A 57,671-nucleotide genomic window follows, 5' to 3' on the forward strand; every position below is an offset into this window, starting at 1 on the left:
TAGCTTTAGGGGTTTCCAGCAATTCAAGTAGTATTGGATAGGTTCTATCCTATCTCTACATATAAGTTTCCCTATATGCTGACTATTTTAGCTACTAACTCATGACTAAAGTCACGAGTGTGCGTAGCTATTTTTTAATCAATTAAATTTCCTGCTTTTATATACTTTTTGCTCATTTTTAAATTCTCCCCCTTTTCAAGTATAATGTATTATTTATCTATTATTTTTAATATTCTAATAATTAATTTTACCACTATATTACTATCATTTCAAATTTAAGTGAATTAAATATCGAATTAAATTAAAGTATATTAGAATATTTATAATATGTAAAAAATATTATTCAGATTGCTTTTATATCAAAGATAAAAATAAGACAAGATAATCAAAATATACGTATAATTATCTTGCCTTATTTTTATTTATTCATTTTTATATAATAAAAGTATACCAATCTAAAGTTATAAGATTAATACTATTATTTAATTTGCTACAAAAAACAACTTGTCTTGTAAACTTACATCTCCATTTATCAATTCAGCTTCATATACTGTTTTTTTAAGACTCATATCAAATACTTGAAATTTTATTGGTTTAGTTCCAACTATATCAGAAGTAACTCCACTTCCTTTTTTCTCTCCTGAAATATTTTCCTTTACACTTGAAATAGAATATATTTTATCATCTAGCAACTTAACTTTTCTAACACCAGATAACGCTTCATCATAATTTACTTTTAAATTAAGCCTTTCATAATCTTCTAAATTAATCTCATTGGAATCAACACTATAAACAAGATTAATTATAGAACGACTTTTATCTGTAACTATAATATTTAGTTTGTTATCTCTAACAATATAGTCTAACTTTGTTTTACTTAATAAACCCCTTTCCCTTTGGTCAGCATTTTTTTCTTTATTTAAATTATCCATAAACTTATTACTTTTATTGAAAGAATTCTCTTCTATATCATATACAATAAAATCTGAATAATTATCATGACCTTCAATGTCACCATTTATATCTTTGTTATTTAACCTCTCCAAATAAAGTTTAGTTCCAATAGAAAATTTAATCTCGTTAATACTCTGTTGGTATTTGCTTTGCGAATTTAAATTAAATCTATTTAATAATTTATAGGATTTATTTTTTATGTCTATCTTTAATATACAAATATTATTGACTGTAGCACCTGAAACATTGGTTTCACTAATCACCATATATAAATTTCCCCTATATATTTGGTTAAAAACAGTTCGCCAGCTATTTTCTTTAAAATCAGATTTTTTTAAATCAATATCAAAATTTTCTTCTAAACCACTTTTTAAATTTTTATTTGAAACTTTTATATAATCATTTAAATTGTTTCTTTCATGTACTGAATTAGACTTAGTAGAAGTATATGCTACACCTATATTCAAATCATCTTTATATATAAATTCGCTTCCTTTATCATCAATAAAATCGCTGTATTTCTTATCAATATGCAAATAATCATTTCCAATTTTAGTTTTAGGATTTATATCATTTCTTGTCCCATTTTTACTTATGATTACTTCTTCATAAGTATATTTACTTATATTAGGTGTATATACTAAACTCACTCTTCCTATATCCTTTATATTGCCATTTAAAGTTCTTATAGATAATTTATTTTTATTAAGATAACTCAATATCAAAGCCATAATAATCATTGATAAACATACTGTTATAAAACATATTGTATATTTTCCTAATTTCTTTTCTCTCATATATACACCTCCTAAAAGTCAATTTTATTATTTAAAAGTTTATTAGACACAAAACTACATACAAATATACTCACACTTGAATATACTACAGTAAATACATTACTATATTCATAAGGTATAATAAATTCTACAAGAATTATAAATATTAGAATTTCTATAACTAAAAATAGAAAACTCATTAAAGCCCTCATCTTATACACAGATTTATTTATAAGAATTGATGTAAATACTACACATATAACTCCTATTAGTAAAAATACATATTCTACTAATAAGTTCTCAAAGCTGTATGGAAGTAAAATATTTAACTTATATATTGTTTCTTGTACAAAATTATAGTTTGTAATACTACCAAGCATATAATTCGGTAGTATCTTACTTGCAATAAATAAAGTTATAGTAAATAATATCGTGTAGCTATACACTAGAAACAATACATTTAATAATTTAGATATATAAATATTAATTTTATTTTTAGGAAGCATCATAAGTGTATATATAGATTTACTTTTCATATCAAAATCTCTATACCAAATAAAGAAAGCATAACAAATACACACAAATATACCAAACAAAAAACATGATTGTATAGAACCCATTATGTTTCCAAAACTTGAAAATCCCATGACACTTACTGTTTCTATTGTCTTTCCTACTTTTGATAACTGCTCAGTTTTTACTGCATTCTCTATTATATAATTATAATCATTTAAATTTTTCACTAGATTTAAAAATACAATCGAACAGCAACAAATGATTATAAATATATAATTTTTTATGTTTCTTTTTAAATCAAACTCAAATAACTTCATTAAATCTCTCATCAATTCACCTACTTTATTCCAAATTCTAAATTGCTATTTGAACTATTAAACTGTAATTCTCCCTTATACACTATTTCTTTCGAATTTTTATTTATTATATATAGGATAGTCTTATTGTCCCAAGGTAGTACGGGATTTATTTTTGATGTACATACAATGATTTTATTTGAATCAATTTCAATGTTTCTAATGCTTCTTTCTTCTTTTTCATCCAAAACATATTTATCTTCAACTAAACCGCCATCTAGTATGTTATAAGTTATTAAATTTATCTCTTTACTTTTATTGGCATTATCTCTTTCTGACATTATCATATATAATTTACTATCTTTTAGCTTTGCTTTTTCCAAAGACATTCTATCATAACTTTTTAATTCTATTATGTTATCTTTATTCTCTTCAACATTATACTCAAGTAAATTTAGCTTAGAAGCAACATCGTCCCATGTATTTGCATTTATTGCTTCTATCAAAATATACATTTTATCTCCATCTTTACTAGAATAACTTACATCAATACTTTGTATATTGTTGTATTTTTCAAAAAGATACTTGCTTATATTTATACTTTTTATCGTCTCTATTTTTTTATTTTTAGTATTAATCTTTATTATATCTATAGTACTCAAAGCTTCTTCATCTTTTTCTGATGAGTCACTTGGAGCATAAAGCACAGACACATATAAGTCTTTTTTGTATCTTTTTGATGATAGTACTTTTACATGATACTCATCGATATCTTTATCTACTTTATATCTAGTTCTTATAAAGTTGTTCATATCTAGTTTTTCATATTCAATTTTTTTATCACTTCCTTCTGACATAAATACACCTTTTTCTAGGTCTTCTTTTTTCTCATCTATGACAAAATTTATCCCTCTTGAATTAGATTTAGAATCATCATTTATTTCAAAACCAACATGAGCTATTGAATCCAAACCACTAGAGACATCGATTAGATTATTCGTATTCTCACTCTCTTTTATTGATTTTAATAATTCTGTTTTTTTAGTTTTATTACTTCCATTTATTATATATCTTGAATTTATATATCCATTAAAATCATATCCAAAATCTATGTTTATATAGTCCAATTCATCTGGGTCACCTTTTATAGTTTTTATACTTAAATTGTTTTCATTGTTCAATATGTCTATACTAAAATATATTGCTACTGCTAAAAATATAATAAGTATAGATACTTTAGATTTTAATTTCATGACACACCTCCTAAACAGACAACTTCTTATTTATTAAAAAATAAGAGATTCCATTTAAAATAAACATTATAACTATAAAACTTAATACATAATTACCTAAAGAATTAAGTTGTGTTCCAACAAATCCATAATACTTTCTAAACAAACTAATTATATTTATATACACTGTTGAAAAATATAGCCCTGCCAAAATTATCAAGGTAATTAAAATCACATAAAGTTTACCTCTGTAAGAAAATGTGAATAATATACAACAATTTAAAAAAGAAATAGCTAAAAGCAGTAAAATCACATAAATTGTTATAAAAGAAACAAAATCGATTGGAATACTTTTTAAATTTAAATAATATAAATCCTGAGCAAAGGACATATTAACTATTGGAATATTTCTAAAAATAAAATTAAATATATATTTACATATAAATAATGTTGCTATCTGACTTATCAAAAAACCATATACCATTGTTATCAAAGCTATTGACTTAGATATGCAAAGCTTAAATTTATCCTGCGGTAACATCATTAAAGTATAAATACTTTGATTTTTAGAAAAGAAATCTCTTTTCCACATAAAAATATAGTATGTAAACATTCCCAATATTCCGTACAGTAAAATTATTTGGATACATCTAAGATTCCCAATTACACCTATTCCATAAAATACACCTCCAAAATCCTCTATTGCTAAGTTTATAATAAATTTAGAGTTCTTAAATTTAATAATTTCAAATAAATTTAAACACAGTGTAATTAAAGATAAAAAAGATATATAAGCTATATAAAACCTCTTATTTCTCCTTAAATCTACATTTATTAGACATAGAAGCTTATTCATTCTTATATACCTCCCTCATTTTATCTAATATAGACTTACCCTCTCTTTCTCTTAAATCTTCTGCATTAAATGATGTTATTATTTTACCTTCATCAAGAATTATAACTTCATCAACTAGGCTTTCTATTTCTACTATCTCATGAGTTGTTATAATAATAGCTTGATTTTCTTTCATATATTGTGCTATTACCCCTATAAATTCTTCTCTTTTAAACAAGTCAATCCCTGTGAATGGTTCATCAAGTAATATATAGTCTGGGTCTTGACAAAATCCAAGTATTAATTTTACTCTTGCAATATTTCCTTTAGATAAATTGTCAATTACTTCATTTTCATTCAGTTTAAATATATCCATCATTTCTTTTGATTTTTCTTTATTCCATCTTGGATAAAAAATTTCCATCAATTCAAATGACTCTTTTATTGTTGTATTACTAAAGTGAGATTCTACATCTGGAACAAATGCAAGTTTATTATATATGTTTTTATTCATTTTTTCTCCATCTATTAAAATCTCTCCACTGTCAATTTTTATAAGTCCTGCTATTGCTTTTAATACTGTTGACTTACCAACACCATTTATCCCAAGTAAAGCTGTTATTTTTCCTTTTTCAATATTAAAGCTTACATTCTTTAAAGCCTCTATTTTTTTTACTTTTAGCCCTTGCATTCTTTTATATGTTTTACTTACATTTTTAATTTCTATCATATTAGTGTCCTCCATATTTAATATGCTTGTACAATTAACCTTATAAGTTAAGTGTTTATATTTATTAAAAAACTAATATCTATCTTCTATTATCTTTAAAACTTCTTCTTTAGTAACATTTATCGCCTTCATATCTTCTATAAATACAACTAAAGATTCATTTATTAGCTCTAGTTTTAGATTTTTTAATATATTTTCATCAACTGTCACGCTACTCTGATAGTTTTTAAAAGTATTTATTATATTCATATCACCCATCTCCTTATATGCTCTTTGAACAGTATTTAAATTTACTTTTAAATTAAGTGCCATTTCTCTTCTTGATGGTATTGTTTCTCCTGGTTTTAATTCTCCGGTTACTATTTGTCTCTTTATATGCTTTATTATTTGCAAATAAATGGGAGATGTATTATCTAATTCAAAATTCATACTTCCTCCTATTCTAGTGTATTAATACGATAATACACTTTTTCTAAAAAAATACATTCCTACTTTAAATTTCATTTTATATTTCATTAAGTGTATTATACGATTAATACACTTGATTTGTAAACACTTTTTTATAAATTCTTTGATTTTAATTTATTAAATCATTGAAATCAAAATTCAAATAATAAGTTTACAAAATCGAGCATCAAATGAGAGGATATATATTTTATGTTATGTTAGACTTGAAAACAAGCAAACAAGGTAAGGTTATCTCATCAACGAATCAAAAATCTTATATTGTACTAATACTTAATGGATTAATGAAACCATTATAAACATACTTAGGGAGGAAAACAAATGAATTATAAAATTGAAATTAAAAACATCGAATCAGTCACAGCAGCTACTATGAGTTACAATGGACCTATGACTGAAGCAACAAAATATTTTCCAAATGTATTTAAATCTATAAAAGGAAAATCAAATGGTGCACCATTCTTTTGCTACCATAATGTTGACCAAGAAACTGGCATAGGAAAAATGGAGTTATGTGTACCAACTGCTGAAACTCCAAATCGTATGGGTGTAACAATAAAAGAGTTTCCTAAAACAAAAGCTTTGTTTTTTACCCACATGGGTTCCTATAGTAATTTGCCAAAAACATATGAAATGATATTTAAATATATTCATGAAAATAATCTAACGATACAAACTCCTTGGAGAGAAGTATTTATTAAAGGACCAGGTATGCTAATAAAAGGTAATCCAGATAAATATATTACAGAAATCATATTTCCACTTAAAGAGGAGGAATAATATATGTTGGCAATCGAAATCAACAATTTAGTAAAAGAATATAAAAATGGTGTAAAAGCTTTAAATGGTCTAAGTTTTAGTGTAAAGGCTGGAGAAATCTTTTCTTTGCTTGGTCCAAATGGTGCTGGTAAATCTTCGCTTATCAATATTTTGACCACTTTTTACAAACCTACAGCTGGTAATGTAACAATGTTTGGAAAAGACTTAATAAATAATCCATCTTGGATACGCACTCAAATTGCTTGTGTAGCACAACAAATATCTATTGATGAACACCTGTCTCTTATGGAAAACATGCTATTCCAAAGTAAAATGTATAAAGTGGAACCACAAGTTGCAAAAGAAAGAATAAACTCTTTAATTGAAAAATTTGAGTTAACTAGTTACTTAAAGTATCCTACCTCATCTTATTCTGGTGGAGTAAAACGTAGATTAGATATAGCTATGAATATGGTGTCATCTCCTAAAATTCTATTTTTAGATGAACCTACTGTTGGTATGGATGTAGATTCAAGAAAAGCTATGTGGGATATGCTACTAAAAATTAGAGATGAATATGGTACAACTATTTTTCTAACTACTCATTATCTTGAAGAAGCTGAACAACTAAGTGATAATATCTGTATTATGAAAAATGGAAAAGATTTGGCACAAGGAACACCATCTAGTTTGCGTAGTTATATTAAGCAAAACATACTTCGTATCGTATTTCATGATAATGAAGATATAAAAAAATATAAAAATGATATTAAAAATACTTGCTTAGTTAAATTTATGAATGTACGAGGAAATTCACTTTTTATAAGTGTAGAAGATAGTAGAACTGCACTTACTTCAATAAATAAATTTCTTTTAGAGCATAGTATAAAGTTTGATGCAATAGAAATTGTAGAACCAAGTCTTGAAGATGTTTTTTTAGCATTAACAAATTCTAAAAAGGATTCAAAGGAGGAATGGAAATGTTAAATATCTTATGGCGTAATATGAAATGGCGTTTTAAAAATCCAATTTCATTTGTAGTTACTATATTACAACCTCTTCTTTGGCTTGTACTTTATAGCTCTGTCGCAAACCAAACTATGAGTGATATGAATATTGATAATTATACAGCTTTTATACTTCCAGGTATAATTGTATTGGTTATCTTTTCATCATGTTGTAGTGGTGGTATCATCAATTTTATAATGAAAAATAGCGGAAGTTTTTATAGAGTTTTAATTGCACCTATTAGTAGATATTCCATTGTCTTTGGTCAGTTACTAGAAGCTATCCTAGTGTCTTTTATTGAAGTAGCAATTTTATGCATAGTAAGCATATTCTTTTCAGTAAAAATAGCATCTGGTATTGGTGGAATTGCTATAATGATAGTATTGATATTTATGACAGCCTTTTTTTTATCAAGTCTTGCTTATGCTATAAGCCTATTATTACCAAATGAAATAATTTATGAAACAATTATGACTGCCATTGTACTTCCTATTTTCTTTTTAAGCTCTGCTCTCTTCCCTGTTGAAGATTTATCTGGAGGATTAAAAATAGCAGTTATGCTCAATCCATTTACCCATGTTATTAATACTTTACGTAGCCTAATATTTGGTAAAACTATTCTGGTTGGAGATATACTACCTGTTATAGTGTTATTTTTAATATTATGTTGTGGAAGTTTCGCACTTGCTATGTGGAGACTAAAAAAAGAAATGGTAAGTTAATTTTTGAAGATAATGTGTGTAGATTTGTAAAAAACTAATCTATTATATATACACTAAAGATACACTAAAAAAGGTGGTGTTCCAAAATGATTAATTAAAATCATTTTGAGACACTACCTTTATAATTCATGCTACTTAAGTGTATATTTATAAATTTATACAAGAAACTATAAACTAAAGTACTTATATGTATAATTACTTATTAAACTTCTTACTACCTAACTTCATGTGGAACTTAGTATCTTTTGGAATGCTTGGGTTTATACCTCTTAATGTAGGTATTTCTCCACATATCAATTGTATAGGTACTATGAAGTTAAACGTTTGATAGTAAGGGTTATCTATAATATTTGCCTTTAAATTTTTGTCTTCTTCTGCAACATCTCTACCTATGACAAATACATTGTCTGTCCATCCAGAAAGTACTTCAACCATCTTAGTTACTCTAGGCTCTTTCCCTGTATCTAGTATAAATATAGTAGAATCACTATTTATAGCATTGTACACACCATGTATGAACTCTTCAAACTCATATCCAGTTACAGGTATTCTCATTGTCTCTAATAATTTTAATGCTGACTCTAATGTATCTCCATATATATCAGAGTTGCCTACTATTCTTATTTCTTTAGCGTTAACTAGCTTTTCTTTGTTTCTTTCAATCCATTGTTCAGATGATTTATATACTGATTCAAATCTATCTATTGCATCTAATATCTTATTTATCTCTTCATTGTACTTTTCACTAGATATTATTCCTTTTTCTCTAGCTATTTGAAGACCTAATAACATTAAATTTAACTTTGTGCAATAAAAGCCTTTTGTTTTCGCACCAGATTTTTCTTCACCACAATTCACTGTTAATATATAGTCAGAAATCTCATCTATCAGAGCATTTTTACAACCCGCCATAGATGCTATTTTACAACCTTTGTCTTCAGCTAACTTCATAGCATTATATACAGAATAACTACTTCCACCTTGAGATATTCCTACTACCAAAGTATTTTTATTATCAAATTTAAACGTATCTTCAGTTATCATAAATGGATACTTTTCTACAACATCTATGTCTAATAAATTTTGTAAATATGGTTGTACTTGCAATCCTGAGTGGTAACTAGTACCTGAACCTGTTATTATAATCTTTTTTATATCTTCTTTCTTAATTTCATTAAATAAATTATCTGCATTAGATATCATTTCTCTCATTTTAACTGGTGTTTCTAACATATAATCTTGTATTCTCATTTTGTATGCCTTCCTTATTCATATATTCAATAAATTATAATTTTGTTTCTATAATAATCCTATTGCATGTAAAGCAATTCCTCCCACTATAATGCCTAGAGTTAACTTTGTTACACTTACCTTTCGCTTTAACATGTAATATATTACAAATGCAAAAGTTAAAGGTAACATATTAGGTATTATTTTATCTAATATATCTTGTAAAACCACTTCTGCACCATTTAAATTAAATTTTAATGGAGTGGTTATACTTAACATTGTTGCAACCATTCCTCCTACAACAAATAAACCAACTGTTGTAGCCATAGACATTATTTTCTCCATAAGCCCTTCTCTTTGTATTCTTTCAAGGGAATTTACCCCGACTTTATATCCATATTTAAGTCCAAGTATTCTTAGAGCAAATGCTGGGATATTGTACAATAGTAAGAATAATAGTGGTCCAAATATATTTCCTTCTTTTGCAAGTGATACTCCTATTCCAGCCGCTATAATTCTAAATGTTCCCCAAAACAGCGAATCCCCAATTCCTGCAAGGGGTCCCATAAGAGCTGTTTTAACAGCACTAATTGAACTTTCATCAAATTCTGGATTATTAGCATTTTCCTCTTCCATAGCTGCTGTTATACCTAATATAGCAGGAACTACTACTGTGGTTGTATTAAACATCTCTAAATGTCTTTCTATTGCTTTTGCTTGATTTTCTTTTTTATTATATAACTTCTTTATTGCAGGTAACATTGCATAGCAGTAACCTAAGTTTTGCATTCTTTCATAATTGAATGCACCTTGAAGAGCAAATGAACGCCAAAACATACTTCTTAATTCTTTTTTTGTTAGTTTATTCAAAGTCAATCTCTCCTTCCGTTAAAATATTAGTTGCTACTTGAGGATTTTGACTATTTTCTTTGTTATTAATATAAAAGTTTAATATAACTGCTACACAGACTCCAAACAACGCTATTGCAGTTATATCTAGTCCAACATAAGATGCTAGGAGGAATCCTATAAAGAAAAATACAGACATCTTTTTTGAAAGTAACATATCCATAAGTAGTGCAAATCCTACTGCTGGTAACAATGTTCCTGCAACACCTAATCCGTCTAGTATAACTTTAGGTATTGCATTTATTAATGTTGTAACTTTATCAGCACCAATCATAATTGCTAAAAATGTTGGAACTGATGTACTTAAAAAGAATAATACTACTGGCACCCACATCATTATGGTAACCTTTTTAAAGTCAGCTTGTTTAGCATAGAAAACTGCCTTTTGAGAAAAATATGAGTTTACTATTCTAACTAATACTCCAAGAGATTGTGCTAAGACTGCTACTGGCACTGCTACAGCTAGAGCAACTTCTGCACCATTTCCTGATAATATAGCAAAAGCTGTACCTAATACACCACCTGTTACTACATCTGGAGGAGTAGCTGCACCTATTCCTGCAATTCCCATCCAAATTAATTCAAGTTGTGCACCAATCATAATTCCTGACTTTATATCTCCTAAAACTAATCCTACTAATGCCCCTGTAACTATTGGTCTATCAAACATAGATTGACCAAATATACGTCCATCTAATATACCAAAGCCTGCTATAATAGCTAACATAATAGCTTGTACTAACATAGTGAACCTCCCTCTTAATTTACATTAATTACATCACATTCTTGATTTCATTTTTATTTTCTAATAATTCATTTACATGAACAATTCCATTTCTCGCTTCCTCTAAACCCGATTTAGCTAATAGCTTTACATCCTCTTCTGGTGATAAAAGAATAGCCAAAAGCATTGGTAAATTTACTCCTGTTAATAACTCAAATTTAAACCCCTGCAAAAGTAAATTAGTACATATGTTTGCTACACTTCCACCAAATATATCTGTTAGTATGATAAGTTCTCCATTATCTTTGTTATTTGATAATATACTTATCATTTCTTTCTCAGCATCGTCTGCTGATTTATCTTTTGTCATACAAAAGTACTCAACATTACTTAATGAACCAATTATTAATTTACTTGTCTCAACAAGCTCCTTAGACAATTCTCCATGTGTTGCAATTAAAAAATTTTTCATTTTCTTTCTCCCAAATTATTTTATTAAGTCTGATAATTTTTTCTTTTTGTCTCTAGGTAACATTCTAAATTCTATATCAATTCCTAAATCAGTTATTTCTTTAAAATTGTTTATATCATTATCATCAACAGCAACTAAGTCTGTCAGCTTCTTCTTTCCTTCTTCGTATCTTAATCCACCTACATTTATTTCTTTTAAAACTCCTCCTGAGTTTTTAGCTACATCTAAAGCATCTTTTGTATTTTTTACCAATACTAATACATTACTTTTCTTTGAAGAAGCAAATTTTTCTACTATTTCTCCAGATTCCTCTATCCCCCTTATATATAAAGTTACATTACTAGGCTTAGCTAAATTTAATGACATGGCTTTCATTTGATCGTTTTTTGCTTCATCATTTGCAACTAATATTACATTTATACCTAGTGATGTTGTCCATCCATATGCCACCTGCCCATGTATTAGTCTGTCATCAATCCTCATTAAAGATATCATTTTCCTCAAATCCTCCATTATATATTAAAATTTTTATTTTTTATCCTCTTGTTTACTTATAAAAGCAAAAAGCATGCCAACTAGTGGCATACTTTTTTTAATTTTATTTATTTATTTTTTAATACTGTATTTTACTGAAGTGGACCATAAATAATATTATAGATGTATCCTATTTCTGAAATAGATATATGCACACTATAACTCTTTTCTAGCACACTAAATGCATTTTTTATTAGTTTAACTTCACTGTGATGGTTTTTAATTAATAAATTCATATCAGTATACTCTTCAATCTCAGCTTGTCTAACTAATCTTTCAATCATACAACTTAAGTGAACATATAAAGCAATTTTTTTATCATTAGGAAGTTTTTTCTTTTGATTATTTTCTATAGCGTTGATTCCTTCTTCTATTCTCTCTATTATTTTTTTTGAGTCTAAAATAGTCAGACTATCTATTACTCTAGTCAAAGAAAAATTCTTTATGATAGAATCATTTATGTTTTTGATTTTTTCACTTTCTACTACTTTACTAAATATTCTAAAGACATCCTCTTCTCCTTTTCCTGATATTATATCCTCTAACAGTATGAAATCTACTCCATTTACATTTGGATTAGCAGTTCCTACTATGGCCAATACATCATACATCTTAAAAATTGGATCTTTACCTCCCATAAAAACAAGACTCTCATAATCATGAGGTATTATCTTAACATCAACTATACCAATTAAACTTTCTGAAAGTAGATGTTGGATTTTTATAGCAGTACCTATCCCAGTAAAACAAGAAGATACTATAGCATACTCCTTATTTTTTTGAGGATAATACAATTGTATATTGGGTTTAATTTCTTCATCCATAATTTCTGCAATATCTTCAATATTTTTACCTTGCATTAATAAGTTGCCTACCTCTAATGCAGAAATAGTGGATATTTGGTCTATAAACAACATTGGACTATTTATTTTGCTCTTTAAATCTTCATATATCAGATTAAGAGAGCCCATATCAAATAACACAACTAGTCCATTTTTTATCCTATCTCCTTCCAAGTATCTAGACATTTGATTTGATACATCAGCAATTGTCGAATCTATTGGCATATCAATAGCTGTAAATACATTTTTACCCAACATACGATTACATACATTTGCCATACTACTAGCAGTAGCATACCCATGTGCTATAATCATTGCATTAACTTTATTAGACCTCATTCTTATAACGGTTGACTTAATAAATATAATCATTATAATTATATCTACATTATTAAGGTACATATCCAATCTATTTGCTATTAATGTCGATACTTTATTTACTATAGAGTATTCTTTGTAATTCTCTTTTTTTAAATATGTTAGTAATTTACTTTGTAAGATTTTACATTCATCAGACAATTGATAAGACTCATCCTTCAAATAAAGATACGAAGAAAATGCTAATACATTATTCCCATCATATTTTATATTGTTGTTAACTTCTAAATTTCTAAATATGTCCTGCATTATAGATATTATAAGCTCCATAAGTACATTTTTATTTTCATCATTATTTGAAAAAACTAAGTTATCCATTAATCTAATCATTAAGTTGGAGCTCTTTTCACTAAATAACTCTTTCGTTATTTCTTTTTTTTCTAGTCTATCAAAATAATCTAAACACTTTATAAGACTTTGATATATTATATTTCTTTTATTTCCTTCATTTGATGTCTCAATATTAAATTGTTTAGGAGAAAACACAATACTTTTGCTTTTAGCACTTTGGAACTGAAATATATCTACATTTTCTATATAAATATTTCTAGGAAGGTCTTGAAGTGTAACAAAAATATTTCCATTTCTTTTTTGATTTTTTGCATATGCCCTTCCACATGCATATTTTATTACATTTTTACATTCACCTATATTACCTTTGAATTTTATCTTTAAAATTGTATTTAATGTAATTTGAGTTATCTCTATGGGTAAACCAAGCACCTTACTTTCCTCATATATAAAATGTTCTATAATCTTCCTTTTTTCAATAGTTCCTCTTTCCTCTATATTTGGAACATAAATATTTATAGGTATTCTTCTTAAAAAAGTCTGCAAAAACTCAGATAAGCTTTCTGTTGTAGCAAATACTAGTCTTACCTTAGCACTTCTATTTACTCCATTCTCTCCAATTCTAGAAAATGTACCTGTATCCATAAATGTAAATAACTTTTCCTGACCTTCACTGTTTAATCTATGTACCTCATCTAAAAATAATATACCACCATCAGATTTCTCTATTAACCCAGCTCTAGATTCATTTGCTCCAGTATAAGCTCCCTTGACATGTCCAAATAGTATACTTGATAATAACTCTGGATTATTATAATATTGTGCACAGTTTAGTACATTATATGGAGAATTTTTTTCTAATATATTACTACTTACACTATATTTATATATTACCTTCGCTAAAAAAGTTTTACCTACACCACTTTCGCCTGTTAGCATTATTGTAAGTCCATCATTTGGATAAAGTACAGCGGTTTTTATTTGTTCTATTGCCTCTTTTAGGCTACTTTCATGACCTATAATACTGTTAAATACAATTTCCTGCTTTAATAATTTACACTCATTATTAAGTTCATCAACACTTTCATAAATACTTTTTTTTGTAGGACCTATTGCATCATTTATCTTATTTTTTGGTAGAAAGATAACAGGTCTACTATTTATCTTTATAAGATTATCAGACTTTACCAAGTCATTTAATAATCGACTTGATTGAGTTCTACTTAAATTAAATTTTTTTACTATATCTTCTGTTACTATACCACTCTGGTTTTTAAGTTCATCAAAATTGTTAAATAATACCTTTTCATTTATAAAACGTAAAATCTCATTCTTCATAATCAACCTCCAATATAAATGTCAATAATACCAATGTATCATTTATATATTAGTGCAAATTTAGGAATAAAGTACATATAAAAACAACTCTATCTTTTTTAAGTAAGAGTAAAATTTTAAAATACTATACACATAAATATTATAGATAATGATAACATCATATTCTCCTTTATTAATTTTTCATCTAGAAATAATTTTTTCTAAATTAATTATATATTAAGAATCTATAAAGATGAATAATTTAAATCAGCCTTGTTGAAAATAAAAAATTAGAAAAAAATTTCGATATATTTTTTTATTAAGAATATTCTATTAGACTTAAATTAATGATTTTAAATTTTATTTAGTATATAATAAATAAAAAGAATATTAATAGTTGATTAGAAAAAATTTGTAAAATCTTAAATTTTGATAGAAATATAAAAAGCTATGATTTTTATAAGGATAATATTTGTAACCTTAACATTAATAAATTTCAATTCTTCAAATTTTAATTCGAATATTATATCAGGATGTTTAATTTTTTCTGTACTCCTTTCATCATTTATTTTTGCTAAAGAATATAAAAAGTGAACTCTATATCATAGAGTTCACTATAGAAGATTGATTTAACTTAGTATTTCTAGTACTGTATTTAATACAGCATGACCATTACAAGTACCATAGTTTACCATATCTATTATAGCTACTGGAGCTTTATCTCCAACTATAGATTTTACATCATCAAACATAAATCTAAGCTGTGGTCCAAGAAGTAAAATATCAAAATTACCAAGTTCTGATTTTATATTTCCTTCTCCAACTGCCCATATTTTACAGTCTATATCTCTTTTCTTTGCATCTTTCTCCATTTTATTTACTAATAAAGTAGAAGACATACCACCAACACACACTAATAATATCCTAATCATTAATATCTCCTTTTTAATCAAATCTACATATATTCTGATTAAAAAGTATATGTAGAAAAGTTTACATTTATAACTTCCTGTATTTTACTTTTAAATTATATCAAATTTTTCCAATTTTTTCACTACTATAGCTTATTTTATATTTTTAATGTCCACTTTTCTACTTCTTCACAAATATTTTCAGATTTTAATATTGCAGATATTATAGCATATCCATCACTATTTAAACACTTAAGTTTATCTATATTATCTAGTTTTATCCCACCAATCAATACAAATGGTATATCTACCTTTTCTTTAATTTCTTTGACAGTTTCAAATGATGCGGATTTAGCATCCAATTTAGTAGATGTTGTAAATATAGACCCTATACCTAAATAGTCTGCACCATCATTTTTTGCACAGATAGCTTCTTCTAAAGTTCTTGCTGATACACCTAGTATTTTATTCTTCCCTATAAGCTTTCTAACTTCCTTGGCATCAATGTCACTCTGTCCTACATGTACTCCATCTGCATCACAAATAATTGCTATATCTACTCTATCATTTATTATAAACTTAACACCATGTTTTCTAGTTATTTCCCTTAGCCTCATAGCCTTTTTTAAAAATTCTTTTCCAGAAGCATTTTTTTCTCTAAGTTGCACAGTTGTTATTCCAGAAGCTATTGCATCTTCAATACATTTATAAAAATCTCTACCTTCTAGCATTTCAGAATCAGTCACTAAATATAACTTTAAGTCTTTTTTTAAACATTCTTTATCTATCATTTACATCCTCCTGTTGAGCATTTATTCATTTAAAAATTCAATATTAGAGTATTTACTTATAATCTCTTCGTCCATTTGGTAAATAGAATTCATTAGCTTTTCTTTAAATGTACCTATTGGTGGATTATTTAAATTAGCCAACTCTCCACTTAATGACATTGTAAGTACACCCATTGTAGCTGCTTCTAATGTATTTTTAGTCACAGCCATAAAACTTGCAATCAAGCTAGCAGTCATACATCCTGTACCTGTAATACCTTTTAGCTTCTCAGTTCCATTATTTATTTTATATGTATTCTTACTATCAGTTATTATATCTATTTTTCCAGTTGCGGCAACTATACATTCAAGCTTTTCAGAAACTTTTTTTATTATATCAGTAGAATCTTCTTCATCATCAAAGGAATCTACCCCCTTACCCATTACATCAAAACCACCTATAAATTTTATTTCTGCTATATTCCCTTTAACCACGTCAAATTTAACTTCATTTAGAAGCTTATTTGTAAGTTCTGCTCTGGCTTTACTTGCAAAGACTCCCACTGGGTCTAAGATAACAGGTTTATTGTATTTATTTGCAACCTTTCCAGCCAATAAAAACAAATCTAATATATTTGAATTCATGGTTCCTATATTTATAACTACAGCATTTGCTATACTTACCATTTCTTCTACTTCTTCATATGAAAAACTCATAAGAGGGCTTGCACCTATAGCTAAGGTTACATTAGCACAATCATTTATTGTTACATTATTAGTATAGTGAATTACTAATGGGTTTACTTTCTTTGCATCTTCAATTAAATTATACATATTCTACCTCCATAAAATTTTATTTACTATTCAAACTTATAAAAATGATGTACTGGACCTACTCCATGACCTATATCAAAACTATTTTTTATTGCTTCTGTTATATAAATTTTACTTAATTTTACTGCTTCTTTTATTTCATAACCTAATGCAAGGTAAGATGTTATTGCAGAAGATAATGTACATCCTGTTCCATGTGTATTTTTTTTATCAATTCTTTCACTTTTATACACTTCAAATATATTTTTACCAACTAAAATATCCACTGCTTCTCCATCTAAATGTCCGCCTTTCATAAGAACAAATTTAGGTCCAAGCTCTAATATTTTCTTTCCTACACTGTTCATATCATCTACATTATGTATTTTTATTCCTGTAATTTCTTCTGCTTCTGGAATATTTGGTGTAATTATATATGCAAGTGGTATTAAATATTTAATTAGATTCTCCTTTGCTTCTGGTTTTAATAAATAATATCCACTTTTAGATATCATTACGGGGTCTACTACTAAATATTCTGGATTGTATTTTTTTAAATTTTCAACTATTTCAAGTATAATTTCTGGGCTTGAAACCATTCCTATTTTTACTGCTCTTGGAGGTATATCATCAAATACTGCCTCTATTTGTTTTTTTATTATACTTTGACTTAAATCTTCTACCGCAAAAACACCTTGAGTATTTTGTGCCGTTATAGCTGTTATTACACTCATTCCATATGTGCCAATTGCACTAAAAGTTTTCAAATCAGCTTGGATTCCAGCTCCTCCAGATGAATCTGAACCAGCTATTGTAAGTGTTGGTATTTTATAGTTACTCATTTATACCCTCCTAAAAATTTAATTTAAATAAATTAACTAAAAAAGCTATACCTACAATAGGTATAGCTTAGAAATTCGCATATATCACAAATAATACATACTTAAGTTTTATACTAAGCTTTCCTACGCTGGCATTATCCAGTTCAGGTGTAAGGGTCGGTATTCCTCTCAGCTCTTGGCTCCCCTAGCTATTTTAATTTATTATATTTATAACTTCATTATATTACAATAGTATTTATTGTCAAGTTTTTACACTATATACATTTATTTACTATGTAATTAAAGACACTTACTTCAGTTCTTTTATCTGTTCTCCAATAATGTAATTTTCTTTATTGTCAATTGAATCTATAAGTATATTGGGATTTTTTATTATAGATAATTTTTTATCCCTAGTTAATTTTTTTATATAGTATTCTAATTTCATTGCATTACTTTTTGTATTTGTTACAAAGTAAACTTCTAACTTTTTAAATCCCTTTGCTCTTGTATACTTTGAATTAATTCCTAGCTTATGTTCATTCATTCTTCTTGCTATATTGCTAGTATATCCAGTATATAGAGAATCATCTTTACATCTTATAATATATGTAAAATACATCTTAATTCACATCCTTAAATTAAATATATAAACATTATATTATAAAATAAAAAAAACTGCTGTAAATTATATATATTAATCAGCTCTAACAATAACTCAAATGCAAATTAGTAAAGTAGATTCTAAGAGTATTTGACGCTAAATTTTGACATATTAATAACATATTTATTCTTCTAACAAAAAATTCACAAATATAAAAAATAAAATTTTCAAAAAAATTATAATTTTCAAAAAAATAAATTGACATATATAAAAAAATTATGATAACCTAATAAAAAGGGGGCAATGATTATGGAAAACAATTTAATTACAGCTAAAAGCAATAATATTGAATTATCACAAAAGAACTTATTTAAAGTCAATTTACAGATAGGTGTATACTTTACACTTTTGTCAAAATCACTTAAAGCCTTTTACAAAAAAGAAGAAGATTTTTATTGCATTGCTCTTGCACCATGCAATGTGTCTGATGAAAAAGCAAGTAAGAAGATAAATATTTCTGAGATGATAAAAGAAATTAATACTTTAATTGAAAGTGTAACTGATAAAAGCGAACTTTTAAGCGAAGAAATATTTACAAACAATCTATCAGAATTTTTTGACGAATATTTAGATAACATTTATATAGAGTTAAGACAAGCATATCTATATCTTAAGAAGAACACAAACAATCTTGATATAGAAAACTCCATTGAATATGTATTCGATGTCAGTATAAGTAATGAAACAAAAATGAAAGAAAATCCACTGATTAACTTTAATTCACTTTCTTTAGTGGTATGGAGTGGTGAAACAAAAAATATTTTACATCAAATGAACATTTTAGATTTAGAAAATATTCACTCCTATCTTTCAGAAAACAATACAAATATGACTCTTTATCAAGATGATAATCTCAAATATGAAGTTAACGAAAACAGTGAAAATATAGGAGAAAGTAATATAGATATAATTGAACAAATGCTTATACTTCCAGATAATTCAGACTATGATAAAGATGAAGTTGAAAACATGAAAAACAGACTTTCAAACATAAATGGAAAATATCTACAAACACTTAAAGAAAAAGATATAGTTATAAAATTAATAAATTCAAATTTAACTGATGAACCAGAATTTAGTGATTTAAAACACCAATTACCTCCGTGTTGGGTAAGATCAGGTAAAACTTGGAAGGATGTACCTGGGGTATATAGAAACAACTCTATTGTAGCTAAAATAGGTTATAGTAACCCTAGTTATGCAAATGTTCATTCAGCTAAAAATTTGGAATTACATGAAACTGCACATGCCATAGATAAAAATGTCTTAGACAAAAAATCAAATTCAGAAGAATTTATGGAAGTGTTTACTCAAGAAAAATATAAACTTTATGACCCTAAACAAGTTGCACATGCATACATTAGTAAATTCCCAGAAGAATTTTTTGCGGAATCATTTGTGCATTATTATCTTGATGAAGACTCAAAAAATATATTGAAAGAAAATTGTCCTTTAACATATAATTTTCTTGAAGAATTAGAACTAAGCTATGAAATACATTAATACTTAATAATATATTTCTATTTAATAAATTACTCTTTATAAAAGACTTTTTGATATTTATGTTATAATATTTCTAATGGTTATATTTTAAAATAGTTTATGTAACCCATGATTTAAATAAATAATAAAAGGATGAAGAGTTATGAAATTAAACAGAAATGATACTTGTTGGTGTGGAAGTACTAAAAAATATAAAAAATGTCATATGGATATAGATAATAGAATAAATTCATTCGCTCAGCTAGGTCATATTGTACCTACTCATGACATCATAAAAAATGCAACACAAATTGAAGAAATAAAAAAAAGTGCTGTAATAAACACAAAGATTTTAGATTATATTTCGGATAAAATTAAAGTTGGAATGTCTACAGAAGATATAAATGAATTAGTTCACAACTTTACATTAGAAAATGGAGCTATTCCTGCACCACTAGATTATAATGGTTTTCCTAAAAGTGTATGTACATCAATAAACAATGAAGTTTGTCATGGTATCCCAAGTAAAGACATCATATTAAAGGATGGAGATATTATAAATGTAGATGTTTCTACTATTTTTAATGGATATTACTCAGATGCTTCAAGAATGTTTATGGTAGGAAATGTTAAAGAGAATGCAAAAAAATTGGTTCAAGTTACTAAAGAATGCATTCAAAAAGGTCTTGAGGCTGCTAAACCATGGGGATTCTTGGGTGATATAGGTGATGCTATTAATTCTTATGCAAAAGAAAATGGATATTCTGTTGTTAGGGAAATTGGTGGGCATGGAGTTGGACTAAATTTTCATGAAGACCCATTTGTAAGTTATGTTTCTAAAAAAGGAACTGAAATGTTATTGGTTCCTGGAATGATATTTACGATAGAACCTATGGTAAATGAAGGAACTCATGAGATTTTTGTTGATGAAGAAAATGATTGGACTATCTACACAAAAGATGGTAAATTATCTGCTCAATGGGAGTGCATGATTTTAGTTACAGAGACAGGAACTGAAATTTTAACTCAATAAAAAATAAAAGCCTATAAAGATTGAGTTTTCAATCTTTATAGGCTTTTATTTTATTCATGCACATCTATTGCATCAACTGGACAGCTTTCTCTAGCTTCTGCTGCTGATTCTTCAGCATCACTTGGTATTTCATCAACTATAACATGTGATTTTCCATCATCCTTCATATCAAATACTTCTGGACATATTGATGGACATAATCCACAACCTATACAAGTATCTTGATTAACATTTGCTTTCATAATAAAATCCTCCTAAACGTTACAAATTTAAAATTTTGTTTACCAAAGATTGGCGAACTAAAACTTTGACCTTCAGTTCTTTTTTATTATGTCCTCAAATTTGAAAATAATACCTTTTCAAAATAAATTTTATAAAATTTATTTTATAGTTGTGTTATGACTATATATAATATACATTGTCTAGCTCTTCGTATTCGTAGGATACTTCTCTTTTATTCTTTTTTACAGGTTCTAGATTTCTTATTTTCACTATTTTTGCTGGTATACCAACAACTGTGGCTCCATTAGGTACATCTTTAACAACAACTGAATTTGCACCAATTTTTGAATTAGAACCGATATTTAAAGGTCCTAGTATTTTTGTTCCAGCTCCAATTAATACATCATCGCCAACAGTTGGATGTCTCTTTCCAGTATCCTTTCCTGTAGCACCCAAAGTAGCTCCTTGATATATTGTTACTCTATTTCCCACTTCAGCTGTTTCACCAATTACAACACCCATTCCATGGTCTATCAAAATACCTTCTCCCATTTTAGCCCCAGGATGTATTTCTATACCAGTCATAAATCTGGATATCTGGGATATTAATCTAGCTGTAAAAAGCATCTTCTTCTTATAAAGAAAATGAGCTATTCTATGCATTATCATTGCATGCACTGATGGATATAGTAAAAAAACTTCTATCTTAGATCTAGCTGCTGGATCATTTTTCATTATATATTCAATATCTTTATTTATTTTTTTAAACAAAGTATTCACTCCCTCAAATAAAATTATTAAAATATTCCCATGGACATATATTTATCTACTCCATCTGGAGCTACTGTTACTATTTTTTTATTTGGATATTTTTTCGCCATTTCCATAGCACCAAATATATTTGCTCCAGAAGATATACCTACCAAAATCCCTTCTTTTGATGCAAGTAATTTAACTGTATCAAAAGCATCTTCATCATCCACTAATATTACTTCATCAACTACACTAGAATCATAATTTTCAGGAACAAAGTTAGCTCCTATTCCTTGTATTTTATGAGGTCCAGTTTTATTTTCTGATATAGCTGGAGATTTTTTTGGCTCAAGTGCAACTACTTTTATGTTTGGATTTTGCTCTTTTAAATATCTTGCAGTCCCTATTAAAGTACCACCTGTTCCAACTCCACATACAAATATATCTAAATCTTTAACATCATTCATAATCTCAACTGCTGTTGTTTTATAATGTGCATTTGGATTGTCTTTATTTTCAAATTGTTTCAAACTTTTATAATTTGGATTTTCTCTCAATAATTCGTTTGCTTTTTCTATAGAACCTGCCATTCCAGCTTTTCCATCTGTAAGTACTAAATTTGCTCCATAAGCCTTCATTAAATCTCGTCTCTCGATACTCATAGTCTCTGGCATTACTATTACTACTTCATATCCTTTTAATCTTCCTATCATGGATAATGCAATGCCAGTGTTTCCACTAGTTGCTTCTACTAGTACATCTCCCTTTTTTAATTCTCCTCTTTTTTCTAATCCTTCTAGCATTTCATAAACTGCTCTATCTTTTATACTTCCAGCTGGATTTACTTTTTCTAATTTTACATATATGTTAGAACACCCGTTAGTACATCCTAAATTATTCAATCTTACTACAGGTGTGTTTCCTATCAACTCTAATGCGTTATTATATAACATACTACTTCCTCCTATATGTCCAAATCTATTATCAAATTGATAACGATAAATATATTATAGTATTATCATTTTGATAATGCAACCTTTTTTTGGATTTTATCCCTACAATTGTTTTATTCCTAATATTAGTAATATTCAAACAAAAAAGTGAAAATCATTATCGATTTTCACTCTTCAAACTTCAAGCTTTATGCTAAGTCATACACAATACTCCACTACAAAAACTCTACAAAATACTATATAAGACCTAATATTTTTGCAACCTCTACATTAACCTTTAACACATTAACTCTATCTTCACCTAAAACTCCGAAAAGTTTTTTTGAAGTATTATCATCTACAATTTTTTGTAATTTACTCTCTGATATTCCTGATACTTTTGCTATAGCAGGTATCTGAACCTTTGCAGAAGCAGGGCTTATATTAGGGTCAAGTCCTGAACCTGATGCTGTAAGTAAATCTGTTGGTATATCTTCTTTTTTTACACCTGGATTATCTTTCAAAAACTTTTCAATATCTTTTTGAACTCTATCATGAAGCTCTGGATTAGTTGCTCCATAATTAAAAGAACCTGATGAAACACCGCCATAAACTGTATTTCCATCCTTATCTGGTATTAAATCTTCTTTTGTATAAGTATTATAGTTTACTGATGAAACTCTTCCCTTAAAAAATCTTGCATCTGTAAAACTTTGACCAATAAGCTCTGAACCAACCTTTACACCATTTACTTCTATCATACTTCCATTAGCTTTATCTTTAAATGCAACTTGACTTACCCCTGTTAAAACAAGTGGATATACAAGTCCGCAAACAAATAACAATACAATACTTACAAGCAATGCTGGTTTTAATGTTTTCATTTTTATATCCTCCATTTATTAACCTAAATTAAGAACCATTACTAAAGGTGTAATTAATAAATCAATTACTTTTATTCCTAAAAATGGTACTATAACCCCACCAAGACCAAAAATCAGCATATTTCTCATTAGCATAGCTTGTGATTTCATAGGTCTATATTTTACCCCTTTCATAGCAAGAGGTATTAAACATGGGATGATTATAGCATTAAATATTAAAGCTGATAATATCGCACTAAATGATGTAGAAAGTTTCATTATATTTAATATCTCCATTTGAGGTATTGCAAGGGTGAATATAGCTGGTATAATTGCAAAGTATTTTGCAACATCATTTGCTATACTGAATGTTGTTAAAGCACCACGTGTTATTAAAAGCTGTTTTCCTATTTCAACCACTTCTAATATTTTAGTTGGGTCTGAATCTAAATCTACCATGTTTGCTGCTTCCTTTGCAGATGTTGTACCACTATTCATAGCAAGACCCACATCCGCTTGAGCAAGTGCAGGAGCATCATTTGTTCCATCCCCTGTCATAGCAACTATTTTTCCTTCAGATTGTTCTTTTTTTATTGCCTCTATCTTATCTTCTGGTTTACATTCTGCAATAAATCCATCCACACCAGCTTCTCTTGCAATTGTAGCTGCTGTTAAAGGATTATCTCCTGTACACATTATCGTCTTTATTCCTATCTCACGAAGTCTAGCAAATCTTTCTACAAGCCCTGATTTTACGGTGTCCTTTAAGTAGATAATACCGTATATCTCATTATTGACACACACTACTAGAGGTGTCCCTCCTAATTTTGCTACTCTATTTACACTTTCTTCTAAATCGTCTGGTACTAATCCACCAGAGGATTTTACTCGATTTATTATACTGTCATAAGCCCCTTTTCTAATAGCTGTTCCATCAGATAAATTTATACCACTCATTCTAGTTTGTGCAGAGAATTCTACAAACTCAGCTTCTTCAGCCTCTTTTGTTTTTCCTGTTGAACCTAGTTTTATCCCTAAATCAACTATAGATTTTCCTTCTGGTGTATCATCTTTTAATGAACAGATAACAGCATAGTTTATTAAATCTTTTGAATCAGCATTTCCAACTGCTATAAATTCTGATGCAAGTCTATTTCCATAAGTAATAGTCCCTGTCTTATCCAAAATCATAGTATCAACATCACCACAAGCTTCTACTGCTTTTCCTGACATTGCAATGACATTGAATCTAGTTACTCTATCCATACCTGCAATTCCAATAGCTGATAATAATCCACCTATAGTAGTTGGTATTAAGCATACTAAAAGTGCTATCATAGTAGAAATTGGAATCTTAACACCTGCATAATTCGCCATTGGATAAAGAGATATTAAAACAACCATAAATATAAGTGTTAACCCCACCAATAAAGTATTTAAAGCAATTTCATTTGGTGTTTTTTGTCTTGAAGCTCCTTCTACAAGAGCTATCATTTTATCTAAGAAGGATTCTCCTGGCTTTGTTGTGATTTTTATTTTTAGCCAATCACTTACAACTGTAGTTCCTCCTGTAACAGAAGCAAAATCTCCTCCAGATTCTCTCATAACAGGTGCAGATTCTCCAGTTATTGCTGACTCATCCACAGAGGCTATCCCTTCTATTACTTCTCCATCATTTGGAATAACTTCTCCTGCATTGACTAAAACAATATCTCCCAGTTTTAGCTCGCTTGCACTTATCATTTTTTCATTTCCTAATTTATCTAAAACTCTTGCCACTGTATCTTTTCTAGTTTTCTTTAATGTATCTGCTTGTGCTTTCCCTCTACCTTCAGCTACAGCTTCAGCAAAATTTGCAAAAAGAACAGTTATAAATAGTATTATTGTTACAATCCCATTATAAACTCTTAAGTTATTGCCTCCATCACCAAATAGACTAGGTACTATTGTAAGTATCAATGTTACTATAAATCCAATCTCTACAACAAACATAACTGGATTTTTCATCATATATTTAGGATTTAATTTTTTAAAAGCTTCTATAATGGAAGTTTTGAAAATATCTTTTGTAATAAACTTTGTTTTTTTAGTTTCCATAAAATTTTACTCCCTCCCAATTTTTTAGTGCCATAATACTAGATGCTCTGAAATAGGTCCAAGCGCTAAGGCTGGGAAAAATGTTAAAGCACCAACAATTAAAACAACCAATACTAAAATTATTGTAAATGTGAAATTATCTGTTCTAAGTGTTCCTATGCTTTCATTTACAGAGTTCTTAGATGCTAATAAACTTGATATTGCAAGTAATATTATAATAGATACATATCTTCCAAAAAACATAACTATACCTGTTGTTATATTCCAGAACATCGTATTATCTCCTAAACCTTCAAACCCTGAGCCATTATTAGCTGCTGAAGATGCAAACTCATATAAAACCTGTGATAATCCATGGAATCCAGGATTTGAAATTCCCTCAATACCTGCTGGTATCGCTACTGAAAGTCCAGAGAACATAAGTATCAAAAGTGGATGTAATATAATAAGTAAAGCTATAAGCTTCATTTCTTTTCCTTCAATTTTCTTAGTTAAGAATTCTGGAGTTCTTCCTACCATCAATCCACATAAAAATACTGCTATTATAGCGTACATTAGCATATTCATAAGGCCTACACCTTTACCACCAAAAACAACATTAAGCATCATATTTAAAAGTGGTACTAATCCTCCCAAAGGAGTTAAAGTATCATGCATATTGTTAACTGTACCAGTTGTAAATGAAGTCGTCACTGTCGTAAACAATGCTGATTGAGCTATGCCAAATCTAACTTCTTTACCTTCCATACTTCCCATGCTTTGATTAAGTCCTAATTGTGATAAGATAGGATTTCCTGCACTTTCTGCTCTAAAGCAAACCATTAAACCTATTAAAAATATGATTGACATTGCACCAAATACAACCCAACCTTGTTTTTTGTTCTTTATCATATGTCCAAATGCAACAACACAAGCTCCTGGTAATATCATCATAGATAACATCTCTACTATATTTGATACTATTGTTGGATTTTCAAATGGATGTGATGAATTTGAACCAAAAAATCCTCCACCATTTGTTCCTAAGTGTTTGATTGATTCAAGTGCTGCTACAGGACCTTTAGCTATATCTTGAAGTTTTCCTTCTATAGTAGTTACTGTTTCTGTACCAGCAAAAGTCTGTGGTACTCCTTGTGTAACTAATATAATACCAATAATTAAAGCTCCTGGTAAAAGTACTCTTGTTGTTATTCTAATTAAATCTACATAAAAGTTGCCTAATGTTTTCTTTTTACCTACTAACCCTCTTACAAATGCCATGGCAGCTGCATATCCTGTCGCCGCTGATGTAAACATCATGTATATTATCACTGTCATTTGACTAAGATATGAAAGTCCTGATTCACCTGAGTAATGTTGAAGATTCGTGTTTGTCATAAAACTTATTATTGTATTAAATGATAAACTTTGTTCCATACCTTTAATTCCATTAGGATTAAAAATATGCATGCTCTGAGTTCTAAGTATTACATATCCTATAAACACCATGACTGCATTTGTAACTAATAAAGCTAAAGCATATTGCTTCCAATTCATTTCTTTGTTCTTATCTATGCTACATACCTTATATATACAATTATCTATTTTATCAAACACTTTATCTCCAAATGTTTTTTGATTAGTGGATATATGATATAAATATTTACCCATAGGTATTACTAAAATCATAAATATCGCCAATACTATTACTATCTGTACCATAAAAATTTTCCCCCCAATTCAACTTGCTTATTATCTCTATATTATTTAGAATTTTTCAGGATTAATAAGCGCATACACCAAATATACTATCAACATTACAATTACAACTGCCAGAAACCACATAGGTAATCCCTCCATATATTACATTATTTTTTTTCAGTTTGTTTCCCACACCAGCCAGCAAGCAACTTCATGGAAATAAATCCTATGGCCAATGATGCTATCATCACTATATCTAACATTTCGACTCCTCCATTTACTTTAGTTTATTTGATAAGTTTTGGTTTCATATTGCTACTTCATTTATCTTATCATTTTAGGTATAAAGATAGGGTTAAGATACATCTATTATTGATTAGTATTGCATAAATATAAATTTGAGGTTTTTAAATGAAATTCTAAAAATCGTATTCCCAGAAATTTTAATGTAATGTAGTAGTTTAAAATCATAAAAATTAAAATAAAATTATCTCTTCTATACTTAATTTAGACATAAAAAAAGGTGGCAAGTTTGCCACCTTTCAAAAATATTGTTATTTAATTTATATTAACATTCTGGAACTATGTCATTACTCATATCCATATCTAAATTTTTACCATGATAGTAAATAAAATCAATTACTTTACCACTAATCGTAACAGCAATCAAAGAATAAAAAATATCAAACGCTGATAGATAAAATAGTGATAACAACAATACAATAACATCCGTTGCTAGATAAACTTGCCCTATGTTCAAAGATGTAGTCTTAGAAATTACTAATGCTAAAGCATCGTCTCCTCCTGATGCACAACCTGCTTTTACTATTATCCCTACTCCTACTCCTACAGTTACACCTGCCAAAATAGTTGATAAAAGCATATTTTGTGATTGTGGTACAAGAGGTCCTATAGCCTCAAATAAATCATATAATACTGAAAAACTTATAGAAGCTACTATTGAATATATCAGGAATTTTTTACCGAAAAATTTATATCCTACTAAAAGTAGTAAACCATCAATTACAATATTTGCTATTGCTGGTTGTATGTTGAATAAATTTTTTAACAGTAGTAAAATACCTAACACTCCACCTTCTGTTATGTTGTTTAGATAGTAAAAATTATAAACTCCAAATGCTAATATTGCTGAACCTAATAATATAAGTCCAATCCTTTCTAAAAATAACCGCCTGGCCATATATATCCCTTCCTTTTTCTTAATTTATATATATTATATACAAAAGGATTGGCTTTGTATACCGCACTTTTTAAAACTTTAATTATACAAAATTTTTTTATTTTTTTCAATAGTTTTTTTATGTTTTTTCATGTTTTTTTAATAATTCTTTTGAACCTTAGTATTTTCAATGCCTTAAATGTTTTCTCATTTTACATAAGTTTATATTAATTTGACTTATAATTTAGTATAAATAAGTCTTTGTTTACATTAATTTTTTATTTGTTTAGAAATACTATCCAATAACTTATCACTAAGTTGTATTCAAATAAAGAGTTACTTTAGAAACTATATAAAGTAACTCTATAAATTTTGACATATGTAATCTTTTACCATTCACCCTTAAAGTCTGAGATATTATCCTTGTTGACCTCAACTTGTTTAATTTGTGTAACAGGCTCAACTTTTTCGCCTTTAAGGAAATTAGATGCCTTTTCTATGACTAATGCACCTTCTTCAACAGCAGACATATAAGTTGTACCATCTATTAACCCATCAGTTACAGCTTTTAATCCATCTTTACTTCCACCCAAGCCTATAACTTTAACTTTAAGACCAGCATCTTTTAAAGCTTGCCCTGCTCCTGTAGCAGAGTTATCATCTTGACATATTATAACATTAAAATCAGTTTTCTTTTGAATTAAATCTTCTGTTACCTTTAAGGCCTGCTCTTTCTCCCAATTTGAAGTTTGGTTATAAACTAAATGAAAATCCTATGAAATTGTATGAGTAAGAACAAATAAACCACCACCTTAATTTACATAAATAACTTTCTCTTACTATCTTCACTTCTTGTTTCCATAACAACACTCCTTTTATATTTATACTATAAACATACCTATATGCAATGTCAATAAACGTCACATACCCATTGAATTTCACGCTCTCCTTGTCCTTTATAAAAACATAGTCAATCAGTTCTGAATACTAGTCTTAGTTATCACTTCAAAGAAAATTTGCAAAGAAAGGGCATTCTTCAGATAGCTTTTGCTTAGCAAGCTAATCTGAGACGCCCTTTCTTTGATAAATGATATTGAATTTATAAACTGCTAAAAAAAAGCGTACCTTCTGTGGTATTTCACAGTCACAGCTTGCAAATGTTCTAGATATTTCCAGACAGAACCTCAATAAAATTGAAAACAGAAATGACAAAACTGAGCATACAGTAATGAAACGAAGACATACTACACTTTAAAATAATCTAAAATTATTGTGAAATGACTTTTCTATTTAAATAACTAATATATATTGTATTTTTGAATTGTGAATATGTAACTAAAATATTTAATCATAGTCTGGTGCTTTCTTTTCTGTATCACTATTTTTAGCCCAGAAAAAAAATACTACACCAAGAACTGACCATGCTATTAAAATTGCCCACTCATAAGGCCATAATAGAGATGCTGGAGCTCCTGGTAAATACATTAATCCTAAAAAAACACACATACATAATGATACGGCACCTACAAATTTATATCGTTTAACTTTATATGGTCTTATCATATTTGGTTCTTTATGTCTTAAAACAAGAAATGATATTGAAACCATCGAGTATGAAACTACGATTGAAGCTCCCCCAGCATCTGAAAGCCAAATCAACATATTTTCACCTAATAAAGGAACTATTGATGTAATTACTCCTATTAAAATAATTGCATTAGATGGAGTTTTATATTTTGGATGTAATTTAGCTAAAAATTTTGGTAGCATACCACAATTAGCCATGGAATATATGGCTCTGCTACCACCAACATAAAATGAATTCCAACTAGTAAGTATGCCTGCTATTCCACCAAGAATCAATATTTTAGATGCAATTTGGCTTCCTCCGTATACATTTCCCATAGCATCAGCAGTTACAAGTTGAGATGTCTGCATTTGTGAATCTGGCATTGCAAGTGATACTCCAAAAATTATCATTGCATACCACAAAACAGCCATAATCACAGATAGAATAAGTATATTACCTATTTTTTTGAAAGGGACATTCATCTCTTCTGCTGCTTGTGGTATAACATCAAATCCTACATACATAAAAGGTGTCATAACAGCAACTGTAAGTATTCCAGTTATACCATCTTTAAATAGTGGTTGAGCATTACCTAAGTCTCCATGAGTAAATGAACCAAACATAAGTGCTAATCCGATTAATGTAATCATAACAGTAAGTATACCCTGCAAAAATGCTGCTGTTTTTACTCCAAAATAGTTTACAACAGATATTACTATCGAACTTAAAACACCAACTATTACCCAAGTAAAATATACATCAAATCCTGCTACTTCATACAAAAATCCTTTAATATATCCAGGAAATATATATTGCAACACAGTAGGCAATGCGACTGCTTCAAAAGCTATAACAGAAACATAACCCAAAATAATAGCCCATGTACATACAAATGATGCATTTCTTCCTAGTGCTCTATAGCTAAACACTTGTTCTCCTCCACACTTTGGCATAGAAGATGTTAATTCAGCATAAACTTGTCCAACAAATAATACCATTACTCCTCCAATACCAAAAGCTATAATTGCTCCTAATGTACCAGCTCTTTGAATCCACTCACCAGATAAGACAACCCATCCCCACCCAATCATTGCTCCAAACGCTAATACAAAGACATCTCTTTTATTTAAAACCTTATCAAATTTACTATTGCTTTCCATAGGTTTTCCCCCTTTACAAATTAGTCTATAAATCTAATATTAATTTTTCTCAATATCTATCCCTCCAATATCAATTGATATCATTAAAAAATGACATAAAAATTTAGTATAAATACTTTCAAAATTTTCATTAATATTAGTTTAACATAAAATAACAATTCGTAAAACATTTTGAAGTTGTTTCTATGAAAAAGAAATAAATTTAAAGTAGATTATTTCTAAATTTATTTCTTTTAAAATCTAAACTATACATAAATAATTATTCCTAAAATACTATTTTTATCTCAATATCTGTTTTTACATTCATTAACCACTTTCTCTATCTACTTCTTAAATCTAACTTCAGCTGCCTTTGCATGTGCATATAGCCCTTCTTCTTTTGCTAGTTTTTCTGCAACAGGTGCTAATACTTTTATAGCCTTTTCATTCAGTATCTGCTTTGTACAAGTTTTTATAAAAGTACCAACCCAAACACCACCAGTATATCTTGATGCTTTAAGTGTTGGTAATGTATGATTTGTACCTGAAACATAATCACCAAATACCTCAGCAGACAAGTTACCAATAAATAGTGAGCCATAGTTAGTTAATTTATCACAAATTTCTTCGTATTTATTTACTGCTATTTCTAAGTGTTCAGGTGCATAAAAATTACTTATTTTTACTGCTTCATCTATATCATCAACCAGTATTATTTCACCATTATTTTTCCATGAATTATATGCAATATCTTTTGTTGGTAAATCTTCTAACATGATTTTTATATTTTTTTCAACCTCTTGTGCTATTTCTAAACTATCAGTTAATAATATACCCCTTGCATTTAAATCATGCTCACATTGTGCCAACAAGTCAGCCGCAATATAAACTGGATTTGAAGTTTCATCAGCTATTATAAGAACTTCACTTGGACCAGCTACAAAATCAATTCCAACTTGCCCATAACATTGTCTTTTTGCTTCTGTTACAAACTTATTTCCTGGCCCTACGATTATATCAACAGGTTTAATCTTTTCTGTACCATATGTAAATGCTGCTATAGCTTGAACTCCTCCAGTTGCATATATTTCATCAGCTCCTGCTATATCCATAGCTACTAATGTTTTAGGATTTATATTTTTAGTGTTTTTCATCGTTGGTGAACAAGCCACTATTCTTTTTACTCCTGCAATTTTTGCAGGTATTATAAGCATAAGAGCTGTTGAAAATAAAGGATATTGGCCACCTGGAACATATGCAAGGCATGATTCTATAGGAATATTAGTTTGACCTAAAATAACGCCTGGATAGATTTCTTTTTCAAAAGAATTTTCGAAACTAGCCTTTTGGGCTTTTGCAAATTCTCTTATATTTTTAGTAGCAATTTTCAAATTGTTTATAAATTCATCATCTACATGTTTATAGGCTTCTTTTATTTCTTCTTCAGTAATTCTGAATTCATCTCTTGTATTTTTATCAAACATTTCATTATATTTTTTCAAAGCAGTCTCTTTATTATTTCTTATATCTTCTATTATAGAACTTACTTGTTCTCTTAGTATTTTTTCATCTACCTTTTCTTTTATATTTGATTTTTTTATACTCTTCATCTTTTTCCTCCTAGTTTTATAATGTTATCATTCTAGCAATAAATAAAAACTCCCACCCTCTATCAATAACTAGAGGATAGGAGTTTAATCATATTGTACTCACCTCACTGACTGAGCACTATTTGTCTAATAACTATACTTATATTTCCGTTAATCTTTCTGAATTTTCTCTTTATTATACATAATATGATATATTTTAACTATTAATTTGTCAATGAAATTTTTTATCTTCTACAGCAATTGCAATTACATCTATCACATTTGCATCTGTCACAATTACACTTATGACATTTACATCTATCACAATTATGGTTATTATTGTTGTTTCCATTTCTTCTAGCTTCACATTCCATACCTTCGTCAAAGAATCTTCTAGACTCTTCTAGAGATTCTATACCTTGATAATTATAAGCTGAGTGTTCATTCCAAGATTTTTCTGCTTTTTCCCACATTTTTCTAGCTTCATTTTCAAATTTTCTTGCTTCTCTTCCTCTTTCTTCAGCTTCACAGAATGCTTCTCTTGCTTCTCTTTCTCTTTTTTCAGCTTCTCTTCTAAATCTATCACAATTTCTGTTTCTGTCTCTGTCACAGTCTCTATTTCTATCTCTATCACAATCTCTGTCTCTATCTCTATCTCTATCTCTGTCACAATCTCTATCTCTATCTCTGTCACAATCTCTATCTCTATCTCTGTCACAATCTCTATCTCTATCTCTGTCACAGTCTCTATTTCTATCTCTATCCCTATCACATGAATTATTCTCATCTTGGAACCATCTTGATGTAGAATAACTTCTTCTATACCAATCTCCTGAACATCTATTATTTCCCATATAGCATATCTCCTTTTAATTTTAATTTTTTATGAGATGTTTTGTTTCATCTCATAGTATATAGTATTAAAATTTTCAAAATATGTTACATAGAAACCTATATTATTTTCTTTTTAGCTTATTTTCAACATTTTATTCATTTTTTCACAATATCCTTTATCTTTTATTAGACATAAACTGTTATTTATTTCATACTCAGAGTCAGCATAAACCATAATAGCAAGCTCATCATCATCATTTAAAATATCATAATTTACTAAGCAATTCCCAACTATATTCAATATTTCATCTTTATTACATTTTTTAAATCTAAGAAGTGCTCCACACTTTTCTCTAACTATTTTATTTACTTGTATTCTATCTTTAGTAAAAGAGTCTATACTAGAAACTCTATTATCTATTATATCAATAACATCTGAGTAAACTGCACTTCCTGTTGCTAGACTTCCAGCTCCCTTACCTACAAAAGAAACTTCTCCTACTGAATCTCCATTTACTATGACAGCATTAAACTCATTGTCTATTCTAGCAAGTATGTTATCTTTTTCCACTAGAACAGGTCTAACAAATGCACTTACTTTGTCATTTTCATATTTGCTTTGACCAATTAATTTTATCTTACAATTTAATTTTTTTGCATATTCTATGTCTTTTTCATCTATATCTGTAATTCCTTCTAAATATACATCTTTCCAGTATACTCTATTATCATAAGCTAGAGTTGACAATATTGATAGTTTTCTAGCAGCATCATATCCTAAGACATCTGACTCTGGGTTTGCTTCAGCAAAACCTAATTCTTGAGCTTGTTTTAATGCCATGTCATAAGACAAATCCTCATCATACATTTTAGATAATATAAAGTTAGTAGTTCCATTCAAAATAGCATTTATGCTATCTATATTATTTCCTTCTAATGATTCTATTATAGGCTTTAATACTGGTATACCTCCAGCAACTGAAGCTTCAAATTTAATACTTACTTTATTTTCACTAGCTAATTTTGCAAGCTCATCTCCACATTCAGCTAGTAAATCTTTATTTGCTGTAACAACATGAATTTTATTATTTAATGCTTTTTTGATATAAGATAGTGTTGGTTCTAAACCACCCATAACTTCAACTAATATATCTATATCTTTCTCAAATATGTCATCTATATTATTAGTTATTATATTAGAGTATTTTTTTTCTTTATGTTTTTCTAAATTATTAACTAAAATCCCAACTATTTCTATATTTCTTTTCTCTTTATTATTATCTATTATATCTATAAGTCCACTTCCTACAGTTCCATATCCTAGTACTCCAATTTTCACTTTATTTTGCATTTTATTTTCCTCCTAAATTTATATTTTTCCGATTTTTTTTAATTTTCAATCTTTTATTGTAATAAAAATAGACCCATCCCTATATAAAGGGACGAGTCTATGCTCGCGGTTCCACCCAATTTGATTTTTGTCAATTATTGACAAAATCCACTTTGTACTTTAACGCAGTTAACGGTTAATCTTACTAAAACTCTTTTTAGAGTAACTTCAGATAACAGCTCCTAGGTAGTTTTCAATCCCTCTAATTTAAAAAGTCTTTCAGCCGATGGACTTTTCTCTCTGATAATCGAATTAGATTTACTCTTCCTATTCATCGCTTTTATAATTTTTTATAATTCCTTTTTATACTTTCAAATAATATTTTAAATAACAAAAAACTCCCATCCTTATAACATAAGGACGAGAGTATAATTCCCGCGGTTCCACCTAATTTAGTTTTCATTTTTTATGAAAACCCACTTTAAACTTTAACGTAGTTAACGACTATTCTTACTAAAATCTATTAATATAGATAACTTCAGAAAGTAGCTCCTAGGTAGTTTTCAATCTCTCTAATTTAAAAAGTCTTTCAGCCAGCGGACTTTTCTCTCTGATAATCGAATTAGATTTACTCTTCCTATTCATCGCTTTTTTATTTATTATATTGTAATTCATTTTAAACCCTTACAAATAAATTGTCAATAGTTTTTTTAAATTTTATTTTTTATACTTAATTTATAAATCCGAAAATTCTATTTCTAATTTCTTACTTAGCTCACTACTGATTTCTCTTTTATAATTGCATTTTTCACTATTATTTTTGCTTCTAACTGGCAACGAGACAATAAATTCACTTCCAACACCAAGTTGACTCTTTAAAGATATACTGCCATCATGCAATTCAACTAAAGATTTCACTAGTGAAAGCCCAATTCCACTGCCCTTAACTCTATAAGAAAGTTCATTGTCAATTTGTTCAAACCTATTAAATATTTTATCTATTTTTTCTTTTGGTATACCTATTCCACTATCAGATATTTTCATTTCAAACATATTATCTTTCACATATAAAAATATATTTATTTTCCCATTTTTTTTATTGTACTTAATTCCATTAGAAAGTAAATTCAATATTATTCTTTCCAATTTTTCTGAATCAAATAACATTGAAAATTCCTCTATTTCTGTGTCAAATGTAAGTTGTATATTATTTTGACTTGCAAAATCGGCTACAGACATACATATATCTTCCACAAATGATATTATATCAGACTCTTTTGGCCTAAAATCTAAGTATCCCGACTGCATTTTTGTAAAGTCTAGAACATTATTTACTAATCTCAATATTCTATTTCCATTTTGTTTTACTATACCTAGATTTCTTTTTAGAGTATCATTTGATTCTATTAAGTCTGCCTCTTTCTTTTCTATTACTTGTAATGAAGATGATATTAAATTTATAGGAGTTCTAAGTTCATGAGATAGATTTGCAAAAAACTCCATTCTATTTTTATCCATCTCTTCTTCTAATTTTTTTCTTCTACTTATATCCCTTGCTGTACCAATTATTCCAATGACACTACCATAACTATCAAAATACGGTCTTTTTGTAATCTCAATACACTTGTTTTCGTTATGTATAATCATATTTGATTCAAATGTAACAATCTTTTTATTTTCAACTACATCCTTATCACTTTTACATATCTTGTCTATTAGAGATTCTTCTGTTGATATTTTATGACTATTCTTACCTAGTAATTCTTCTTTATTCATACAGGCTAGATTCAAAAATCCTGAATTAAACCCAATATAATTTCCATATACATCTTTATAAAACATATTCTCTGGTATTGAGTGTTCAATCATTTTCATTAAGTTTTTTGAATCATAGTTTTTATTATTATATCCACTGTATATTACATTATCTATTATTCCTATAGTTCCTAAAAGTTCGTTTTCATCATATAAGAAATATTTTTCAACCATAAAAAATGTTTCTTCGTACTCAAATAATTTTTGTAAAAATCTTTTTTTACTAGATATTCCTTCTAAATAGTCATCCCTAAATAATTTTCCAGTTCGTTCTCCCCATACTTCTATATCATTTTTTCCAAATATATCTTTTGTAGTTTTAATTTTGTTATTTAATATTGATATTAAATTTTCACTACAATCTATATATATTCCTTCTTCATCTTTAACATAAGCTAGTTTTTCTTTTTTATCAAATGAATCGATTATCTGTCTATAATCGAATACAATTTTACTAAAATACAAAACTATGTACGTATCTCCAACTATTTGTTTTCTTATATTTATCCAATTTTTAAGTGCTGGAATATATCTTTTTATACAATCTACATTATCTGAGAACAACTCTTTGGAATATTTTTTTGCTCTAAATATAGGTAATACATCTAATATATTTTTATCACAAATTCCCTCTTCTAGTTTCAATACTTGACTCATACCTTTACTTATATATTCCACTCTATATTCTATATCTTCATGTTCTCTTATAATCTTACAGTATAAAAAAGGCACAGGTATATTTTTTATAAAATTCACATATTTATTATGGATTTCCATATCCTAACCACTACCTCTCAATGTTATTTATAATAATACTTCTTAAGTAATTATATGACATTTTTCTATTAATTATAACATATTTTATAACAAATATTTGTGAATAAATTTAATTTTATGTAATTTATTATTTGTTTATAATTATTTGTGTCGCTTTTTTTTCATCAGTAATGATATGTGTTATGTATCCAGTCTTCAATGCACCTGTTATTGAATCTATACTAGAATCTGAACATATAGCTATTACTTTTTTTGCCTTTTTTAATTTTTCAAGAGGTATTTGTATGACATAATCACTATCACTTTTAATTATTTCTCCATCTTTATTAAAATAATAAGATAAAAAGGAACCTATTGCTTTCTCTTTTGTAAGCTTCTTTCCAAATCTAATCGCAGTAGCTTGGTCTGGAACCTGAGGATAATTATCAACAGATAAAATTATTGTATCTATATTATCCCATTTTTTCTCCATACTTTGATAATTTTCAGTTTTCAAATAGATATTTCGTTCTTCACTACTAGTTGGAAATGCAGGCGCATATAAAAATACAGGACTAAATCCTGTACTATTTGAAAATACAGATATTAATTCATTAGGGTGATATCCTTTGTTTGGTATGTTAGCCATTCCAACCAATGGATATACTTCTCCTTTAAAAGTACAAGTATCCTCACTCTTTTGTATTTCTTCTATTATATTACCTATAGTATATCCCCATCCTATACCGACATTACTAACCTTAGGTAATTCTTCTTTTATATATTTTATTCCATGACTTAGTATAGTTTGTTGAGTTATATATTCGGTTTTAGCTTCTGGTACTATTAGTCCACCCCTAATGTTAAATATCTCTTTCACCTGATTCATCAGCAAATCATTACTAGAAAATAGTTCCCTAATCTCTATCTTTACTATTCCAATTTCTTTTGCTCTATTTAACATTTTACTTATTAATGGTCTTGACACGCCTAAAACTTTTGCAATCTCTGCTTGAGTTTTATTATCTTCATAATACATTTTTGATACTTCTACTAATTTCAACATTTCGTTTTCAATAGTCATATTTTCATCCTTTCAAAGCTGATTTTAAGATAAAATTATCTCATTAGATAAAATTTGTCAAGTTGTATAAAAAATTTAAAAAGCCCAGAAAAATTCTGGACTTTTTAGCTTAAATATTAACATTCTTGCATTAATTCAATTATAAAACCACCATTAATTATAAACGCACATTTTAAGTTATCTCCTACTTTAAAAGGTTCTACAATTACTTCATTCTCATTTAGATATTTGTCCATGTTTTTTACTTTATAGGCAACATGAGGATTTTTTTGCATTATTTCTGGAAGTGGGCTTCCCTCAACAAATCTTAAATATTCATATTTGAAATCTGTGTATTTGGGGTCTGTTATATACACCTTCAATTCTTCATTAAACTCTTCATTCTCTTGTGGCTTATCTGTTATCACACCTATATGTACAAATTCCATAAATTCCCCTCCAATTATATTGAAACCTATATATTAAACTTGATTTATACTACTTATATTCTTCTTTTAATTCTTCAAATAACTTGTATGCTTGTTCTGGAGTATTATTTTCATGAACTACATCCTTTATTGCCTTTATCATAGCTTTTGGGTTTTCTGATTGGAATACATTTCTTCCCATATCAACTCCTGCTGCTCCTTCATTTATAGCTCTATAAGCCATTTCTAACGCTTCTTTTTCTGGAACTTTTTTCCCTCCTGCTATGACTATTGGCACTGGACAAGCAGATGTTATTTTCTCAAAATCCTCACAATAATAAGTCTTTACTATACTTGCTCCAAATTCAGCTAACATCCTAGTGGCTAATAGAAAATATTTCGCAGTTCTTTCCATCTCCTTACCTACTGCAACGACACCCAAAACTGGTATTGAATATCTATTTCCCATATCTATTGTTTTGACTAAATTTTCTATAGCCTTACATTCACCTTCAGCCCCCATAAATGTCTGTATAGCTAAGCATGATGCATTCATTCTTATCGCATCTTCTATATCAACTCCTATAACTTCCCTACTCATATCCTCTCTAAGTACGGAGCTCCCAGCTGAACATCTAAGTGCTATAGCTTTATCTTGAGTGGGATTTATACACGTTCTTAAAGCCCCTCTTGTAGCCATAAGACAATCTGCATCTTCTATAAGGTCAGGGATTGAAAGGTCTAATCTTTCCAATCCTTGAGTAGGACCCATTATATATCCATGGTCAAAAGCTAGCATCAATGATTTTCCTGTTTTAGGATTAAATATCTTTGATAATCTATTTTTCATTCCCCAATCTACATTGTCCATTCCTTTTAAATAAAAACTCTGTTGAGGTGGTTTTATCCCTATTCCATAATCTTTTGGTAATATTATTCCATCTTTATCTGCCATTTTTTATCTCCCTTTAATTTAGTCTAATTTTTTTTAAAGTAAGGTGTATTGCATGGTGAATTGAAATATCTCAATAATTCATCATCCATTCTAGCTATAAATAGTTGGAATCCAGCTGTTTCTTGAGTAGTCAAAAGTTCTCCAACACAATTTGAAACTATTTCTATATTTTTTTCTTGTAATATTTTATGACACTTTCTATAAACTATTAACATTTCCATTAAAGTAGTAGCTCCTGAACCATTAACTACTAACATTACTTTTTCACCATCTTTGATATCCAAATCCTTTATTAAAGCCTGTGTCATTATTTCAGCAGTTTCATCAGCAGACTTCATTTCCATACGTCCACCTCCACCTTCTCCATGTTGCCCCATTCCTATTTCCATTTCATTTTCTCCAAGTTCAGAAATTACCATACCTGTAGATGGATGAGTTGCTCCTTTACATGCAACAGCTATAGTTGCCATATTATCAGCAAATTTTTGTGCTATTTCTGCAACTTCATCTAAAGATTTTCCTTCTTTAGCAGCCCCTGCAGCTATTTTATATAAAGGTATACATCCGACCAATCCTCTTCTATCATCACTATTTTCTCTTGGTGCATTTGCTATATCTTCTTGAGTAACAACTTTTCTAACATTTAATCCTTCCTTTTTAACTTGTTTCATAACAAGGTTTCCTGTCAACATATCTCCAGCATGATTAAGAACTACAAATAATACACCTTTCCCTTTGTCTGCCATCTTTATAGCCTCTAAACAAGAATTTGGTCCTGGAGCGGCAAATACATCTCCGACTACAGCTATATCAACCATTCCATCCCCAACAAATCCACTTAAAGCTGGTTCATGACCTGCTCCTCCTAAAGTAACTATTGTTACTCTGTCTTCTTCTTCCAACTTTTTGTTTATTACTAAATTTGAATCTGTAACTCTTAGTAAATCCGAATTTGAAAGTTCTAAACCTTCTAAAACTTCTCTAGCTAAATCTTCTGGTTGGTTAATAAATTTTTTCATTGACATGATAAATTCCCCCTATTAAATTTGTTATATTGATTAATTGCTTTGTTAATCTTTTTTATAATGCACTATATAAACCTTTAAACATTAATGATATAGAAACAGCACCTGGGTCCATATGCCCTAAACTTCTTTCTCCTATACTTTTTGCTCGTCCAAATTTTGCTATGTAAGTTTTAGTGTTTTCTGCGCCTTCTACTGCTTTCTCATAACTCACTTTAAAAACATCTTTTATGTTGTCACTTTCAGTATTATACATAGCATCTATTGCTGGGTATAATGCATCTACTAGTGTTTTTTGACCTACTTTAGCAGTAGAAATAAGAGATAAATTTTCTCTTGCTTCAATAAACATCTCTTTTACTTCTTCTATTTTAAGTTCTTTTTTATCTTCTATCCCTTCAGCCATTCCCTCAAATATAGTTCCCCATAAAGGACCTGCTGATCCCCCATTTACATTCATACATAAAGTACTCAAATCTTCATTAATTGATTTTATACTATCATCATCATGTTCTTCTAAAGCTCTTTTTCTCATACAATCCGCTATTCTATCTATAGTAACTCCATGGTCACCATCTCCAACTATACCATCTAGTTCACATAAATATATCTTATTTTCTTTTAATATTTCTGCTGCACTTATTAGCATTTTTCTCCATGTAGCTGTTGACAACATTGAATCATCTCCTTAGCAATATCTTAACTCAATATTATCATATGTAATAACAAATGTAAATTATTTTTAGAAAACGTTTTTGCAAAATTTACATTTGCAATATTAAATACCAATTTTTATTTTAATATTTCATTTCTTATCTTTCTAAAATACAATCTTGAATTTAATTCATAGCCTACAACAATAACCCAACTACTAAAATATATCCATGTCATAAGTACAATTATTTCAGCTATACTTCCATATATTACTTCATAGTTAGCATAATAATTTGTATAATAAGAATAGAAAAATGATACTACAAACCAAGCAAATGTAGCAAAAATAGCACCTGGAGCAGATTCTTTCATAGTCAAACTCTTATTAGGTGTATACTTATATAAAAATGTAAATATTACTATTATTGTTGCAATACCTACAGTGTATCTTAGAATATCCCATATTTTTATGAATATCTCATCTAATCCTATAAAGTTAAAAATAAAGTAACCTATCTTCTCTCCATAAACCAAAAATATCATAGATAAAAAAATCAATACCAAAAGCATAATTGTAAATAAAAATGATATAGATAAAATTTTAAAAAAAGACCTAGTTTCTTTAACCTTATAAGCTCTATTCATTCCTTTAATAAGTGCTTTTACTGCTCTTGAAGATGTCCACATAGTAAGTACAAAACTGACAGCTAAAAAATTTAAACTTCTATTGTCTATTGCAGAAACTATAATTGAAGATAATACATCAAAAGCACTCTCTGGCATCATATTTCTAAATAAGGCTATATATTTATTTAAATGAAGAACTGGTATATATGCTATAGAACTTATTGTAAATATCAAAAAAGGAAATATGGACAACATTAAGAAAAAAGATACTTCTGCTGATTTTGAACTTAATTCACTATAATTAGATTTTGCAACTATATACTCAATTAATTTTTTATCTATCCCAAACATAAATATCCCCTTTTCTCTAATATTAATTTCATTATACAATATTAATTATACTCAGATTCATGCCATAATATAATTATTTAAACAAAAATAACATAAATAAAAACTGAAAATAATAATTCTACTAACATTTTAATTTTCTAGGCAACGAAAGTAAAATTATAATCTTGAATTAAATAGATATTATTAGGTTATAATTATGATTATATACAAGCTTCTAGTGGTATTAATTTAAAAAGATGAAATTAGAGATGTATTTTCTAATTGAATTGACAACATAAAAGAGTTTTTAGCAACAACAAATAAAAATATTAAACAAACTAGTATTATCAGGGTGACTTTTAATTTTATTATCTTTTCTTCTTAAACAATTATTGATTATGTAAAATTATATCAAATCAATATTAATCTTATGTTTATAATTTAAGAAATATATAATAAATGTTAAATATTTATGGTTATAATGTTTATCTTTCGAATAAAATACATTATAATTAAAAGTAAAGTTACAAATTTGCTATAATTTTAACAAATTAATTTTCAGAATTATACAAATTTTACATTAATTGTTAATACAAAATCTATTTAAATAATATTTTTATACTCAAAAATAAATAAAGTGGAGGTCTTAAAATATGAGTAACTTTATAGTATGTAGTTATTGTGGAGAAAAGATGGATAAGTCTAAAAATAAGTATATAACTTACTCTGAAAAAGATAGTTGTAATGAAATAAATATTTGTACTAATTGTGCTTTAGATTTATTAGAAAAAACTAATGAAAAATCAAAGATTAAATATGCAAAAGCTTTAACAAAACAAATAGGATAAAAACACAATATAAATTGGATAAATAAGAAAAGCACCTTTTAATTATAGGTGCTTTTTCTATGTATAGATAACCTATGTATAGATAACATCATAAGATATTTAGGTAGATTAATACAGATATTTATACTTATCTCTTTATATTTCCGTATTTTTAAATATTAAACTCAGATTCATAGCAGTAGCACATATACTATATTTTACTTCTGTTGGCAAGTAATCTACTCCATTCATAAAATCTACAACATATTGTTCTTCAACATGTGCAACTTTAGCTATAAATTCAACATTAAGTTCATATGTATCGATTAGTAAACTTAAAATACCTCTAATCCTAGAATCTGAATCAACATCTATAGTATATTCGAGTTGCAAAACAAAATTTATCCATTTTGCCCATAAATCTAAATCTGCTGTAAATTCTTTTTCATATTTTTTATAATTTCTTAATTTTTCTGATTCTATTTTAATCAAATTTGATAAAATATTTTCATTTATGTAATATTCATCAATTAATTTATTAAGTAAAGGCTCTATGTAATTACTATCTATCTTTTTTACTTCCATATAAATTAAACTCCTATAAATAAAATTATTAAATGTATTTTTATTGTATCACACTTATATAGTTTTAAGTATAATAAAGCAATTCTAAAACCTTGAAATATAAACTTTTTTATTTCTTTATTTTTCATTGTAATATTTTAGTAACTCTTTATTCTTATTCTCTTGCTATACTTTGATTAAGAAAATTAAATATAATTTACTGATTATTTTATGAAAAACATTTTGAAATATTAATATTTACGAGGAGGAAATACAATGAATAAAAGAGCAAAACAAGCATTTCTTCAAACAATCCCAAACTTAATAATTGTATTATTAGCAGTCATATTTACATTTTATACTAATACATTTGACCTTGATTTAAAAGTATTACTTTTATTACCTATAGTATATATTGCTTTATTTTTATATTATTATACAAAAACTAAGAGAGATTAATAGTAGGTCTGAAAAATAAATCTATTTTTAAAACAAATGTCTTTAAAGTTTACATACTAAAAAAATATACTGTAAAGGAGGTTACTTTTATTGAATTCACAAGAAAAATTTATAAACTTATTAAATCCAATATATATTGAAAATGAAGTAAAAAGAAAGAAAATCCAAATTATAATATTTTTTTCTATAACTTTTGGACTTACTTATTTACTAGGTTTACTATTGTATTTTATGAAGTTTATTAAACCAGAAAATTTTGCATCATTCATGATGATTTTACCATTATCCTCAGTTGCCATTGCAAAATTTTACACTGAAGGGAAAACTAACGATAAGTATAAGTTTTATTCACTAATAATACTGTTTTTTCTTGCTTATTTTTTGTTATTTATTATTGAATCATTAAATTTAATAAATAATGATAAGTTAGAAATAATGAATCTTATATTAACTTTTTTAAGTAGTTTATGTGTTATTATTTATTCTTTTAAATCAAAAGATTTATATCTTCTAAAAAATTTTAAAATAAGTGCTTTATTAATTATTTACTTTATATTTTCTCAAATCATATTTGGATTGATGATAAGTAAAAACCAACTTAACTATAATGGAATTTTATATTATATGCTTACTCCCTTAACATCATTAATATCTATTTATCATTTTTTATGTGAAGAATATGGTTGGAGATATTATCTACAAAATCTCTTTTTTGATAAATTTTCTAAAAAAACAGGTGTCATAATGGTAGGTATTTGTTGGAGTTTATGGCATTTACCGCTACAATTTACATTATATAGCCCAGAAGCTCCAATAATTGGAAGTACAGTGCATTTGATATATGGAATTGGACTTTCTATATTTTTAGGTTATGTTTACATGAAAACTAAAAATATATGGGTTTGTTCTATAATTCATGTTTTAGTTAATAGCTTATCTCTTATAGTTCTTGACAGCGACGCTGAAACAATTTCTAGCTATTATAATATTGTAGAACGCCTAATATTTATATCTTTATTTTATATCCCGTTTCTGCTTACAAAAGAGTACAAACAAAATATATAAAAATTAATATCAATATATCTTATGACAATAATCTCATATTATTTAATTATCAAAAATATACAGTTGTATAGAATTTAATAAATCATTCATTACAAATATAACAAAAAAATATCAAAACAAATAATTAAAATAATAATTTTCGTAAAATACTTTTTAAATAAAAAACTGACTGTCAATTAAATGTCAGTCAGTTTTTTATAATGCTTTTATTTAAATACAAATAAAATTGCATCTTTTAATACTTATTTATTATTATTCTATGTAGCAATTTAGTCTGTTTTATTTTAATTTTGATACCATAATATCTATATATTCTTTTAAACCTCTAAGCTTTTCATCTGCTTCAACATCACTAGTTCCTTTTACAGCTATATAAAATTTCAGCTTTGGTTCTGTTCCTGATGGTCTTATAGCTACCCAAGACTCATCTTCCAAGAAATATTTTAAAACATCAGACTTAGGAAGATTATCTACACCATTTTTATAGTCTTTTTTATCAATTACCTTTATATTATTTATACAATCAATTTGATTTTCTCTAAAATAAGATATTATCTCTTTTATTTTTTCCACACCTTCTATACCTTTTAAAGTTAAAGATATAGTCTGTTCTTTAAAGAATCCATATTTCTTATACAGTTCTATTAAGCCTTCATATAAGCTCATACCTTTTGAATAGTAAAATGCTGCCATTTCAGATATTAATAATGATGAAACAACACCGTCTTTATCTCTTGCATGAGTTCCAACTAAATAACCATAACTTTCTTCATATCCAAATACATAATTTCTATCTTTATTTTCTTCAAATAATTTTATTTTTTCACCAATAAATTTAAAACCTGTAAGAACATTTAGTACATCAACATTATTTTCTTTTGCTATATCTGCTCCAAATTCTGATGTAACTATAGTTTTTATCATTGTAGGATTTTCTTTTAATTTGTTATTTTCTTTTAAGCCTTCTATTATATAGTGTGTCAACATTCCACCAATTTGATTTCCTGTAAGTAATACATATTCACCTGTAGTAGTTCTTACAGCTACACCTACTCTATCACAATCTGGGTCAGTTGCTATTACAAGGTCTGCTCCTTTTTCTTTTGCAAGTAATATTCCTCTATTTAAAGCTTTTTTTTCTTCTGGATTTGGGTAATCAAGCCCTGCAAAATTTGGGTCTGGATTTTCTTCTTCTGGAACCACTAATATGTTTTCAAATCCTACTTCTTTTAATGCTCTTCTTATTGGAATATTGCCAGTTCCACAAAGAGGTGTATAAACTATTTTAAAATTTTTACCTACGCTTTTTACTAAATCTTTTCTTATAACTTGACTTTTTACAGCTTCTATAAATTCAGTATCCTGTGTTTCGTCCAATAAGACTACTAAATTTTTATTAGCTTCACTTAAAGTTGGTATCATACTATAATCATGTATGCTATTTACTTTTTCTGTTATTGCATTTGCAATATCTGGCATAACTTGTGCCCCATCTTCCCAGTATACTTTGTATCCATTGTATTCAGGTGGATTATGGCTAGCTGTTATAACTATCCCTGCTATTGCATTTAGATTTCTAACAGCAAAAGACAATTCTGGAGTAGTTCTTAAACTATCAAATATATATGCCTTTATACCACACGCTGCTAATGTATTTGCAGATTCTATACAAAATTCTCTAGATTTATGTCTATTATCATGAGCTATTACTACACCCCTATTTTTTTCTTCCTCTGTAGTATTTTCTAGTATATAGTTTGCCAATCCAAAAGTAGCTCTTCTAACTGTGTACTTGTTGATTCTATTAGTCCCTGCTTCAATTACACCTCTAAGACCAGCAGTTCCAAATTCTAAATCCTTATAAAATCTATCTTCTATCTCTTTTTCATTATCTTTTATTTTATCTAATTCTAGTTTTGTATCTTCATCAAAATATGAACTCTTTACCCATTCTTCATAAGTTTTAGTATAATCCATAATAAAATCCTCCCTATTTTATCCATTTATTATAATTGCATAGATAAATCTTTTTTATACAATTATGACTCTTCTATATACTTATTAATTGACTTAATAAAAATATTTGCAATCATTCTATGACCTTCCTTAGTTGGATGTAATCCATCAAAATATAATTTTTTATATCCTTCCTTTTCCATACTTTTATTATATTCAGAATAAAAATCTACAAAATCAGTATTAAATGTCACACTAAATTTTTTTATCCAATAATTGTATGACTCTAACTTTTTTGATACTGTATTAAAATCCGTAAAGCTACTCCAGTCTTCCCTAACATTTGGAATATCTGGTTTAAGTGGTATACCTATTATTGGTATAATATTTTTAGCATATGCTTGATGTACCATAGCCATTATATTAGAATTAATAACTTCATTTCCTGCTCCAGCAATAAAATCATTAGTACCACCCATTATAAAAACTATATCGGGAGAATTCTGTAAAACATCTTCATTAAATCTAACTAACATACCACTTGTTGTATCACCATTTATACCCTTATTTATTATTTCTAATCTAGTCTCTTGACTCACAATGTTTGTCCATGAATTACTTCGTGATACACCAAATCCATATGTTAAACTGTCTCCTAAGCAGACTATTTTCATCTTATCCCCCCCTTAGCTATATTTTTTCTGTTTCAAGAATAATCTAACAGTTTAATTAATTCATATTTTATACTTTTTTTCCTTCTAAGTAAAGTTATTATATTCACTAAATTAATATACATATATATCTAAACTCTGTCTTCCCCAATTAGATGCTTTTCCTTCACTATTCATAAATATATCTATTCTGTTACCTTTAATTGCACCTCCACAGTCTTCTGCAACAAATGTCATGCCTAATCTAGGTATATATACTTTTGTTCCATATGGTATTATATTTGGGTCAACTGCAATTACTCCCCATCTTGGCGTTGTACCAGTAGATGTTATAGTATCTCCTGCATATGCAGTAGCAACCACTCTCATATGTTTTCTTCCTCTTGTATTTGCTCCTCTTGATGCAATTAAGACTTTTTCTTTAGTTCCATTTTTTATAATTTTTGCAGTTGGTTCTTTAGAAATTACTTCTTTTGATAAGACTTTTTTGACTAGCTCCCCATCATGGTAAGTTAAATTATAGACTAGTTTTTTCTCTCCTTCTATTCCCTCCTGATAGACTTTAGATTTTCCTTTTACTAAATTGCTATCATTCACATGTTTTGTGTCAAATGGTATTTTTTCAAATTCTTCTTTTTGATTTTTAGTTACTTTAACAACCTTAATTTTCATATTATCCTTTAATTCTGTATTCAAACTTGGATTAATTTTATCTTCAGAATTGTATTTCACTCCCTGTTCATCCAAAAGTTCTTCAACTGTCTTTTTAAATGAAGATACTTTTTGTTCTTGGCCTTTAACAGTTAGACTTATCTCTTCTTTATTTAATATAGAATATATGCTTACTAAACTCATTAAAATTGATACACTTAATAAAGATGATATTATTATTTTCTTTTCTCTTTTTTCCATAATATTTCCCCTTTCATGTTCAAATTTTAAATTAACTTATTTATTACAGTTTTAATCCTATATTATATATGTATATTATAACTTTCTAAATTTATGTAACTTTTTTGTAACTTCTAAATTTATTTTATTCATAATTTTTTTATATTCTACGGTTAATGACTTATTTCATACAAATTAAATTTCTATGTTTGATAACTTATTTTATAAAATAAAAAGCTAGAAATAAGATATTTACTTTATTAAGTATCCTACTTTCTAGCTTTTTATTTACTAAGTTTAGGTTGTCACACTAAATATTTATTCATTATTTATCTTTTAACATTTTCTCCAATTCTGAAACCCTTTCAATTATAGATTCAAAAATTGGTTCTTCTCTTAATTCATTAAAACTATTATCATTAAACATGATGAGTAAATTAGTATATACATTAAAAGTATATGAATTTTTAGATTTTACTTTATCAAAAAACGTCATTTGACTTGTCTCTGAACTTTCATGTAGAGGATATTTTTCTAATATTTCTTTTAGACCATATAAAGCTTCTTTAGCTTCTTCTTTCATATTAAAAAATAAGAGATTTAAAGATAGCTCTATGTAGTCCATGTATATTCCAAAAAAAGCTCCCCTATTTTCACTAAATTTCTTCTTTATTTCTAAAGATACATTTGCATATCCTAATGACTTATTTTTTATATATTCCATTTCTTTATCTGCTGTTTTTTTGTCATAACTTCCATCATCTAACTCTTTTTTTAATTCTTTATATTTATTTTTACATACATTAATTAATCCTTTACAATCCAGAGTTGTATTAAATACATCGCTAAATAATTTATTTTGAAGTAATGTTTCTGCTTCATCTAGTCTATTTTGACTTAAATATATCATAGCTAAATTAACACTTGTGTCTCCTATTGGTTTATGTATCATATTTAAATATAACTCTGCCTTTTCATAATCATCTAACATATAATATGCATTTGATAAAATAATAAGTGCTGTTTCTTTAATCTGAATATCATCTGTATTTCTCACTATATCTTCAAGAATATTTGTTGTTTCTTTAATTTTACTATTGAATTTATCTTTACCAAATTTATATGAGTACATTTGATATAGCGAACTTATTTTTAACTTTAACAGATAACTTTGAGGATATTTCTCCATATACATATTAGCAAGTCTTTCTACAGATTCTAAATCTTCTTTAAATTCTTCTAGCGGTTCTTCTGTTGATAAATCAATTTCTACTTTAGCAAGAATTGCTTCTAGTTCTTTATAAACTTTCATTGCTTCTTCTTCACTTAAATCTACTTTATAGTTTAAAAGTTTGTCAACAGATACATTAAAAAAATCTGCTAATACTGGCAATAATTCTATATCTGGATAAGAATTTCCACTTTCCCATTTAGATACTGCTGGTGTTGACACTCCTATAAACTTTGCTAATTGTTCTTGTGTTAAACTTTTTTCTTTTCTCAGTGTTTGTATGACTTCACCTATTTTAATTCGCATATATACCTCCTTAATGTATATCTCTTAATTTAAGTATATTAAAAAAGCATTTATTAGTAAATTGAGGTAAAGTTAACAAAAGACTTATAATTTAACTATTGGTTAAATTATAAGTCAAAATCTTATCTTGCTAACCTAAAGTAGGTAAATCTATTAATTAAGTTTGTATAATCATAGCTTAATTAATAGATTTCCTTAGGTAGTCTATTCAAAAACTTAATTTATTTACATGCTTTCATTTATTATATTTAAACTTTCAAAGAAACTTGAGATAAAATAGATTCCATATATGATTAGGACAATACTCATTGTTAATAACATATTTGTGATAATTCCCATTCCTGTCATAATTGGTACTACGATAAATAACACTTTTGATATAAATAGAGCATTTATAATAGCTAACACTAAAGGAGTTGCAAATAATATAAATACTTGTGCAAATATAGCTTTTTTCATATCTTTTTTATTTACACCAAGCTTTCTTAATAATTTAAATCTTTCTTTATTGACTGTTGATTCCATAAGTTGTTGTAGTGCTAATATTGCACCTGCTGATACTAGAAGTATAACACCTATATATATTGCTACAAAGGAAAATGCAGTATTTAAAGCTTTTTTTTCTCCATCTATAACTGATTTATAGTCAATACTATAGTCATCAGAATTATTAACTTTACTTTGGAATTTATAGTATGCTTCCATAAATTTATTTTCTAGACTATTACTTTTTTCTTTATAATTAATATTTAATGTAACCATAGTAGGATTTAAGTTTTTTACTACAATATCAGGCACAATTAAAGTACCATTATCTAATGGAACTACATTTGTATTATAAGAATTAGTATATAGATTTGTCTGGTTTAAATTAAGCTTTACTCCATTTACTGTAATATATTTTGATTGACTATTAATATATTTTTCATAAAATGCTCTGTAGTCTTCTACAGCACAGCTTATTGCAAATTCATTTTTATTTAATTTTATTTCTTCTAATCCACTTTGTTTTCTGGTAGCATTATAATCACTAAGTGAAACAATAGCAAGTTTATTATTTTTCAATTCAGTTGTTTTTTCACTCTCATCAATTGCAAAATCATACTGACTTATATCTTTTAAAGAGTATATCCTTAAATCACTTGTACTAGATGAAAATGAAGATAAAGGTAATTTATTTGTTATTAAAGTATCTTTAAGTGAAGGTATTTCACTGTTTATATTACTTTTTTCTGTACTGTATTCAACAATATTATCTCCATCCATAAAAAGTCTAGATAATGTTACATCATAAGGAGTTGCTTCTTGTAAATCAGTTATTAAGTATTTACCAAATGATATACCAAAAGGTATCACTATCATAGAAGAAAATAATAGCAAACAAATTACAGTGATAGACATACTCATTGTCTTAATACGACTACTTATTTGACTTATTACAAATGGATTTAAATTTTTATAATATACACGTCTATGCTTCTTTATTTTTATCATTATAAAATCAGATACTGACATAAAAAAGAAATAAGTACCTACTAACATAAGAATTATACATATCCCTAATATAAATGTAGATGGTTTTACTTTTAATGGTAATATATATGATGTCACAATTAACACAATAGACAAAAAGAATAATATTAAGTTAGATTTTTTCCCTTTAGCAATAGAAACCTCATTCTTTTTATTTGCATTTAATAGGTCTATTAACTTATATTTGTTTATTGTTTTTTTATTAAATTTATTAACCAATAATAATACAATTCCAAAAAATACTACCGTTTTGACAGTTGTAAATATTGAGAAAGAAAATCCTGATGATGATACCCCTAACATTTTCAAAGCAACTATACTGAGTCCTTTTGAAATAAATACTCCAAACATGATGCCTGTTATTAAAGCAAATATACCTATTATCACTGTTTCCTTAAACATTAATTTATTTATATCTCTTTTATCCATTCCAAGAATCGTATATATACCAAACTCTTTTTTACGCTTTTTCATTAAGAAATTATTGGCATATACAATTAAAAAGCCAAATATCATACATACTACAATTGAAAAAACACCCACAATACCTCTAACTAATCCAATACTTGAACTCAGTAAAGCATTGCCACCAAGCATTGCTATATCATTGTCTAGAGAATTAAAAGTATATAAAATAGTAACTCCAAATGTAAGAGTTATAAAGTAAATCAGATAATTTTTCATACTCTTTTTTACATTATTTAGAGCTAATTTTTTAAATGCGCCACTTGATACTCTAGAGACATAGTCATTATTTTTATTAAAAAACATCTTTATCATCACCTCCAAGAAGTGATATTATTTTTATTATCCTATCAAAAAATTCTTGTCTTGTATTATTACCACGAACCAACTCATTGAATATCTTTCCATCTTTTATAAATAATATCCTTTTACAATAACTAGCTGTAAAAGCATCATGCGTAACCATTAATATTGTAGCTTTCAATTCTTCATTTAAAACTTCAAGATTCTCTAAAAACATTTTTGCTGACTTGGAATCCAAAGCACCTGTAGGCTCGTCCGCTAATATTAGTGATGGATTTGTTATTATAGCTCTTGCACATGCTATTCTTTGCTTTTGTCCACCAGACATTTCATATGGGTATTTATTAAGAATTTCATAAACCCCTAATCTATTTGCTATATCTTTTATTTTAGTATCTATTTTTTTTGGGTTAATTCCATTGATAGCCAAAGCCAAAGCTATATTATCATGTGCTGTAAGTGTATCTAATAAGTTAAAATCTTGAAATATAAACCCTAATTCTTCTCTACGAAATTTAGATAATTCATCTTCACCCATAGTAGTTATCTCTTGATTTCCTATATAAATACTACCTTCTGTTGCTTTATCTATGGTAGAAATACAATTCAGTAAAGTAGTCTTACCACTTCCAGAAGCTCCCATAATACCAATATACTCTCCACTTTCAACTTCAAAGCTAATGTTATCAAGAGCTTTTGTAGTATTCCCCCTACTTTTATAGTATTTTTTTATATTTTCTACACTTAATATTTTATTCATATCTACTACCTCCGTTAAACTCTGTTTTATTTCTTAAAAAAATTAAATATTTTTTATTCTTTTTATAGATTAACTTAATTTTCTTAAGAAAATATAGCTTTAAAACAAAAGATTTTCTTAAGATTTCGATATACTCATTACTTTAAAGTAAGAAAATAAAAGAGAGTATTTCATTTATGATAAAAAATCATTTTGAAATACTCTCTTTTTTGTTCTTTATATGCAAAAACTAGCTCATTCAAATAGCTATATAAAACTGAGTCTAATACTAATATTTTATTTATATATCATTCATATATTACTGCACTACAAAATTCCTATTTTTTCATTTAACCAACAAATAACATCTTCAAAAACTTCCTCTTTATTTATCTCATTCAATAATTCATGTCTTCCACCTTTATAGAGTTTACATGTTACATCTTTTACTCCTAGATTTATATATCTATCTCTAAGTCTCAAGACACCCTTACCATTTTTACCTATAGGGTCTTTATCTCCAGATATTATGTAAATAGGAATATCAAGTGGTATCTTTTTTAAGTTTTCTTTATCCTCTATTTCTTTTAATCCTTGTACTAAATCGTAAAAAAAGCCACAAGTACATACAACCCCACAAAATGGGTCATTTATATATTTTTCAACTTGTTCTTTATCTCTACTTAACCAATCAAATTTAGTATTTTTATTTCTTCTTATGCTTTCTCCTCCAAATATTAAATCATTTATTTTATTGCTTCGAGAATTTCTTCCATGCTTTTTAATCTCATGATTAATTATTAGGTGAGCAAAATTTAGAATGATACCTTGTTGTCCATTTGAACCACATAATATAAGACCAGATAAATTATCACTGTAATCCATTATGTATCTTTGGCTAGCAAATGACCCCATACTATGTCCAAACAAATAAATTGGCAAATCTTTATTTTCCTTTTTTATAATACTTGTTAAAGTATTCATATCTTCTACAAGACATCTAAAACCTTCTTCTTCAGCTAGATGCCCAACATTCTCTACTGTCTTTGCAGTTTTTCCATGTCCTCTATGGTCATTTATATACACTATATATCCATTTTTAGTAAGCTCTTTAGCAAAAACTTCATACCTTTGTGCAGTTTCTGCCATTCCATGGGCAATTTGTACAATTGCCTTTGGGTCTTCTATACTTTCATCTTCCCATTTATATGTATATATATCTAAATCTTCTTTTCCTTTGAAAGTAAAATTTGTACACTTCATAATTACTCCTCCAGCCTGAATTTATTCAACATATTAACTTATATACTATATTACTACAATTTTCAAGTCAAAAATGTTCTATATGAGTTTCTTACTTATTAATTATTAGTATAAATTGCTATACAAGTGTTTCTCTAAATAACTATATAATAATTTAGTTATTGAATATTAATTATTTAGAAAGAACATTTAACTATACTTGGACATCATATTGACATTATATTCAATTCGTGATATTCTGTTTTCGTCAAAATAATATCTAAATATAAAGGAGATATTTTATGGATTATTCAAATGAATTGAAAGAATTGTTTCTAATGAATCAAACATACGCAACTCTTTTTACTCTTACAAACAAAATACAAATAGAAGGTGATAAGTATTTTGATGTACTTACTTCAAGACAATATATGACTATTTTATCTATTCTTCACTTGCCAGAAGAAGAAACAACATTAAATAATATTGCACGAAAAATGGGTACAAGTAAACAAAATATAAATAGAATAGTTGCTAACCTTGAAAAAAACGGATATGTTCAAGTAATTCCAAGTCCAAATGATAAAAGAGCGATTAATGTAAAAGTTACAGATTTAGGAAAACAAGTTATGATAAAATGTGGTAAAGTTGGAATAAACTTTATGGCAGATGTATTTCATGAGTTTACTCAAGATGAATTGGAAACTTTGTGGAGTTTACTAAAAAAAATGTATCGTTTTAATGGCGAAGAACAAGATGGATTCGAAGAAGATGCTAACTTTGTAGAAGATGAAGAAATAGATAAAATTAAATCTGAAGCACTTAAAGAATTCTCAAAAAGAAGAAATAGAGTAAATAAAAAGGACTAATAACCTCTATAATTTAAAATAGGTATTAACTTTCTTAAGAGTAAAACAGAGTATTTATTTGTATAAAGTCTAAAAGTTACTTCATATTGATTTAAGGACTAAAGACAATTAAATTAATGCTTATTATTTATTAAAAGAACTCAGTATCAAGTATCAATACTGAGTTCTTTTAACATTACAATTAGTCTCTCATAGAAATTATATCATTTAGTTTTTGTGAATCATTAAATGGTTGACTACAACTATTATTCTGACATACATAGTAAGTAGTTTTGTCATTTTTTAATTTATAATTATTTAAAAAACCTATCTTAGTATTTTCTTCATTGTATTTTTTTACTAAAAAAGTTGCATTTGGTACAAAATTTTCACTTACTAAAGTCTTAAAACCAATCAAATCAGAGTTTTCCTTTAAAATACATATGATTTCCTTTGTAGGATAAAGTTCATACATTAACGAAAGCATATAGAAACTATATCCAGTTGGTGAATTTTTTATACTATCTGAATAAAGTTTTAATTGCTTATATGACAATTCTTCAAGTTTATTATCACCAGTAATCTTTGCAAGTCTTATAAGATTATATAATTGTACAGAGTTACCTGATGGAATAGCTCCATCATACAAATCTTTTGGTCTTGCTATTAAATTTTCACTATCTTTACCATATAGGTAAAATCCACTTTTTTCATAGTCCCAAAAAAGCTCAATACAATTTTCATTTAATTTTAATGCTTCTTCTAAATACTTTATATCAAATGTTGATTCATAAAGTTCTATATATGCCCATATTAAAAATGCATAATCATCCAAATATGCTAAATAATCAGCACTTCCATCTCTATATCTAGCTAATAATCTACCTACTTTATTCACAAGATTACTATTTATAAAATCAAGACACTTATTTGAATACTCCAAATATGTATCATTTTTTAGAGTCTTATAAGCCTTTGCTAAAGCTACTACCATCAATGCATTCCATGATGTCAGTATCTTATCATCTTTATGCAAAGAAGTTCTTTCTTTCCTATATTCAAATACCTTTTTACTCAAATTAGCTATTCTTTCATTATACTTATCGTATTCTTTATTTTTTATAAGATTAGGAATACTTTTTCCCTCAAAATTTCCACTATTAGTTATATCAAAGTAATCATTAAAGAATTTTCCATCTTCTTCACCTAATATATCAATTATTTCAAGTGGATTAAATGTATAAA

Annotated in this window: 54 protein-coding genes, 2 pseudogenes, 1 riboswitch and 2 other annotated features (1 of these 59 running past the window's edge); of the genes and pseudogenes, 10 read left to right on the top strand and 46 right to left on the bottom strand. The window is 27.4% G+C overall.

What is annotated here, in order from left to right:
* Positions 1 to 482: 482 nt before the first annotated feature.
* From KGF36_RS03290 to KGF36_RS03315, 6 genes are all read right to left on the bottom strand, one after another.
* Complete coding sequence (locus KGF36_RS03290) at positions 483 to 1,751, bottom strand: hypothetical protein (protein ID WP_227827468.1); 1,269 nt, start codon at positions 1,749 to 1,751, stop codon at positions 483 to 485.
* Between the two features lie 11 nt (positions 1,752 to 1,762).
* Positions 1,763 to 2,575, bottom strand: coding sequence for a hypothetical protein (locus tag KGF36_RS03295; RefSeq protein ID WP_227827467.1), 813 nt, complete (start codon positions 2,573 to 2,575; stop codon positions 1,763 to 1,765).
* 8 nt (positions 2,576 to 2,583) lie between these two features.
* The gene (locus KGF36_RS03300; RefSeq protein ID WP_227827466.1) at positions 2,584 to 3,795 is read right to left on the bottom strand and encodes a hypothetical protein; all 1,212 of its coding nucleotides are present in this window, start codon (positions 3,793 to 3,795) and stop codon (positions 2,584 to 2,586) included.
* A gap of 10 nt (positions 3,796 to 3,805) precedes the next feature.
* The gene (locus KGF36_RS03305; RefSeq protein ID WP_227827465.1) at positions 3,806 to 4,630 is read right to left on the bottom strand and encodes an ABC transporter permease; all 825 of its coding nucleotides are present in this window, start codon (positions 4,628 to 4,630) and stop codon (positions 3,806 to 3,808) included.
* Positions 4,623 to 5,339 (bottom strand): ABC transporter ATP-binding protein, encoded by a 717-nt coding sequence (locus KGF36_RS03310; protein WP_227827464.1) that lies wholly within the window; start codon positions 5,337 to 5,339, stop codon positions 4,623 to 4,625. The genes KGF36_RS03305 and KGF36_RS03310 overlap by 8 nt, the downstream gene beginning before the upstream one ends.
* Positions 5,340 to 5,411: 72 nt before the next feature.
* Entirely contained in the window at positions 5,412 to 5,768 is a 357-nt protein-coding gene (locus KGF36_RS03315) for a GntR family transcriptional regulator (RefSeq protein ID WP_227433053.1), read from the bottom strand.
* 357 nt (positions 5,769 to 6,125) lie between these two features.
* Between KGF36_RS03315 and KGF36_RS03320 the strand changes: the two genes are divergently transcribed.
* The 3 genes from KGF36_RS03320 to KGF36_RS03330 are packed head-to-tail and all read left to right on the top strand — an operon-like array spanning position 6,126 to position 8,293.
* Positions 6,126 to 6,584, top strand: coding sequence for a GyrI-like domain-containing protein (locus tag KGF36_RS03320; protein WP_227827463.1), 459 nt, complete (start codon positions 6,126 to 6,128; stop codon positions 6,582 to 6,584).
* 3 nt (positions 6,585 to 6,587) lie between these two features.
* Positions 6,588 to 7,550 (top strand): ABC transporter ATP-binding protein, encoded by a 963-nt coding sequence (locus KGF36_RS03325; protein ID WP_227854558.1) that lies wholly within the window; start codon positions 6,588 to 6,590, stop codon positions 7,548 to 7,550.
* Positions 7,544 to 8,293 carry an ABC transporter permease gene (locus KGF36_RS03330; protein ID WP_227827461.1) on the top strand — a complete coding sequence of 250 codons (750 nt, stop codon included), beginning with the start codon at positions 7,544 to 7,546 and terminating at the stop codon, positions 8,291 to 8,293. The genes KGF36_RS03325 and KGF36_RS03330 overlap by 7 nt, the downstream gene beginning before the upstream one ends.
* A gap of 195 nt (positions 8,294 to 8,488) precedes the next feature.
* Here KGF36_RS03330 and KGF36_RS03335 read toward each other — a convergent pair whose 3' ends face one another.
* The 11 genes from KGF36_RS03335 to KGF36_RS03385 form a co-directional block, all read right to left on the bottom strand.
* Complete coding sequence (locus tag KGF36_RS03335; RefSeq protein ID WP_227827460.1) at positions 8,489 to 9,544, bottom strand: SIS domain-containing protein; 1,056 nt, start codon at positions 9,542 to 9,544, stop codon at positions 8,489 to 8,491.
* 48 nt (positions 9,545 to 9,592) lie between these two features.
* Positions 9,593 to 10,393 carry a PTS system mannose/fructose/sorbose family transporter subunit IID gene (locus KGF36_RS03340; protein WP_227827459.1) on the bottom strand — a complete coding sequence of 267 codons (801 nt, stop codon included), beginning with the start codon at positions 10,391 to 10,393 and terminating at the stop codon, positions 9,593 to 9,595.
* A complete protein-coding gene (locus KGF36_RS03345; RefSeq protein WP_227827458.1) occupies positions 10,386 to 11,177 on the bottom strand; it encodes a PTS mannose/fructose/sorbose/N-acetylgalactosamine transporter subunit IIC in 792 nt (263 codons plus the stop codon). The genes KGF36_RS03340 and KGF36_RS03345 overlap by 8 nt, the downstream gene beginning before the upstream one ends.
* 28 nt (positions 11,178 to 11,205) lie before the next feature.
* Complete coding sequence (locus KGF36_RS03350) at positions 11,206 to 11,628, bottom strand: PTS sugar transporter subunit IIA (RefSeq protein ID WP_227827457.1); 423 nt, start codon at positions 11,626 to 11,628, stop codon at positions 11,206 to 11,208.
* A gap of 15 nt (positions 11,629 to 11,643) precedes the next feature.
* A complete protein-coding gene (locus tag KGF36_RS03355; protein ID WP_227850814.1) occupies positions 11,644 to 12,123 on the bottom strand; it encodes a PTS sugar transporter subunit IIB in 480 nt (159 codons plus the stop codon).
* A 131-nt stretch (positions 12,124 to 12,254) separates the two neighbouring features.
* The gene (locus tag KGF36_RS03360) at positions 12,255 to 15,011 is read right to left on the bottom strand and encodes a sigma 54-interacting transcriptional regulator (protein ID WP_227854559.1); all 2,757 of its coding nucleotides are present in this window, start codon (positions 15,009 to 15,011) and stop codon (positions 12,255 to 12,257) included.
* A gap of 608 nt (positions 15,012 to 15,619) precedes the next feature.
* On the bottom strand, positions 15,620 to 15,922 hold the full coding sequence (locus KGF36_RS03365) for a PTS sugar transporter subunit IIB (protein ID WP_227850816.1): 303 nt from the start codon (positions 15,920 to 15,922) through the stop codon (positions 15,620 to 15,622).
* Positions 15,923 to 16,059: 137 nt separating this feature from the next.
* Positions 16,060 to 16,692 (bottom strand): thiamine phosphate synthase, encoded by a 633-nt coding sequence (thiE, locus tag KGF36_RS03370; protein WP_227841410.1) that lies wholly within the window; start codon positions 16,690 to 16,692, stop codon positions 16,060 to 16,062.
* 21 nt (positions 16,693 to 16,713) lie between these two features.
* Positions 16,714 to 17,505, bottom strand: coding sequence for a hydroxyethylthiazole kinase (thiM, locus tag KGF36_RS03375; RefSeq protein WP_227854560.1), 792 nt, complete (start codon positions 17,503 to 17,505; stop codon positions 16,714 to 16,716).
* Between the two features lie 26 nt (positions 17,506 to 17,531).
* Complete coding sequence (gene thiD, locus KGF36_RS03380; RefSeq protein WP_227827451.1) at positions 17,532 to 18,326, bottom strand: bifunctional hydroxymethylpyrimidine kinase/phosphomethylpyrimidine kinase; 795 nt, start codon at positions 18,324 to 18,326, stop codon at positions 17,532 to 17,534.
* A 103-nt stretch (positions 18,327 to 18,429) separates the two neighbouring features.
* A riboswitch (TPP riboswitch) is annotated at positions 18,430 to 18,522 on the bottom strand.
* Between the two features lie 93 nt (positions 18,523 to 18,615).
* Positions 18,616 to 18,927, bottom strand: a complete 312-nt coding sequence (locus KGF36_RS03385; RefSeq protein ID WP_227827450.1) for a GIY-YIG nuclease family protein — start codon at positions 18,925 to 18,927, stop codon at positions 18,616 to 18,618.
* A gap of 291 nt (positions 18,928 to 19,218) precedes the next feature.
* Here KGF36_RS03385 and KGF36_RS03390 point away from each other — a divergent pair, with 291 nt between their 5' ends.
* Together KGF36_RS03390 and KGF36_RS03395 are read left to right on the top strand one after the other, a co-directional pair.
* Positions 19,219 to 20,472, top strand: coding sequence for an anthrax toxin lethal factor-related metalloendopeptidase (locus KGF36_RS03390; RefSeq protein ID WP_227854561.1), 1,254 nt, complete (start codon positions 19,219 to 19,221; stop codon positions 20,470 to 20,472).
* Between the two features lie 142 nt (positions 20,473 to 20,614).
* Positions 20,615 to 21,484 (top strand): methionyl aminopeptidase, encoded by an 870-nt coding sequence (locus KGF36_RS03395; RefSeq protein ID WP_227827448.1) that lies wholly within the window; start codon positions 20,615 to 20,617, stop codon positions 21,482 to 21,484.
* Positions 21,485 to 21,534: 50 nt separating this feature from the next.
* Here the strand turns inward: KGF36_RS03395 and KGF36_RS03400 are convergent, their stop codons facing one another.
* The 9 genes and pseudogenes from KGF36_RS03400 to KGF36_RS03440 all read right to left on the bottom strand — a co-directional run.
* Entirely contained in the window at positions 21,535 to 21,726 is a 192-nt protein-coding gene (locus KGF36_RS03400; protein ID WP_227827447.1) for a ferredoxin, read from the bottom strand.
* Positions 21,727 to 21,886: 160 nt separating this feature from the next.
* Complete coding sequence (gene epsC / locus KGF36_RS03405; protein ID WP_227827446.1) at positions 21,887 to 22,477, bottom strand: serine O-acetyltransferase EpsC; 591 nt, start codon at positions 22,475 to 22,477, stop codon at positions 21,887 to 21,889.
* Between the two features lie 26 nt (positions 22,478 to 22,503).
* The gene (gene cysK, locus KGF36_RS03410; RefSeq protein ID WP_227827445.1) at positions 22,504 to 23,412 is read right to left on the bottom strand and encodes a cysteine synthase A; all 909 of its coding nucleotides are present in this window, start codon (positions 23,410 to 23,412) and stop codon (positions 22,504 to 22,506) included.
* A 236-nt stretch (positions 23,413 to 23,648) separates the two neighbouring features.
* Positions 23,649 to 24,275 carry a K(+)-transporting ATPase subunit C gene (locus KGF36_RS03415; protein ID WP_227827444.1) on the bottom strand — a complete coding sequence of 209 codons (627 nt, stop codon included), beginning with the start codon at positions 24,273 to 24,275 and terminating at the stop codon, positions 23,649 to 23,651.
* An 18-nt stretch (positions 24,276 to 24,293) separates the two neighbouring features.
* Complete coding sequence (gene kdpB, locus KGF36_RS03420; RefSeq protein WP_227827443.1) at positions 24,294 to 26,351, bottom strand: potassium-transporting ATPase subunit KdpB; 2,058 nt, start codon at positions 26,349 to 26,351, stop codon at positions 24,294 to 24,296.
* Between the two features lie 24 nt (positions 26,352 to 26,375).
* Complete coding sequence (gene kdpA, locus KGF36_RS03425; protein ID WP_255626184.1) at positions 26,376 to 28,052, bottom strand: potassium-transporting ATPase subunit KdpA; 1,677 nt, start codon at positions 28,050 to 28,052, stop codon at positions 26,376 to 26,378.
* Between the two features lie 45 nt (positions 28,053 to 28,097).
* Positions 28,098 to 28,190 carry a K(+)-transporting ATPase subunit F gene (gene kdpF / locus KGF36_RS20370; protein WP_413894737.1) on the bottom strand — a complete coding sequence of 31 codons (93 nt, stop codon included), beginning with the start codon at positions 28,188 to 28,190 and terminating at the stop codon, positions 28,098 to 28,100.
* A 409-nt stretch (positions 28,191 to 28,599) separates the two neighbouring features.
* Positions 28,600 to 29,232, bottom strand: a complete 633-nt coding sequence (locus KGF36_RS03435) for a YitT family protein (protein ID WP_227827442.1) — start codon at positions 29,230 to 29,232, stop codon at positions 28,600 to 28,602.
* A 368-nt stretch (positions 29,233 to 29,600) separates the two neighbouring features.
* A pseudogene (locus KGF36_RS03440) lies at positions 29,601 to 29,960 on the bottom strand (sugar ABC transporter substrate-binding protein); the annotation flags it as partial.
* 377 nt (positions 29,961 to 30,337) lie between these two features.
* Between KGF36_RS03440 and KGF36_RS03445 the strand changes: the two are divergent.
* Positions 30,338 to 30,466, top strand: a pseudogene (locus KGF36_RS03445) (helix-turn-helix domain-containing protein); the annotation flags it as partial.
* A gap of 89 nt (positions 30,467 to 30,555) precedes the next feature.
* On the opposite strand, the gene KGF36_RS03450 reads toward KGF36_RS03445, so the two are convergent.
* The 11 genes from KGF36_RS03450 to KGF36_RS03500 form a co-directional block, all read right to left on the bottom strand.
* A complete protein-coding gene (locus tag KGF36_RS03450) occupies positions 30,556 to 31,941 on the bottom strand; it encodes an APC family permease (RefSeq protein WP_227827441.1) in 1,386 nt (461 codons plus the stop codon).
* Positions 31,942 to 32,264: 323 nt separating this feature from the next.
* The gene (hisD, locus tag KGF36_RS03455; RefSeq protein ID WP_227827440.1) at positions 32,265 to 33,530 is read right to left on the bottom strand and encodes a histidinol dehydrogenase; all 1,266 of its coding nucleotides are present in this window, start codon (positions 33,528 to 33,530) and stop codon (positions 32,265 to 32,267) included.
* A 224-nt stretch (positions 33,531 to 33,754) separates the two neighbouring features.
* Positions 33,755 to 34,363, bottom strand: a complete 609-nt coding sequence (locus KGF36_RS03460; RefSeq protein ID WP_227854562.1) for a hypothetical protein — start codon at positions 34,361 to 34,363, stop codon at positions 33,755 to 33,757.
* Between the two features lie 113 nt (positions 34,364 to 34,476).
* Positions 34,477 to 35,694 carry a homoserine dehydrogenase gene (locus KGF36_RS03465; protein ID WP_227433002.1) on the bottom strand — a complete coding sequence of 406 codons (1,218 nt, stop codon included), beginning with the start codon at positions 35,692 to 35,694 and terminating at the stop codon, positions 34,477 to 34,479.
* Between the two features lie 84 nt (positions 35,695 to 35,778).
* Positions 35,779 to 36,017 (bottom strand) — a binding site (T-box leader).
* Between the two features lie 69 nt (positions 36,018 to 36,086).
* Positions 36,087 to 36,327 (bottom strand) — a binding site (T-box leader).
* Positions 36,328 to 36,408: 81 nt separating this feature from the next.
* Positions 36,409 to 38,265, bottom strand: a complete 1,857-nt coding sequence (locus KGF36_RS03470; protein WP_227840298.1) for an ATP-binding protein — start codon at positions 38,263 to 38,265, stop codon at positions 36,409 to 36,411.
* A gap of 127 nt (positions 38,266 to 38,392) precedes the next feature.
* Positions 38,393 to 39,328 (bottom strand): sugar-binding transcriptional regulator, encoded by a 936-nt coding sequence (locus KGF36_RS03475; RefSeq protein ID WP_227827437.1) that lies wholly within the window; start codon positions 39,326 to 39,328, stop codon positions 38,393 to 38,395.
* Between the two features lie 116 nt (positions 39,329 to 39,444).
* Entirely contained in the window at positions 39,445 to 39,756 is a 312-nt protein-coding gene (locus tag KGF36_RS03480; protein WP_227854563.1) for a hypothetical protein, read from the bottom strand.
* 49 nt (positions 39,757 to 39,805) lie between these two features.
* A complete protein-coding gene (gene lsrF / locus KGF36_RS03485; RefSeq protein WP_227854564.1) occupies positions 39,806 to 40,690 on the bottom strand; it encodes a 3-hydroxy-5-phosphonooxypentane-2,4-dione thiolase in 885 nt (294 codons plus the stop codon).
* A gap of 23 nt (positions 40,691 to 40,713) precedes the next feature.
* Positions 40,714 to 41,715, bottom strand: a complete 1,002-nt coding sequence (locus KGF36_RS03490) for a dihydroxyacetone kinase subunit DhaK (RefSeq protein WP_227827434.1) — start codon at positions 41,713 to 41,715, stop codon at positions 40,714 to 40,716.
* 55 nt (positions 41,716 to 41,770) lie between these two features.
* Complete coding sequence (dhaL, locus tag KGF36_RS03495) at positions 41,771 to 42,391, bottom strand: dihydroxyacetone kinase subunit DhaL (RefSeq protein WP_227827433.1); 621 nt, start codon at positions 42,389 to 42,391, stop codon at positions 41,771 to 41,773.
* Positions 42,392 to 42,507: 116 nt separating this feature from the next.
* Positions 42,508 to 43,347, bottom strand: a complete 840-nt coding sequence (locus KGF36_RS03500) for a YihY/virulence factor BrkB family protein (protein WP_227827432.1) — start codon at positions 43,345 to 43,347, stop codon at positions 42,508 to 42,510.
* Positions 43,348 to 43,979: 632 nt separating this feature from the next.
* On the opposite strand from KGF36_RS03500, the gene KGF36_RS03505 reads away from it, so the two are divergent.
* Entirely contained in the window at positions 43,980 to 44,174 is a 195-nt protein-coding gene (locus tag KGF36_RS03505) for a DNA-directed RNA polymerase (RefSeq protein WP_227850823.1), read from the top strand.
* 135 nt (positions 44,175 to 44,309) lie between these two features.
* Here the strand turns inward: KGF36_RS03505 and KGF36_RS03510 are convergent, their stop codons facing one another.
* Entirely contained in the window at positions 44,310 to 44,738 is a 429-nt protein-coding gene (locus KGF36_RS03510; RefSeq protein ID WP_227827430.1) for an HTH domain-containing protein, read from the bottom strand.
* Positions 44,739 to 44,993: 255 nt separating this feature from the next.
* On the opposite strand from KGF36_RS03510, the gene KGF36_RS03515 reads away from it, so the two are divergent.
* Together KGF36_RS03515 and KGF36_RS03520 are read left to right on the top strand one after the other, a co-directional pair.
* Positions 44,994 to 45,176 carry a hypothetical protein gene (locus tag KGF36_RS03515; RefSeq protein WP_227827429.1) on the top strand — a complete coding sequence of 61 codons (183 nt, stop codon included), beginning with the start codon at positions 44,994 to 44,996 and terminating at the stop codon, positions 45,174 to 45,176.
* Between the two features lie 90 nt (positions 45,177 to 45,266).
* Positions 45,267 to 46,241, top strand: coding sequence for a type II CAAX endopeptidase family protein (locus tag KGF36_RS03520; RefSeq protein ID WP_227827428.1), 975 nt, complete (start codon positions 45,267 to 45,269; stop codon positions 46,239 to 46,241).
* A 279-nt stretch (positions 46,242 to 46,520) separates the two neighbouring features.
* On the opposite strand, the gene KGF36_RS03525 is transcribed toward KGF36_RS03520, so the two are convergent.
* The 7 genes from KGF36_RS03525 to KGF36_RS03555 all read right to left on the bottom strand — a co-directional run bounded on the left by KGF36_RS03525 (position 46,521) and on the right by KGF36_RS03555 (position 55,599).
* Positions 46,521 to 48,218 carry a phospho-sugar mutase gene (locus KGF36_RS03525; protein ID WP_227827427.1) on the bottom strand — a complete coding sequence of 566 codons (1,698 nt, stop codon included), beginning with the start codon at positions 48,216 to 48,218 and terminating at the stop codon, positions 46,521 to 46,523.
* A 62-nt stretch (positions 48,219 to 48,280) separates the two neighbouring features.
* Positions 48,281 to 48,871, bottom strand: a complete 591-nt coding sequence (locus tag KGF36_RS03530) for an SGNH/GDSL hydrolase family protein (protein WP_227827426.1) — start codon at positions 48,869 to 48,871, stop codon at positions 48,281 to 48,283.
* Between the two features lie 111 nt (positions 48,872 to 48,982).
* Positions 48,983 to 49,780: a 3D domain-containing protein gene (locus tag KGF36_RS03535; protein WP_227827425.1), complete on the bottom strand. Its 798-nt coding sequence runs from the start codon at positions 49,778 to 49,780 to the stop codon at positions 48,983 to 48,985.
* Between the two features lie 304 nt (positions 49,781 to 50,084).
* The gene (locus KGF36_RS03540; RefSeq protein ID WP_227827424.1) at positions 50,085 to 51,296 is read right to left on the bottom strand and encodes a helix-turn-helix domain-containing protein; all 1,212 of its coding nucleotides are present in this window, start codon (positions 51,294 to 51,296) and stop codon (positions 50,085 to 50,087) included.
* Between the two features lie 225 nt (positions 51,297 to 51,521).
* Positions 51,522 to 53,600 (bottom strand): FtsX-like permease family protein, encoded by a 2,079-nt coding sequence (locus KGF36_RS03545; RefSeq protein WP_227827423.1) that lies wholly within the window; start codon positions 53,598 to 53,600, stop codon positions 51,522 to 51,524.
* Entirely contained in the window at positions 53,590 to 54,357 is a 768-nt protein-coding gene (locus KGF36_RS03550) for an ABC transporter ATP-binding protein (RefSeq protein ID WP_227827422.1), read from the bottom strand. Before KGF36_RS03550 ends, KGF36_RS03545 begins: the two co-directional genes overlap by 11 nt.
* A 306-nt stretch (positions 54,358 to 54,663) precedes the next feature.
* Positions 54,664 to 55,599 carry an alpha/beta hydrolase gene (locus tag KGF36_RS03555; protein WP_227827421.1) on the bottom strand — a complete coding sequence of 312 codons (936 nt, stop codon included), beginning with the start codon at positions 55,597 to 55,599 and terminating at the stop codon, positions 54,664 to 54,666.
* A gap of 281 nt (positions 55,600 to 55,880) precedes the next feature.
* On the opposite strand from KGF36_RS03555, the gene KGF36_RS03560 reads away from it, so the two are divergent.
* The gene (locus tag KGF36_RS03560; RefSeq protein WP_227827420.1) at positions 55,881 to 56,447 is read left to right on the top strand and encodes a MarR family winged helix-turn-helix transcriptional regulator; all 567 of its coding nucleotides are present in this window, start codon (positions 55,881 to 55,883) and stop codon (positions 56,445 to 56,447) included.
* A gap of 181 nt (positions 56,448 to 56,628) precedes the next feature.
* Here KGF36_RS03560 and KGF36_RS03565 read toward each other — a convergent pair whose 3' ends face one another.
* Positions 56,629 to 57,671, bottom strand: the 3' portion of a protein-coding gene (locus KGF36_RS03565) for a thioredoxin domain-containing protein (RefSeq protein WP_227827419.1). Its footprint extends 994 nt past the window's final position; the window shows 1,043 of its 2,037 coding nt (coding positions 995–2,037); its start codon lies off the right edge, out of view; the stop codon is at positions 56,629 to 56,631.

Origin of the sequence: Clostridioides sp. ZZV14-6009, assembly GCF_020658095.1 — a bacterium.
Classification (GTDB): domain Bacteria; phylum Bacillota; class Clostridia; order Peptostreptococcales; family Peptostreptococcaceae; genus Clostridioides.

Coding starts and splice junctions, on each gene's coding strand:
- KGF36_RS03290 (WP_227827468.1), bottom strand. CDS start 1,751: ATGAGAGAAAAGAAATTAGGAAAATATACAATATGTTTTATAACAGTA.
- KGF36_RS03295 (WP_227827467.1), bottom strand. CDS start 2,575: ATGAGAGATTTAATGAAGTTATTTGAGTTTGATTTAAAAAGAAACATA.
- KGF36_RS03300 (WP_227827466.1), bottom strand. CDS start 3,795: ATGAAATTAAAATCTAAAGTATCTATACTTATTATATTTTTAGCAGTA.
- KGF36_RS03305 (WP_227827465.1), bottom strand. CDS start 4,630: ATGAATAAGCTTCTATGTCTAATAAATGTAGATTTAAGGAGAAATAAG.
- KGF36_RS03310 (WP_227827464.1), bottom strand. CDS start 5,339: ATGATAGAAATTAAAAATGTAAGTAAAACATATAAAAGAATGCAAGGG.
- KGF36_RS03315 (WP_227433053.1), bottom strand. CDS start 5,768: ATGAATTTTGAATTAGATAATACATCTCCCATTTATTTGCAAATAATA.
- KGF36_RS03320 (WP_227827463.1), top strand. CDS start 6,126: ATGAATTATAAAATTGAAATTAAAAACATCGAATCAGTCACAGCAGCT.
- KGF36_RS03325 (WP_227854558.1), top strand. CDS start 6,588: ATGTTGGCAATCGAAATCAACAATTTAGTAAAAGAATATAAAAATGGT.
- KGF36_RS03330 (WP_227827461.1), top strand. CDS start 7,544: ATGTTAAATATCTTATGGCGTAATATGAAATGGCGTTTTAAAAATCCA.
- KGF36_RS03335 (WP_227827460.1), bottom strand. CDS start 9,544: ATGAGAATACAAGATTATATGTTAGAAACACCAGTTAAAATGAGAGAA.
- KGF36_RS03345 (WP_227827458.1), bottom strand. CDS start 11,177: ATGTTAGTACAAGCTATTATGTTAGCTATTATAGCAGGCTTTGGTATA.
- KGF36_RS03350 (WP_227827457.1), bottom strand. CDS start 11,628: ATGAAAAATTTTTTAATTGCAACACATGGAGAATTGTCTAAGGAGCTT.
- KGF36_RS03355 (WP_227850814.1), bottom strand. CDS start 12,123: ATGATATCTTTAATGAGGATTGATGACAGACTAATACATGGGCAGGTG.
- KGF36_RS03360 (WP_227854559.1), bottom strand. CDS start 15,011: ATGAAGAATGAGATTTTACGTTTTATAAATGAAAAGGTATTATTTAAC.
- KGF36_RS03365 (WP_227850816.1), bottom strand. CDS start 15,922: ATGATTAGGATATTATTAGTGTGTGTTGGTGGTATGTCTTCTACTTTA.
- thiE (WP_227841410.1), bottom strand. CDS start 16,692: ATGATAGATAAAGAATGTTTAAAAAAAGACTTAAAGTTATATTTAGTG.
- thiM (WP_227854560.1), bottom strand. CDS start 17,505: ATGTATAATTTAATTGAAGATGCAAAGAAAGTAAACCCATTAGTAATT.
- thiD (WP_227827451.1), bottom strand. CDS start 18,326: ATGAGTAACTATAAAATACCAACACTTACAATAGCTGGTTCAGATTCA.
- KGF36_RS03385 (WP_227827450.1), bottom strand. CDS start 18,927: ATGTATTTTACATATATTATAAGATGTAAAGATGATTCTCTATATACT.
- KGF36_RS03390 (WP_227854561.1), top strand. CDS start 19,219: ATGGAAAACAATTTAATTACAGCTAAAAGCAATAATATTGAATTATCA.
- KGF36_RS03395 (WP_227827448.1), top strand. CDS start 20,615: ATGAAATTAAACAGAAATGATACTTGTTGGTGTGGAAGTACTAAAAAA.
- KGF36_RS03400 (WP_227827447.1), bottom strand. CDS start 21,726: ATGAAAGCAAATGTTAATCAAGATACTTGTATAGGTTGTGGATTATGT.
- cysK (WP_227827445.1), bottom strand. CDS start 23,412: ATGTTATATAATAACGCATTAGAGTTGATAGGAAACACACCTGTAGTA.
- KGF36_RS03415 (WP_227827444.1), bottom strand. CDS start 24,275: ATGAAAACATTAAAACCAGCATTGCTTGTAAGTATTGTATTGTTATTT.
- kdpB (WP_227827443.1), bottom strand. CDS start 26,351: ATGGAAACTAAAAAAACAAAGTTTATTACAAAAGATATTTTCAAAACT.
- kdpA (WP_255626184.1), bottom strand. CDS start 28,052: ATGGTACAGATAGTAATAGTATTGGCGATATTTATGATTTTAGTAATA.
- kdpF (WP_413894737.1), bottom strand. CDS start 28,190: ATGGAGGGATTACCTATGTGGTTTCTGGCAGTTGTAATTGTAATGTTG.
- KGF36_RS03435 (WP_227827442.1), bottom strand. CDS start 29,232: ATGGCCAGGCGGTTATTTTTAGAAAGGATTGGACTTATATTATTAGGT.
- KGF36_RS03450 (WP_227827441.1), bottom strand. CDS start 31,941: ATGGAAAGCAATAGTAAATTTGATAAGGTTTTAAATAAAAGAGATGTC.
- hisD (WP_227827440.1), bottom strand. CDS start 33,530: ATGAAGAGTATAAAAAAATCAAATATAAAAGAAAAGGTAGATGAAAAA.
- KGF36_RS03460 (WP_227854562.1), bottom strand. CDS start 34,363: ATGGGAAATAATAGATGTTCAGGAGATTGGTATAGAAGAAGTTATTCT.
- KGF36_RS03465 (WP_227433002.1), bottom strand. CDS start 35,694: ATGCAAAATAAAGTGAAAATTGGAGTACTAGGATATGGAACTGTAGGA.
- KGF36_RS03470 (WP_227840298.1), bottom strand. CDS start 38,265: ATGGAAATCCATAATAAATATGTGAATTTTATAAAAAATATACCTGTG.
- KGF36_RS03475 (WP_227827437.1), bottom strand. CDS start 39,328: ATGACTATTGAAAACGAAATGTTGAAATTAGTAGAAGTATCAAAAATG.
- KGF36_RS03480 (WP_227854563.1), bottom strand. CDS start 39,756: ATGGAATTTGTACATATAGGTGTGATAACAGATAAGCCACAAGAGAAT.
- lsrF (WP_227854564.1), bottom strand. CDS start 40,690: ATGGCAGATAAAGATGGAATAATATTACCAAAAGATTATGGAATAGGG.
- KGF36_RS03490 (WP_227827434.1), bottom strand. CDS start 41,715: ATGTCAATGAAAAAATTTATTAACCAACCAGAAGATTTAGCTAGAGAA.
- dhaL (WP_227827433.1), bottom strand. CDS start 42,391: ATGTTGTCAACAGCTACATGGAGAAAAATGCTAATAAGTGCAGCAGAA.
- KGF36_RS03500 (WP_227827432.1), bottom strand. CDS start 43,347: ATGTTTGGGATAGATAAAAAATTAATTGAGTATATAGTTGCAAAATCT.
- KGF36_RS03505 (WP_227850823.1), top strand. CDS start 43,980: ATGAGTAACTTTATAGTATGTAGTTATTGTGGAGAAAAGATGGATAAG.
- KGF36_RS03510 (WP_227827430.1), bottom strand. CDS start 44,738: ATGGAAGTAAAAAAGATAGATAGTAATTACATAGAGCCTTTACTTAAT.
- KGF36_RS03515 (WP_227827429.1), top strand. CDS start 44,994: ATGAATAAAAGAGCAAAACAAGCATTTCTTCAAACAATCCCAAACTTA.
- KGF36_RS03525 (WP_227827427.1), bottom strand. CDS start 48,218: ATGGATTATACTAAAACTTATGAAGAATGGGTAAAGAGTTCATATTTT.
- KGF36_RS03530 (WP_227827426.1), bottom strand. CDS start 48,871: ATGAAAATAGTCTGCTTAGGAGACAGTTTAACATATGGATTTGGTGTA.
- KGF36_RS03535 (WP_227827425.1), bottom strand. CDS start 49,780: ATGGAAAAAAGAGAAAAGAAAATAATAATATCATCTTTATTAAGTGTA.
- KGF36_RS03540 (WP_227827424.1), bottom strand. CDS start 51,296: ATGCGAATTAAAATAGGTGAAGTCATACAAACACTGAGAAAAGAAAAA.
- KGF36_RS03545 (WP_227827423.1), bottom strand. CDS start 53,600: ATGTTTTTTAATAAAAATAATGACTATGTCTCTAGAGTATCAAGTGGC.
- KGF36_RS03550 (WP_227827422.1), bottom strand. CDS start 54,357: ATGAATAAAATATTAAGTGTAGAAAATATAAAAAAATACTATAAAAGT.
- KGF36_RS03555 (WP_227827421.1), bottom strand. CDS start 55,599: ATGAAGTGTACAAATTTTACTTTCAAAGGAAAAGAAGATTTAGATATA.
- KGF36_RS03560 (WP_227827420.1), top strand. CDS start 55,881: ATGGATTATTCAAATGAATTGAAAGAATTGTTTCTAATGAATCAAACA.